Genomic DNA, 57,671 nt, shown 5'->3' on the forward strand with positions numbered 1-57,671 from the left:
ACCGACCCGATCCTGCGCTTCCTGGTGGTATCCCTGGCGTTCTACGGCATGTCGACCTTCGAAGGTCCGATGATGGCGATCAAGACCGTCAACTCGCTGTCGCACTACACCGACTGGACCATCGGCCACGTACACGCCGGTGCCTTGGGCTGGGTCGCGATGATCTCCATCGGCGCCCTGTACCACCTGATCCCGAAAGTCTTCGGTCGTCAGCAGATGCACAGCATCGGTCTGATCAACACCCACTTCTGGCTGGCTACCATCGGTACCGTGCTGTACATCGCCTCGATGTGGGTCAACGGCATCACCCAGGGCCTGATGTGGCGTGCAATCAACGATGACGGCACCCTCACCTACTCCTTCGTCGAAGCCCTGCAAGCCAGCCACCCTGGTTTCATCGTGCGTGCCCTGGGCGGTGCGTTCTTTGCCACCGGCATGCTGATCATGGCGTACAACGTATTCCGTACCGTTCGCGCCTCGAACCCGGCTGACGCTGACGCCGCCGCTCAGATCGCTGTAGTTGGAGTTCACTGATGAAGCATGAAGCAGTAGAGAAGAATATCGGCCTGCTGGCCTTCTTCATGGTTATCGCCGTCAGCATCGGCGGCCTGACCCAGATCGTCCCGCTGTTCTTCCAGGACGTCACCAACAAGCCGGTGGAAGGCATGAAGCCGCGCACCGCCCTGGAACTGGAAGGCCGCGACGTCTATATCGCCAACGGCTGTGTCGGCTGCCACTCGCAGATGATCCGCCCGTTCCGTGCTGAAACCGAACGCTACGGCCACTACTCGGTCGCCGGTGAAAGCGTCTGGGACCACCCGTTCCTGTGGGGTTCCAAGCGTACCGGCCCGGACCTGGCCCGCGTCGGCGGCCGTTACTCCGACGACTGGCAGCGTGCGCACCTGTATAACCCGCGCAACGTGGTGCCCGAGTCGAAAATGCCGGCTTACCCGTTCCTCGTAGAAAACAAGCTCGACGGCAAAGACACCGCGAAAAAAATGGAAGTCTTGCGCACGCTCGGCGTCCCTTACACCGACGAAGACATCGCCGGTGCCAAGGATGCCGTGAAGGGCAAAACCGAAATGGACGCGCTGGTGGCCTATCTGCAAGGCCTGGGCACCATCATCAAAAGCAAACGGTGATCTAGATGGATATCGGGATGATTCGTGGCCTGGGCACCGTAGTGGTCATGGTGGCCTTCATCGGCCTGGCGTTGTGGGTGTTCAGCCCCAAGCGCAAGTCCGAGTTCGATGACGCGACCTTGTTGCCGTTCGCGGATGATCCCGAAGCCATCAAGCACGTCGAGCAAGCTTCTAGGAGTAACAAAGAATGACTACGTTCTGGAGTCTGTACGTCACAGTCCTCAGTCTGGGTACCATCTTCGCCCTGACCTGGCTGCTGCTGTCGACCCGCAAGGGCCAGCGCGCCGAGCAGACCGACGAGACGGTTGGCCACTCCTTCGACGGGATCGAGGAGTACGACAACCCGCTGCCGAAATGGTGGTTCATGCTGTTCGTCGGCACCATCGTCTTCGCCCTGGGTTACCTGGTGCTGTACCCGGGCCTGGGTAACTGGAAAGGCGTACTGCCAGGCTACAGCTACCTGGATAACGAAAAGCAGACCCCTTTCGCCAACGGCCAGTCGGGCTGGACCGGCGTGCATGAGTGGGAAAAGGAAATGGCCAAGTCGGACGCCAAGTTCGGTCCGATCTTCGCCAAGTTCGCCTCCATGCCGATCGAAGAAGTCGCCAAGGACCCGCAAGCCCTGAAGATGGGTGGCCGCCTGTTCGCCTCCAACTGCTCGGTCTGCCACGGCTCCGACGCCAAGGGCGCTTATGGCTTCCCGAACCTGACCGACGCCGACTGGCGCTGGGGCGGCGAGCCGGAAACCATCAAGACCACCATCATGGGCGGTCGTCACGCGGTGATGCCGGCCTGGGCCGAAGTCATCGGCGAACAGGGCGTCAGCGATGTTGCCGCCTACGTGCTGACCAACCTCGATGGCCGCAAGCTGCCGGAAGGCGCCAAGGCCGATCCGGCCAATGGCCAGAAGATCTTCGCCGCCAACTGCGTGGCGTGCCACGGTCCGGCCGGCAAGGGCACCCCAGCCATGGGCGCGCCTGACCTGACCCACCCGGGCGCGTTCATCTACGGCTCGAGCTTCGCCCAGTTGCAGCAGACCATCCGTTACGGCCGCCAGGGCCAGATGCCTGCCCAGGAACAGCTGCAAGGCAACGACAAGGTCCACCTGCTGGCCGCTTACGTCTACAGCCTGTCCCATGGTGACAAGCCGGCGGAAGCCCAATAAGGCAGACACCTTCGGGTAACAAAAAAGGCCCCGCCAACGGAAGTTGGCGGGGCCTTTTCGTTTCGCTTTCCCCTGAGTTGCTTCGACACGATCCAATGCTGTCGCAGCGAAAAAGGGTCCATAATTCACAAGTCAATTGATTCAAGTCATTACACCATCAATTGATTTACCCCAACGCGACCAAAGGTCGCACCCTTGAGCTAGAGCGACAGGCGTATCATTACGCCACTGCAACACCTCTATTTGATCGCGGTCGGCACGTACTGACCGGGGCATTTCTCCACTGCCGTGGGATGCAATGATGAGCAACCAGATTCCGGTACACGACGTTACCCCCCCTGCCAAGAATTCGAACAACAGCGTAGACCTCTACGCCTCCCGGGAAAAAATCTACACACGCGCCTTCACCGGCCTCTTCCGCAACTTGCGGATGATGGGCGGGGCCCTGCTGTTCCTGCTGTATTTCGGTACGGTCTGGCTCGACTGGGGCGGCCACCAGGCCGTCTGGTGGAACCTGCCGGAGCGCAAGTTCTTCATTTTCGGCGCCACCTTCTGGCCCCAGGACTTCATCCTGCTGTCCGGCATGCTGATCATCGCGGCCTTCGGCCTGTTCTTCATCACCGTGTATGCCGGCCGTGTCTGGTGCGGCTATACCTGCCCGCAGAGCGTCTGGACCTGGATCTTCATGTGGTGCGAAAAGGTCACCGAAGGCGACCGCAACCAGCGCATCAAGCTCGACAAGGCGCCGATGAGCGCCAACAAGTTCCTGCGCAAATTCAGCAAACACAGCCTCTGGCTGCTGATCGGCTTCGTCACCGGCATGACCTTCGTCGGCTACTTCTCGCCGATCCGCGAACTGGTCGTGGACTTCTTCATCGGCGAGGCCGATGGCTGGTCGTACTTCTGGGTCGGCTTCTTCACCCTCGCCACCTACGGCAACGCCGGCTGGCTGCGCGAACAGGTGTGCATCTACATGTGCCCCTACGCCCGCTTCCAGAGCGTGATGTTCGACAAGGACACCCTGATCGTGTCCTACGACCCACGCCGCGGCGAAGGTCGCGGCCCGCGCAAGAAAGGCGTCGACTACAAGGCCATGGGCCTGGGCGACTGCATCGATTGCACCATGTGCGTCCAGGTCTGCCCGACCGGCATCGACATTCGTGACGGCCTGCAGATCGAATGCATCGGCTGTGCCGCCTGCATCGACGCCTGCGACAACATCATGGACAAGATGGACTACCCCCGCGGCCTGATCAGCTACACCACCGAACACAACCTGTCCGGGCAGAAAACCCATAAACTGCGTCCGCGCCTGATCGGTTATGCCCTGGTGCTGCTGACGATGATCAGCCTGCTGGTCACCGCGTTCTTCATGCGTTCGCTGGTGGGCTTCGACGTCAGCAAGGACCGCGTGCTCTACCGCGAGAACGCCGAAGGCCGGATCGAGAACGTCTACAGCCTGAAGATCATGAACAAGGACCAGCGCGACCACACCTACGTCCTGGACGCCGCCGGCCTGCCGGACCTCAAGCTGCAGGGCAAACGCGAGATCAAGGTGGCTGCCGGCGATATCGTCAGCATGCCGGTCGAGCTGTCGAGTTCGCCGGAACAACTGCCGTCGAGCACCAACGAGGTGAAATTCATCCTCAAGGACGCCGACGACCAAAGCGTTCACGTTGAAGCCAAGAGCCGGTTCATCGGCCCACAAATTCGTTAAGAGAAGTCATCATGCCTGCAGCGACCGCCACAAGCCCCTGGTACAAGCACCTCTGGCCCTGGATCATCATCGGCATCCTGACCACCTCGGTGTGCCTGAGCCTGACCATGGTCGGCATCGCCGTGCGCAACCCGGACAACCTGGTCAACGACAACTACTACGAGGCCGGCAAAGGCATCAACCGCTCCCTGGACCGCGAACTCCTGGCCCAGACCCTGCAACTGCGCGCCAGCCTGCACCTGGACAGTGTCACCGGCGAAGTCGAGCTGCGCCTGGACGGCAATAGCGCGCCCGCTACCCTGGAACTGAACCTGATCTCGCCGACCCAGCCGGAAAAGGACCGCAAGATCACCCTCGCCCGCAGCGCAACCGAACCGGGCCGCTACATCGGCCAACTGAGCGACAAGGTCGATGGCCGCCGTTTCGTCGAGCTGCTGGGCATCGAAGGCGACAAGACCTGGCGCCTGTTCGAGGAAGAACAGGTCAGCCACGACAAGGACCTGCTGCTGGGTGACGAACCGCTGCAAGGCGCGGAACACCTGGACCAGTAAGCGCCCTTCGAGTATCGCCGGCCAGCTGCCTCGCAGGTCGGCGATGAGGTCCGCCCCTAGAACAAAGACCCGCGATGACCACGCCACTGCCCTGCTACCACTGCGCCCTGCCGGTTCCCGCCGGCGGCCGCTTCACCGCCGTCGTGCTCGGCGCCCCCCGCGAGTTCTGCTGCCCGGGCTGCCAGGCGGTGGCCGAGGCCATAGTCGCCGGCGGCCTGGAGAGCTACTACAGCCATCGCAGCGAAGCCTCGGCCAACCCGCAAGCCCTGCCGGTGCAACTGGTGGACGAACTGGCGCTGTACGACCGGACGGATGTGCAGCAACCCTTCGTCCGGCATGAAGGCGAACTGGCCGAAACCACCCTGCTGATGGAAGGCATCAGCTGCGCAGCCTGTGGCTGGCTGATCGAGAAACACCTGCGCAGCCTGCCGGCGGTGGCCGAAGCGCGGTTGAACCTGTCCAACCATCGCTTGCACGTGCGCTGGGCCGACAGCCAGCTCCCCCTGAGCCAGGTGCTCAGCGAGCTGCGCCTGATCGGCTACGCCGCCCATCCCTATCAGGCCGACCGAGCCTCCGAGCAACTGGCCGGTGAAAACCGCCGGGCCTTGCGTCAGTTGGGCGTGGCCGGCCTGCTGTGGTTCCAGGCGATGATGGCGACCATGGCCACTTGGCCGGAATTCAATATCGACCTGAGCCCCGAACTGCACACCATCCTGCGCTGGGTCGCGCTGTTTCTCACCACGCCGATCGTGTTCTACAGCTGCGCGCCGTTTTTCAAAGGCGCCCTGCGCGACCTGCGCACCCGCCACCTGACCATGGACGTCTCGGTGTCCCTGGCGATCGGCGCCGCCTACGTCGCCGGGATCTGGACCTCGATCACCGGGGTCGGCGAGCTGTATTTCGATGCCGTGGGCATGTTCGCCCTGTTCCTGCTGGCCGGGCGCTACCTGGAACGCCGCGCCCGCGAACGTACCGCCGCCGCCACCGCGCAACTGGTCAACCTGCTGCCGGCCTCGTGCCTGCGCCTGGGCACCGACGGCCAGAGCGAACGCATCCTGCTCAACGAACTGCGCCTGGGCGACCGAGTGCTGGTGCACCCCGGCGCCATCCTGCCGGCCGACGGCAAGATCCTCGACGGCCAGTCGAGCATCGACGAATCCCTGCTCACCGGCGAATACCTGCCGCAGCCGCGCGGCATCGGCGACGCGGTCACCGCCGGCACCCTGAATGTCGAAGGCGCGCTGACCGTCGAAGTCCTGGCCCTGGGCCAGGACACGCGCCTGTCAGCCATCGTCCGCCTGCTGGACCGGGCCCAGGCGGAAAAGCCGCGCCTGGCGGAGATCGCCGACCGCGCCGCCCAGTGGTTCCTGCTGTTGTCCCTGATCGCCGCGGCCGCCATCGGCCTGCTCTGGTGGCAGCTGGACGCCTCCCGGGCCTTCTGGATCGTCCTGGCGATGCTGGTCGCCACCTGCCCCTGCGCGCTGTCCCTGGCCACCCCGACCGCGCTGACCGCCGCCACCGGCACCCTGCACAAGCTGGGCCTGCTGCTGACCCGCGGCCATGTACTCGAAGGCCTTAACCAGATCGATACGGTGATTTTCGACAAGACCGGCACCCTCACCGAAGGGCGCCTGGCCTTGCGCGCGATCCGCCCCCTGGGAGCGCTCGACAGCGAACAGTGCCTGGGCCTCGCGGCCGCCCTGGAAAACCGCTCCGAACACCCGATTGCCCGCGCCTTCGGCCGCGCGCCGCTGGCCGCCGAGGAAGTGCTGAGCATGCCTGGGCTGGGCCTGGAAGGCCGGGTGGGCGGGCGCCGCCTGCGCATCGGCCAGCCCGCCTTCGTCTGCGAGCTCAGCGCCTGCCCGGCCCCATCGATGCCAGACGAAGCCGGCCAATGGCTGCTGCTGGGCGATAGCCAGGGACCGCTGGCCTGGTTCGTCCTCGACGACCGCCTGCGCAGCGACGCCCCGGCGCTGTTGGCCGCCTGCAAAGCGCGCGGCTGGAACACCCTGCTGCTGTCCGGCGACAGCTCGCCGATGGTCGCCAGTGTCGCCGCCGAACTGGGCATCGACGAAGCCCGCGGCGGCCTGCGCCCGGACGACAAGCTGCAAGTGCTGCAACAGCTGCATCGCCAGGGTCGCAAGGTGCTGATGCTCGGCGACGGGGTCAACGATGTCCCGGTGCTGGCCGCCGCGGACATCAGCGTGGCCATGGGCTCGGCCACCGACCTGGCCAAGACCAGCGCCGACGCGGTGCTGCTGTCCAACCGCCTGGATGCGCTGGTGCAGGCCTTTGGCCTGGCCCGCCGCACGCGCCGGATAATCATCGAGAACCTGTTGTGGGCCGGGCTGTACAATGGCCTCATGCTGCCGTTCGCGGCCCTTGGCTGGATCACGCCGGTCTGGGCCGCCATCGGCATGTCCATCAGTTCGCTGACCGTGGTGCTCAATGCCCTGCGCCTGACTCGCCTGCCGGGCCAGCCCCGGGCCGAGCCCACGCCCCAACCCCGCCCGCTGCCGGCCTGAGCCGCGCGAGCCCGGAGCCTACCCATGCCAGCTCTCTACGTGATGATCCCGGCGGCGCTGCTGATCGTGGCCATCGCCATCTACATCTTCTTCTGGGCGGTCGACAGCGGTCAGTACGACGACCTCGACGGCCCGGCCCACAGCATTCTGTTCGACGATCAGGACCCCAAGCACACCGCCGCCGTCGACCAGGCCCAGGCGCCAGGCGAGCGTCCAGAACCCAAAGACCAGGCGCCGCCCCATGCTTGAGCTGGCGCCCCTGCTGGTTTCCGCGGTGATTCTCGGCCTGCTCGGCGGCGGTCATTGCCTGGGCATGTGCGGCGGCCTGATGGGCGCCCTGACCCTGGCCATTCCCCAGGAACAGCGCAGCCGGCGCTTTCGCCTGCTGCTGGCCTATAACCTGGGGCGCATCCTCAGTTACGCCACCGCCGGCCTGTTGATCGGCCTGGCCGGCTGGGCCGTGGCCAGCAGCCCGGCGGCCATGGCCATGCGCATCCTGGCCGGCCTGCTGCTGATCGCCATGGGCCTGTACCTGGCCGGTTGGTGGAGCGGCCTGACCCGTATCGAAAGCCTCGGACGCGGCCTGTGGCGGCACCTACAACCAGTGGCCAACCGCCTGCTGCCGGTGTCGAGCCTGCCGCGCGCGTTGCTGCTGGGCGCGCTCTGGGGCTGGCTGCCCTGCGGCCTGGTCTACAGCACCCTGCTGTGGTCGGCCAGCCAGGGCAATGCGTTCGACAGCGCCCTGCTGATGCTGGCCTTCGGTCTGGGCACCTGGCCAGTGCTGCTGGCCACCGGGCTGGCGGCAGAGCGGGTCACCGCCCTGTTGCGCCGACGCAGCGTGCGCATGACCGGTGGCCTGCTGGTGATACTGTTCGGCATCTGGACCCTGCCCGGCCCGCATCAGCACTGGCTGATGGGGCACTGAAATCCCGCCGCCGATGCAGGGCGCGGCCTTGCCAATAGCGACCTGACCCCCGCCCCACAGGCGCTGCACGCCAGCCATCCTTGATGCAAATCAAGATGGCTCCGGCGCCAACCCCCTAGACTCGCGAGCACAGCCAGCCTACCGGGGGAATTCCCGCATGCTCGACGCCATTCGTTGGGACACCGATCTGATCCGCCGTTACGACCTGGCGGGACCACGCTACACCTCCTACCCGACCGCTGTGCAATTCCACAGCCAGGTGGGCACCTTCGACCTGTTGCATGCCCTGCGCGAAAGCCGCAAGGCGCTACGCCCGTTGTCGCTGTACGTGCACGTGCCGTTCTGCGCGAACATCTGCTACTACTGCGCCTGCAACAAGGTCATCACCAAGGACCGTGGGCGCGCCCTGCCCTACCTGCAGCGCCTGGAGCAGGAGATCCAGCAGATCGCCTGCCACCTGGACCCCAACCAGAAGGTCGAGCAACTGCACTTCGGCGGCGGCACCCCGACCTTTCTCAGCCATGACGAGCTGCGCCAGCTGATGGGCCATCTGCGCCAGCACTTCAACCTGCTGGACGACGATTCCGGCGACTACGGCATCGAGATCGACCCGCGGGAAGCCGACTGGTCGACCATGGGCCTGTTGCGCGAGCTCGGTTTCAACCGGGTCAGCATCGGCCTGCAAGACCTCGACCCGGCGGTACAGCGCGCGGTCAACCGCCTGCAGAGCCTGGAAGAAACCCGGGCGGTGATCGAGGCGGCGCGCACCCTGCAATTCCGCTCGATCAACATCGACCTGATCTACGGCCTGCCCAAGCAGACGCCGGACAACTTCGCCCGCACCGTCGAGGAAGTCATCAACCTGCAGCCGGACCGGCTCTCGGTGTTCAACTACGCCCACCTGCCGGAGCGCTTCATGCCGCAGCGGCGGATCAACAGCCACGAACTGCCGGCGCCGGCGGAAAAGCTGCAGATGCTGCAGCGCACCATCGAACAACTGACCGCCGCGGGCTACCGCTACATCGGTATGGACCATTTCGCCCTGCCCGACGACGAGCTGGCGATCGCCCAGGAAGAATCGACCCTGCAACGCAATTTCCAGGGCTACACCACCCATGGCCACTGCGACCTGATCGGCCTGGGCGTCTCGGCCATCAGCCAGATCGGCGACCTGTACTGCCAGAACAGCAGCGACCTGACGCAATACCAGAACCTGTTGGGCGGCGCGCAACTGGCCACCAGCCGCGGCCTGGTGTGCAACCAGGACGACCGTTTGAGACGCGCGGTGATCCAGCAACTGATCTGCAATTTCAGCCTTGAGTTCGAGGCCATCGAGCAGCAGTTCAACATCGATTTTCGCGGTTATTTCGGCGAGCTGTGGCCACAACTGCAGGCCATGGACACGGACGGCCTGATCAAACTGAGCAACCAAGGCATCGAAGTGCTGCCAGCCGGACGCCTGCTGGTGCGCTCGGTGTGCATGGTGTTCGACGCCTACCTGGAGCAACAGAATCGACAGCGTTTCTCCCGGGTCATCTAGGACGGGCAGTGCAACCTGGCTTATGGGCGCGACGACTTGCCGCAGGCACGAGAAAAAAACGACGATAGAAGCTGACCCGGTGCGAGCCTGATACTTGACGCCGACACAATCGGCAACCGCAAGTGACGGCCAGCACTGAAAATACCTTGAACGGACTGCATGAGCGCGCTTTTCCGCAGTGGCCTGGAGGCCACGAACGGACAGCTTTACGACTAAGCGCCAATAGGCCACGGACTGGCCGGAACCTCCTTCCGTGAGTTACCCTTACGGCTTATGTGTGCTTTCCCACAAGGATTTTATTGAATGTCCGAGCCAGTCAAACTGCGCGCTCATAACCAGGCCCATTGCAAGGATTGCAGCCTGGCGCCCCTCTGCCTGCCACTTTCTCTGAATCTGGAAGATATGGATGCGCTGGACGAAATCGTCAAACGCGGCCGCCCCCTGAAAAAAGGCGAATTCCTGTTTCGCCAGGGCGACGCCTTCGACTCCGTCTATGCAGTACGCTCCGGTGCCTTGAAGACCTTCAGCCTCAGCGACAGCGGCGAAGAGCAGATCACCGGTTTCCACCTGCCCAGCGAACTGGTTGGCCTGTCCGGCATGGACACCGAGATCCATCCGGTCTCCGCCCAGGCCCTGGAAACCACGTCGGTCTGCGAAATTCCCTTCGAGCGCCTCGATGAACTGGCCCTGCAGTTGCCCCAACTGCGCCGTCAGTTGATGCGGGTGATGAGCCGCGAGATCCGCGATGACCAGCAGATGATGCTGTTGCTGTCGAAAAAGACCGCCGACGAGCGCATCGCCACTTTCCTGGTCAAGCTGTCGGCGCGTTTCCGCGCCCGCGGCTTCTCGGCCAACCAGTTCCGCCTGAGCATGTCGCGCAACGAGATCGGCAACTACCTGGGCCTGGCGGTGGAAACCGTGTCCCGGGTGTTCACCCGCTTCCAGCAGAACGAGCTGATCGCCGCCGAAGGCAAAGAGGTGCACATTCTCGACCCGATCCAGCTATGCGCCCTCGCCGGCGGCTCCCTGGAAGGCTGAGGCCGTACCGCCCGACCGAGCCAAGCGGCTCGGTCGGGGCTATACTGGCGCGCTCTACTTTTTGCACGCCAGGACACCGCCACGATGGCCTTCGACTCCTTCGACATCAAATCCCTGATCCGCCCCGTCATCGACTTTCCCAAGCCCGGCGTGATCTTCCGTGACATCACCCCACTGTTCCAGTCGCCCAGGGCCCTGCGTCTGGTCGCCGACAGCTTTGTCCAGCGTTATGTCGAACAAGACTTCACCCATATCGGCGCCATGGACGCCCGCGGTTTCCTGATCGGCTCGATCATCGCCTACCAGCTGAACAAGCCGCTGATTCTGTTCCGCAAGCAAGGCAAGCTGCCTGCCGACGTGCTTGCCGAGGGTTATCAGACCGAATACGGCGAGGCCTTTCTCGAAGTCCATGCCGACAGCCTGTGCGAAGGCGATTCGGTGCTGATGTTCGATGACCTGATCGCCACCGGCGGCACCCTGATCGCCGCGGCCAATCTGGTCCGGCGCATGGGGGCGAAGATCCACGAGGCCGCCGCCATTATCGACCTGCCGGAACTGGGCGGCTCGCAAAAGCTGGAAGACATGGGCATTCCGACCTTCTGCCTGACTCAGTTTTCCCTGAGCGAACGCTGAATCGGCCGTCACCCCAAGGCGGGGAACGCAACATCACCGAGCGCAGGCACTTTTCGTACAGAACCTAGGCCATCACCCGCGCCAGGCGCTGCGCCCATTGGCTGGCCATGGACGGGTCCAGCACATTGGTGAAGCCCAGCAGCAGGCCGTTACCAGGACGCGCTTGCAGACACCAGTTCGACAATGCCTGCAACCCCAGCCCCGCCTCCCGCGCCCGCTGCACCAGGGCCTGATCGTCCTGCGCCAGACGCGCCAGCAAATGCATGCCCCCGGGCAGATCGGCGAAATCCAGGGCCCCGCCAAGTTCTGCGCTCAATGCCTGCCGGGCCAGCTGACGCCGCTCGCCGTACAGACCACGCATGCGGTTGAGATGCCGGGCGAAGTGCCCTTGCTCGATGAAATCACAGACCACGCCCTGGATCTGCTCCGGACAGCCGCCGAGAAAACTGGCGGCGACCTGCTCGAAATGCTCGACCTGAGTTTGCGGTACCACCAGATAGCCCAGGCGCACCCCGGGAAACAGCACCTTGCTGAAGGTTCCGCAGTAGAGCACCCGGTCCTGGCGATCGAGGCTTTTCAAGGCCGGTAGCGGACGCCCGCTATAGCGGTACTCGCTGTCGTAGTCGTCCTCGATGATCCAGCTGCCCTGGCGGCCGGCCCACTCCAGCAGCTCCAGCCGTCGCGGCAACGACAGGGCCACGCCCAAGGGGCTTTGATGCGCTGGCGTCACCAGGGCGAAGCGAGCCTGGGCCGCCCGTTCGACGGCGTGCCGCACATCCAGACCCTGCTCATCCACCGGCATGGGCAGCAACTGCGCGCCAGCGGCCTGCAGCAAGCGCCGGCTGCGCACATAGCCCGGATCCTCATGCCAGACCCCGTCCCCCGGCTGCAGCAGGGCCCGACAAATCAGCTCCAGGCAGCCGTTGTAACCGGCACAGACAAACACCTGCGCGGCCTCGCAGGCCAGGCCACGGGAGATATTCAGGTACGCCGCCAACGCCTGGCGCAACGGCGCCAGCCCCGCAGGAGCGGGATAGCCCATCGCCGCCGGGCTCATCCTGCGCACCTGGCGGTTGTGCAGACGCGACCACAACGCCCGGGGAAAGGCATCCAGCGCCGGCAAGCCGAGCTGATAGGGCAACGGTGCTCCCGCCAAGGGGATGCTGCTCAGCGCCCGGGGCGGAGCGAAGGGCCGGGACACTGCCGCCGTACGCGCCTCGCTCAGTTGCATGGACACCTGGGTGCCCGCCGCACCACGAGCCTGCAGATAGCCCTCGCCGATCAACAACTGATAGGCCAGTTCCACGGTGCCACGGGACAGTTGCAGCTCGCCGGCCAGGTTGCGGATCGAGGGCACCCGCTCTCCAGGGCGCAGGATGCCTTTGCCAATGGCCGCCTTGAAGCGCTCGTAGAGCTGGCGATAGGCAGGCTGGGGCAAACCGCGGTCAAGTGGCAGCTGGAGATCGGCAAGCATCGGGATACACCTCTTGTCCCAGTCATTTTGTGGTTTTTTGCCACTTCTGACCAAGCCATTGCAAGCCTAAAGTTGCGCCAACGGCCTGTTCCCGGGCCGACCTCAGGAGTTGCAGATGAGCCACAACATCTTTATCGCCGGCGCCAGCGGAGTCATCGGCCGTCGCCTGCTGCCGCTGCTCAAGGCCCAAGGGCACCGGGTGCTGGCCATTACCCGCAGCGCGGACAAGGTCGCCACCCTGCAAGCGGCCGGCGCCCGGGCGCAGGTGCTGGATGTGTTGCAGACCGAGGAACTGTGTCACTTGCTGGAGGCATTCCAGCCGCAGATCGTCATCCATCAGCTCACCGACCTGCCCGCCGGCCTCGACCCGGCGCGCATGCAAGAGGGCATCCGGCGCAACGCCGAGATCCGCCGCCTGGGCACCGCCAGCCTGATCCGCGCGGCACAGGCCGGCGGGGCGCAACGCCTGATTGCCCAGAGTATCGCCTGGGCCTACGCTCCCGGCCCCCTGCCCCAGGACGAACAGCAAGCCCTGGAGACCACCGCACCCGGCGCCAGGGGCATCAGCGTCAATGGCATCGCCGACCTGGAACGCCAGGTGCTGGGCACGCCCGGTATCGAAGGCTTGGTGTTGCGTTATGGTCGCCTGTTCGGCGGCGATGCCGGCATGGAGCATGCAGAGTCGCCCCTGGGGATCCATGTGGACGCCGCAGCCCACGCAGCCCTGCTGGCCATCCACCGGGGCGTGCCGGGCTGCTACAACCTGGCCCAGGCCGAGCTCCAGGTCAGCACCCTGAAAGCCCGTCAAGTGCTGGGCTGGCAGCCTGATTTCCGCCTGGAGCACTGAAATGCATAGCGTCCAGCCACCCCTGAACAGACCCCGGGCGCTGCTGCCCCTGGGCTTGCTCGGCAGCGCCTTGCTCGCGGCCATGACCCTGGCCGCCCTGACTCTCGAGCGGCCACACCAGACCATACTCGAGGGCCAGCACGCCAGCGCCCACGACACTCACTCGAGCACGGCGCTGGAGCGTCCGCGAACCCTGGTCAACCCCTTGTCCTGCCAGCCCCTGAGCGATATGCCGGGCAAATTGGTGACCACCCTGCTGGTGGATTTCCCACCCGGAGCCTACACCCCGGCCCACCGCCATCCGGGCAGCGTCACCGCCTTCGTGGTCAAGGGCCAGGTGCGTTCGCAAATGCAGGGCAGTCCGGCGCATACCTACAGTGCAGGCGAAACCTGGTACGAGGCCAAGGGCGAGCTGCACAGCTTCGCCGAGAACCCCAGCGGCACCGAGCCCGCACAACTGCTGACTGTCGTTGTCAGCGACGAGAACTGTGGCCCCCTGGTGATTCCGGAGTCGGACTAAAGCCCCATCTGCTTGCTGATGATCTCGTTCATCACCTCGCGGGTACCACCGCCGATGGAGAGAATGCGGCTGTCGCGATACAGCCGTTCCACCAGGCTTTCGCGCATGTAACCCAGCCCGCCGAGAATCTGCACCGCGTCATGGGTAAGGCGGTCGGCGGTGTCGGTAGCGACGTTCTTGGCCATGGAGATCTCCTTGATCACGCTCTGCCCGGCCGCCATCTTCGCCGCCTGGCGATAGGTGAACTCACGGGACACCTCCAGCGCCGTCGCCATCTCCGCCAGGCGATGCTTGATCACCTGGAACTTGCCGATGGGCTTGCCGAAGGCCTCGCGTTCACGGGCCCATTTCAGGCTCTCTTCCAGCGCCAGCTGCGCAGTCATGTTGGCCATCAGGGCCAGGGCCAGGCGCTCGCTCTGGAAGTTACCCATGATGCAGGCGAAGCCCATGTTCTCGACCCCGATCAAGTGGCTCACCGGTACCCGGCAATCGTCGAAAAACAGCTCGGCGGTATCGGACGCCCACCAGCCCATCTTCTTCAGTTGCCGGCCGACGGTGAATCCCGGGGTACCCTTCTCGATCAGCAGCAGGCTGATACCGCCAAAGCCAGGCTCACCGGTGCGCACGGCCACCGTATAGAAGTCGGCGCGCACGCCACTGGTGATAAAGGTCTTGCTGCCGCTGACACGGTAGAAGTCGCCATCGCGCCGGGCCCGGGTCTGCAGGTTGGCCACATCCGAGCCGCCGCCGGGCTCGGTGACCGCCAGGGCGCTAATCATCTCGCCCGCCAGCACCTGCGGTACCACCCGTTCGCGGACCTCAGGCCGCGCCCATTTGACGATCGGCGGCAAACCGATGTCCAGCGAGCCCAGGCCCGCCACCAGGCCGCCAGAGCCACAGCGCATCAGCTCCTCGCTGGCGGCGATCTTGGCGAACAGATCGCCCTCATGGCTGCCCCCGAGGGCCTCGGGATAACCGATGCCCAGGATGCCCGCCGCGCCGGCCTTGAGGTACAGCTCGCGGGGGAAGCCTTGCGCCTCCTCCCACTGATCGATGTCCGGGAGGATTTCCCGCTCGACGAAGCGTCGAACGCTGTCGCGGACCAACTGATGGCTAGGGTCGAAGTATTCCTGGCAGGCAGACATCGGCAAGCTCCTCTGAAGGTTGAGGAAACTTACCTAGCGCTTGCTTGGTTTTCAAGAAGAGTCGCGCTCGGGTGACAGAACGCCAATCCCAGGCAAGCTCACCCCGGCAGGAGCGAGCTTGCACGCGACAAGGCCGATACCGGCCGCAGGACTTACAAAGTGATCGGCTTGCGCCCGGCAAACGAGTGCGCCAGGGTGCCGCCGTCCACCAGCTCCAGCTCGCCGCCCAGGGGCACGCCATGGGCGATACGCGAGGCGATCAGGCCTTTGTCGGTCAGCAGCTGGGCGATGTAATGGGCGGTCGCCTCGCCTTCCACCGTGGGGTTGGTGGCCAGGATCACCTCGGTGAAAGTGCCCTGCTCTTCGATCCGCGCCAGCAACTGGGGAATGCCGATGGCCTCCGGGCCCAGGCCGTCGAGAGGCGACAGATGGCCCTTGAGCACGAAATAGCGACCGCGATACCCGGTCTGCTCCACCGCATAGACGTCCATCGGCCCCTCGACCACGCACAGCAGCGTGTCGTCGCGGCGCGGGTCGGCGCATTGCGGGCACAGATCGTCTTCGGTCAGGGTGCGGCACAGGCGGCAATGGCCCACGCCTTCCATGGCCTGGCTGAGCGCCTGAGCCAGCCGCGTACCGCCGCTGCGGTCGCGCTCCAACAGCTGCAAGGCCATGCGCTGGGCGGTTTTCTGACCCACGCCCGGCAATGTGCGCAGGGCATCGATCAGTTGGCGAATCAGGGGGCTGAAGCTCATGGGTAAAGGTCCGACAAAACGACGAGACGCGGTTTATACCCGCGCCTCCGATTAGCGTCAAATGCTCGGTCCGGGGCGACCCGCAGGCCGATGAAGGCCTGCTGCAAACCAGGGTAGCGCGCTCGACGCTCGATGTTTGCGCCGCCGCCGCAAGGCGCCCCTGCCCCACCAACAAAAATGCCAGGCGCGGTGCCTGGCATTCTGGGGTCCGAACCATGCGCTTGCGCGAATCAGAACGGCAGTTTCATACCTGGCGGCAGCTGCATGCCAGCGGTCACGCCGGACATCTTTTCCTGGCTGTTGGCTTCAATCTTGCGCACGGCATCGTTGACGGCGGCGGCGAACAGATCTTCCAGCACTTCGCGGTCATCGTCGCTGACGCCTTCCAGCAGGCTCGGGTCGATGCTCACACGCTTGATGTCGTGACGACCGGTCATGACCACGCTGACCATATCGCCACCCGCCTTGCCGGTGACTTCGGCGTTGGCCAGCTCTTCCTGCATCTTGGCCATCTTTTCCTGCATCTGCTGCGCCTGCTTCATCAGGCCGGCCATGCCACCTTTCATCATGGGAATCACCTCAAAGTACTTGGATAAAAACAGCGCCCGGCCTCAGGGCCCGGCGCTCTTCAGTTATTAGCCCTGAGTGACCAGGGCCTCGACAGGTTCAATAGTATCGTGACGGACCACCGCGCCGAACTCCCGCACCATCTGCTGGATGAACGGATCGCCGTGGATCGACTCCTCAGCTTCACGCTGGCGATTGGCGCGACGGCGCGACGCGGCCTGGGCCGGGGTCTCCTGCTCGGGCTTGATCAGCTCGATGCTCACCGTCAGCGTACGCTGGTGGAACTGGTTCAGGGCCTCGTTCAGGCGCCGCTGTTGCGTGGCGTTGAACAGGGCGCTGTGGGCCGGGTCCAGGTGCAGCAGCCAGTTGTCGCCGTCGACGGCGATCAAGGTGCAGTTCGCGGCGATGCTCGCCGTCATCCCGGAAATCGGCAGTTTCGGAAACAGTTCCAGCCAGTCCAGCGCCAGGCCGGTGGCAGGCTGGGCGGCCGGCAACGGTTCGGGTTCCGGCTCGGGTTCGGCGGCATGCTCGCTGGCCAGCTCGTCCAGGTAGCTGTAGGCCGAGTCCATGTCCGGCTCGATGTAGTCTTCGTCCAGCGGCGGCTCGTCGTCCAGGTCCATGCCCGGGATCGCGGCCTCGACCTCGCTAGCGCTGGGCTCCGGCACCCGGGCACTGACCCATTCAGGGGCATCCGGCACCACGCTGTCCGGGGTGGGCAGCGGCATCGGGGTCAGCGCGGGTTGCTCCGCCACGGTGTCCAACACCGGCTCGACGGCAGGTTGCTGCTCGACGATCGGTTCGACCGGCTCAACCGGATCGTTCCACGGCAGGTCGATCACCTCCTCGGCGGCCACAGACGCTGCCGCAGGCGGCGTCTCGACTACCTGTTGTGGCGCAGGCGCTACAGGGGCCGGAACGGGTGCGGGTGCGGGTGCGGGTGCGGATGCAAGCTCAGCGACAGGGGCAACCGCGGGAACGGCCTCCACCACCGGGGCCGCAACCGGCGCGGCAGCGGCAACTGGAGCAGTAACGGCCGCGGCAGCCACGGCTTGGGCGGAATCAACTGTGGCCTGGCTGATCCCCACTGGCTTTAGCGGCTGTCTCGGCGCGTCTGCCGAGTCCGCCGGCCGGAAGGCCAGCATCCGCAGCAGGACCATCTCGAAGCCACCTCGCGGGTCCGGCGCCAGCGGCAGGTCGCGCCGGCCGATCAGGCCCATCTGGTAATAGAACTGCACGTCTTCGGCCGGCAGGGCCTGCGCCAGGGCCAGCACCCGGTCGCGGTCGCCATGGCCGTTGTCGACACCGTCCGGCAAGGCCTGGGCAATGGCCACGCGGTGCAGGACATTGAGCATCTCCGATAGCACGCCGTTCCAGTCCGGCCCCTGTTCCGCCAGGTGCCGCACGGCCTCCAGCAAGGCCTTGGCATCGCCATCGATCAGCGCATGCAGGACATCGTAGACCTGGCCGTGATCGAGGGTGCCGAGCATGGCTCGCACGTCAGCGGCCATGACCTTGCCTTCGCCGAAGGCGATGGCTTGATCGGTGAGGCTCATGGCATCGCGCATCGAACCGTCGGCGGCGCGCCCCAGCAGCCACAGCGCATCGTCTTCGAACGGCACGTTCTCCACACCCAGCACATGGCTCAGGTGCTCGACCACCCGTTCCGGGGTCATGTTCTTCAGGGAGAACTGCAGACAGCGCGACAGGATCGTGGCAGGAAGCTTCTGCGGATCGGTGGTCGCCAGGATGAATTTGACGTAGGGCGGCGGCTCTTCCAGGGTCTTCAGCAAGGCGTTGAAGGAGTGGCTGGACAGCATGTGCACTTCGTCGATCAGGTAGACCTTGAAGCGCCCGCGGCTCGGCGCGTACTGCACGTTGTCCAGCAGCTCGCGGGTGTCCTCGACCTTGGTCCGGCTCGCGGCGTCGATCTCGATCAGGTCGACAAAGCGCCCCTCGTCGATCTCGCGGCATACCGAGCAGGTGCCACAGGGCGTGGAAGTGATACCTGTTTCACAGTTCAGGCATTTGGCAATGATCCGCGCGATGGTGGTCTTGCCCACCCCGCGGGTGCCGGTAAACAGATAGGCATGGTGCAGCCGCTGGCTGTCCAAGGCATTGATCAGAGCCTTGAGCACATGGGTCTGGCCGACCATTTCGCGGAACGAGCGCGGACGCCATTTACGTGCAAGAACCTGATAACTCATCGAAAACCGTCGCAACTGGAAAGCGGAAGCCCGTAATGCTAGCGGAGCAAGGGCGAAATTGCATCCGGTGCGCTCGTCTAATCTGGCTAAGCTGCTTTTTGTCAGGCTGATGATGGCCTTTTCCTTCGCGGAGACTCTATGCGTTCAGCCTTGGGAGCATTGCTGCTGGTGGCCATGGATGGTCTTGTCGCCGAACCGGCCCTGCGCTTTTCGATCGCCGACAGCTGGGCCATGCCGGTGGTACAGATCGAACGCGGCCGCCCCACCCAAGGCATCCTCCACGACATCCTGGCCAGCCTCGCCACCCAGGTCGGCAGCCCGGCCGAGTTCCACGTACTGGCCCGGGCCCGCGTACAAGCCGCTCTGGAACACAAGGAAGTGGACATTCGCTGCTATGCCGCCAAGTCCTGGCTGCCCAACCTGTCTGGCGATTACTTCTGGAGTATCCCGCTGTTCGTTCAGCGCGACCTGCTGGTCAGCCGGGAACAAAACCTGGTCAGCCCCCAGGACCTGCCGCCGCAGCCTGTCGGCACCGTCCTGAGCTACACCTACCCTTCCCTGCAACCCCTGTTCGACCGCCAGCAACTGACCCGCGACGATGCGCGCAACCAGCAACAGGTGCTGCAAAAACTCTGGGCCGGCCGCTACCGCTATGCGGTGAGCAACCAATGGACCCTGGACTGGTTCAATCAGACCTTGCCAGCCGACCAGCAACTGCACGACGTGGCCGTCCTGCAGGAGCAGGCGGTCGGCTGCGTCATGCGCAACGATCCGGCGTTGCCGGTACAGCGCGTGCTGCGCACCTTGCAACAGATGAAAATGTCGGGGGAAATCGATGACATCATCGGCCTCTACACCGGCCGCAGGCCGACCGAGAGCGCCTCGCTGAGCTACGAGACGCCTTAAGCGTCAGCCAGCTTCGTCTTGCGGGCACCATTCCAGCGGCGGCACGAAGCCTGCCACCCACCCCGGCACCTCGCTGGCCGGCATGGGCGCGGCGATGAAGTAGCCCTGGGCCACGTCGCAGCCCAGCGACATCAGCAACTCGCCGTGCTCCATGGTCTCCAGGCCCTCGGCCACCACTTGCCGGTCAAACGCCCGGGCCAGGCCGATCAAGGCCTGGGTCAGCGCCAGATCGCCCTTGTCGTGCAGGATCTCGCGCACGAACATGCGATCGATCTTGATGGTCTGGGTACGCAAGCGCTTGAGGTAGCTCAACGACGAATGCCCGGTGCCGAAGTCCCCCAGCGAAAACTGCACCCCCAGCGCCTGGCACGCCTCGAGACAGGTGCTGACGTGCCGGATGTTCTCCACCGCCACCGCCTCGACGATTTCCAGGTCCAGCAACTGCGGGGAGACCTGGGGATGACGCTCGAGCACGGCCTTGAGCCGATCGACGAAATCCGCGCGCTGGAAATGCCGGGCGCCGATATTGACGCTGATCGGCCAACGCTGCCCGGTCTGCTGCCATTGCCGCAACTGCGTCATGACCTGCTCCATCACCCATTCGCCGATATCGACGATCAGGTCGGTTTCCTCCACCAACGGCAGGAACTCCCGCGGCGCGACCATGCCGCGCTGGGGATGCTGCCAGCGCAGCAACGCCTCGAAGCCGACCACCACGCCGCTGCGCATATTGACCTTGGGCTGGAAGTGCAGGCACAGCTCGCCCGCTGCCAGCGCCTGCCGGACCCGCTCGACGGTCTGGTGGGTGGCCTTGACCTCGCGATCCCGCGACAGGTCGTACAAATGAAAGCGATTGCGCCCGCTCTGCTTGGCCACGTACATCGCCTGGTCGGCATGCCGCAGCAAGGTATCGGCATCGTCGTTGTCGGCGGGGAACAGCGTCACGCCGATGCTGGCGCAGACGTTGATCTCCTTGTCCTGGATCAGATAAGGCGTGGAGATCACCCCCAGCACCCGATGCAGCGCCGCGCGCAACTCGCGGATGTCGCGCACATGCCGCAGGATCAGCACGAACTCGTCGCCGGCCAGGCGCGCCACCACGTCTTCGCCACGAATGATGGAACGCAGGCGGGTCGCCACCTCCACCAGCAATAGATCGCCGCTGGCATGGCCGTAGCCATCGTTGACCGCCTTGAAGCCGTCGAGGTCGAGCATGCACACCGCCAAGGCGATGCTCTCCCGCCGGGAAAAGTCCAGCGCCTGGTTGAGCAGATCGGAAAGGAAGGAACGGTTGGGCAAACCGGTCAGCACATCGTGGCCCACCCGCCACTGCAACGAGTGCAACAGCTGGCGCTTCTCACTGATATCGAAACGGATCGCCACATAACGCTGGACCCGGCCGCTGGCCTCATCGAGCAACGGCACAACGGTGCTGTCGACCCAGTACAGGGTCCCGTCCTTGGCGCGGTTGCAGATCTCGCCCTTCCAGACCTGGCCCAGGGCGATGGTGCGCCACATGGTGCTGAAAAATTCTGGTGGATGCAGGCCGGAACCGAGGATCCGGTGATTGGCGCCCAGCAGCTCGTCGCGGCTGTAGCCGGAAATCGAACAGAACTGATCGTTGACGTATGTGATCCGGCCGCTGAGGTCGGTCTCGGAAAAAATGGCGGCTGCGTCCACGGCCCTGCGGTATTTCTCATCCATGAGTCTGGCTCACTGTGGCTAGCGGTTGAACCGCTCGACCAAGGCACGCAGCCCGGAAGAGATGTTTGGACGTTCATCCTCACGATTGTCGCGGTACCAGGCAGACTTGGGCTGCTGGTCCGAGAATATCTGCTCGACAGAGGTGACCGGCACATTCAGACGCACGTTAAAACTCCATAGACAGCATTCGACGATGCCAGCCCAGCCAGCCGGCAGAGGCCGGCCCGCGGTCAATGGCGCATCGTCTCGCCCCGCCTGACACAATTGCAGCCGTACAGCGACCCATACTGCCGTTGCCCTTCGAATCGACGAAGATCAACTAAAATCAGTCAAGGATCAGCCGAATTTGGCGGATGGAAACACTGGCAGTCATCAGCGAGACGTTCGCGCCTGCGCCATGCCCTCGATTCTGGTGAACAAGGAAAAATGCAATGAGTTCCGGTTTCATCAATCTATCTTCTGAAACTAGATCACCAAATGCCTGTCCGAAGCGTCGATTCTACGAATTGCATCACATTTTGCAAGGCAAGGTGATGAATCATGGCGTTGCCTAATGCAAAGATTTATCGTTAAGTTCTTGATTCTAAATGGGAATTGAGCGATGCAAATTTCAAGTTTGGGTCCAGCCATCAGGCGTTACCGCAAGGTAGCGGGGCTTACTCAGGCTGAACTAGGCGAAAAAACCGGTTTTGACCCTAAAACCATCAGCCGCTTCGAAACCGGCACCTACACCCCCAGCGTGGAAGCCCTGTTCCTGCTGGCCGATGTACTGGGAGTGAAGCTGAAAGCCTTTTTCGCAGATCTGGGCGATGAAGACGAACAGCGGGCGTACCTGTTCGGTGTCATTCACAAAGCCACCCCGAAGGACCTGGGAAAGCTGATAGCAGCGGTAGACCTGGCCTTGTCCAAGCCTTAGAGCCGAGCAACACGAAGAGGAGGCAGACTTATCGAAGCCGATAGCCTGCCTCCTTTTTATTTCCAGCAGACGACTCCTGACAGGAACTGACAGCGCCCACTCTTAAGCTGGCGCACACAGCCCAACCGATCCTGGAGTCATGATGACCATCACCAGCACCTACCTTCTGCTGTACGTCGACAGCCCCGCCACCAGCGCCAACTTCTATAGCCGCCTGCTGGACAAGCCACCGGTCGAGCTGTCGCCGACCTTTGCCCTGTTCATTCTCGACTCAGGGCTCAAGCTCGGCCTGTGGTCCCGCCAAGACGTCGAGCCCGCCGCCCAGATCACCGGCGGTGGCGGCGAACTGGCCCTGGCCGTGGCCGACAACCAGAGCGTCGATCGGCTGCACGATCAGTGGGCCGCCTCCGGCATCAGCATCGCCCAGCCCCCGACCACCCTGGACTTCGGCTACACCTTCGTCGCCCTGGACCCGGACGGACATCGCATCAGGGTGTTGTGCCTGGACCTGGGGTGAGCAGGCGTCGCGCCGAGAGTCCCTGACAACCCGGAACGGCGCCGCGCCCAGCGCCCCTCCAACTGCATCGCCATCACACTGCCAAGGACGATCGCCGCCCCCACGAGCACCGCGCCATGCACCCGCTCATGCAGGACCAGCGCCGCCAGCAGCATGGCGATCGGCGGTATCAGGTACATGGCGATAGACGCACGGCTGACCTCGACCCGCGCCAGTACATAGGCCCAGGCCAGGTAGGCCAGCGCACTGGGGAACAGCCCCAGCAGCAACACCGCCAGATTCACCCGCCATGGCGCTTGCACCACCGCCACCGTCAACCCCGGCCAGTACAGGCTCAACAGCAAGGTGCCGGACCAGACCATGTAACACACGGTAGTCAGCAGGTCGTAGCGCCCCGAATAACGCCGCTGCAAAACGAAATACAGCCCCCACGAAAAGGCTGCCAACAGCACCAGCAATCCTTGTGGCTTGAACGACGCCACACCCTGATCGCCCCAGACCACCACAACCGCCCCGAGCAAGCCCAGCGCGACACACCCCCAGCGCCAACCAGTGACCGGCTCCTTCAACCAGAAAAACGCAATCAGAGTGCTGAAGATCGGCGCCGACTGCGCCAACACACTGGACGCCCCCGCGCTCAACCCGTGCTGGCCATGGTTGAGACAGACGTGATGCAGGGCGATGGCAAAAAAAACCAACACCAGCAACCAGGGCAAATCGCGCCAGCGTGGCAGGGAGATTCTTTTCACCAGGGCGATCGCGCCCATGAACAGCGAGGCAATCAGAAAGCGCAGCAATGCCAACTGGCCAGGTGCGTAGCCCTCCAGCCCGATATGGATGCCCACCGGGGAATAGGCCCAACACAGAATGACCGCAGCGGTCGCCAGAACCAGCTTCAACACAGGGGAGGTTTTCAAGAGGCAGACACTCAGCGGCACAGGAAAGGCCTTCAGTCTCCCGCCCACCACAACTCACCACAATTAACGGATACTGAGGCCAGACCTCACTGGAAATGAGCAATGGAACTGGCCCAACTGAAGATGGTGAAAGCGGTCGCCCGCACCGGCAGCATTGCCCGAGCAGCGGAACAACTGCACTGCGTGCCGTCCAACATCACCAACCGCCTCAAGCAGCTGGAAAGCGAACTGGGCACGACGCTATTTATCCGCGCCGGTCGCGGGCTGAAAATCAGCCCCGACGGGGAAATCATCCTCGGTTACAGCGAGCGCATCCTGGCGCTGGTGGACGAGGCCAAACGCGCCGTCGACCGCAACGCCGAACCCAGCGGTACCCTGCGCATCGGCGCCATCGAGTCCTGTGCCGGCGGGCGCCTGCCGCCGCTACTGGCGGAATTCCATCAGCGCTTTCCACAAGTCACCCTGGAGCTGGTCACCGGCACCTGGTCGCAGCTGTTCGAAGAACTGCAACACCATCGCATCGATGGCGCGCTGGTGGCGGTCGACACGCCCCACCCGAAACTGGACCGCAGCGTGCTCTACAACGAACCCCTGGTGCTGGTGACCAGCGCCAACGCCGCGCCCGTGCTGAGCCCACAAGACCTGCAAGACCAGCCCCTGTTCATGTGGCCAGCCGGCTGCCCCTACCGTCGCGCCCTGGAACATTGGTTGAACGCCCATGACGTGACCGCGACCATCACCGGATACGCCAGCTGGGGCACCATCATCGACTGCGTCAGCGCCGGCGCCGGCATGACCCTCGCCCCGGAAGGCGTGCTCGACCGCTACACCCTGTCCGCGGGCCTGGCGCGCTACCGCTTCGCCGACCTGCAACCGATCGACATTCGTTTTGTCTGGAACAGGGAAATAGAACGGCACACCGCACGGGACGCGTTTGCGCAGTTGCTGCAGGAACGATTGGGGAAATGAAACGAATGACTGGCTGAAGGCCAGATCAGAATCAAAGCAGAGGGAGAATTCAGAACATCCATCGAGGACCGATGGAAGGCGTTATGGAGGCGACCCCACCAGCCACACCCCGGCACACAATGTCACCGCTGCGGCTGCTCCCTTCCGGGCCTGACCGGGTTCACGGCTGATCGTTGCGAGGGGACCAATGGGGCCACCATAACGACGCTCACCTGACGGCGAGCCGCGCCATTGTACCTATCTGCGGCGAAGTTACAACCGCTGCGTAAAGATTAAAAAATCTGAGCAGCTTCAAGTACTTGGATCATTGCCCTGCCCTCGCCCACTCACCGGATTCCTGTAGCCGCTGCCGCAGGCTGTGATCGGTCGCGCAGCGGCCGCAACTCCGGGCAACCCCATATCGCGGTTGCATGCCATCCAATAGTTGGCGACTGCTGCGCAGTCGATCGCAGCCTACGGCAGCGGCTACAAGGGTGTGCGCAAGCCTTGGGATTACGCAGGGCTAGGGTTACCGGGACTGATTTTTCGCTTTGTTTTGTAAGGTGTTTCCTAGAAACTCTGGAACGCCTTTCGGCGGGTTGTACCCCTGAGTTTGCTCGGGCAGTCTGCGTGGGTCGCTGCATGGCAGCGACCCGGATGTGGAAGTCTGGAAAGGTCATTGGTACAGCGCTGAACAGCGACTGCTGACGCTTTGCGCCCGCAGATCCGCGTTATGGCGACCATGCGTGGGGCACCTTCGGGTGCGCCGGGTTTTGGGTACCAAGGACTCCCCGGTCTTCCACACCCACGCATGGCTGCCACCCTCTCGTGTGGAAGCGAGACTGGCGGCTTTCACTTCAAGAGAGTCGTAGGTACCCACATGAAAAAGCTCGTCCCCGATCCACCCTTCACCACCCCACGCCGCCTGCGCGATCCCGAGCTGGACGCTGCCAATGCCACCCTCCTCCTGTCGCTCAAGGACGCCCGCCACGCCAGCCCCCTGCTCGAACAACTGAAAGAAACCCACAGCCAGCCCTTCGGCCTGCGCGATGCCTATCAACGGCCGTTGTTTTCCGTGCAGGCCGGGGTGAATGCCGAGGAAGCGCTGATGCATGTCTCATTGTTGCTCACCTGCGCCGAACAGGTGTCGGATGAAATCACCGAACAAGGCAGCGGCATCGAACGCGGGCTGATCTGGTCCATGGTGCATTCCGTGGAGATGGCCCGCGCCGTGGTCGATGCGCTGATCGACGGCATGCGCACCCCACGCTGACGCTCCTACAGGGGAACATACCGGTTTGTGTAGTCGCTGCCGCAGGCTGCGATAAGGTCCACAGGACCTTCAACGGCGCAACGCCCGCTGCGCGGTCGATCGCAGCCTTCGGCAGTGGCTACGGGATCAGACCGCGATGCCGTGCTGGGTGAGAAAGGCGACGAAGGCTTCTTCGTCCAGCACTTTCAGGCCCAGCTCATTGGCCTTGGCCAGCTTGGAGCCAGCACCGGGACCGGCGACCACGCAGTGGGTCTTGGCCGAGACGGAGCCGGCCACCTTGGCGCCCAGGCTTTCCAGCTTGTCCTTGGCCACGTCGCGGCTCATCAGCTCCAGGGAGCCGGTGAGCACCCAGGTCTGGCCAGCCAGCGGCAAACCTTCCACCACCTTTTTCTCGCTCTGCCAGTGCATGCCGAAGGCTTGCAACTGCGCCTCGATGGCCAGCGCCCGCTCGGCGTTTTCCGCGACGTCGAAGAAGTCGCGCACCGCCTTGGCCTGTTTCTCCGGCAGGGTCTGGCGCATGTCCAGCCAGTCGGCCTTGACCACGCCGTCCAGGGTCGCGAACTTGTCCGCCAGCTTCTGTGCCGCGCCCGGCCCCACCGACGGAATGTTCAGCTTGTCGAGCATGCCGCCCAGGGTGGTGCTGGCGGCGAACTCGGCCCCCAGCTCGCCCTGGTCCTGCAACTGCAGGGCACACTGCTGCGGATCGAGCAAGGCGCCGATCACCTCCTGGTTATGACTGTCCTCGAAAAAGCTGTGAATCTCGTGCGCCACTTCCAGGCCGATATCCGGCAGATAGGTCAGCACTTCCGGCAGAGCCTGCTGCACGCGCTCCAGAGAGGCCAGGGAACGCGCCAGGACCTTGGCCGTCTCCTCGCCCACATCGGGAATGCCCAGGGCGTAGATGAAACGCGCCAACCCCGGTTGCTTGCTGTCTTCGATGGCCTTGAGCAGCTTGTTGCTGGAGACCTCGGCGAACCCTTCCAGATCGATGATCTGTTCGTACTTGAGCTTGTAGAGGTCGGCCGGCGAGCCGATGAGTTTTTCGTCCACCAGCTGCTCGATGGTCTTGTCGCCCAACCCTTCGATATCCATCGCCCGGCGGGACACGAAGTGGATGATCGCCTGCTTGAGCTGCGCGCCACAGGCCAGGCGCCCGACACAGCGGTACACCGCGCCCTCGCTGACGGTTTCCTTGCCCTTGCTGCGCTTGATCAGTTGCGTGCGCTCGACATGGGAACCGCACACCGGGCAGGTCTGCGGAATATGTACCGGACGGGCGTTTTCCGGACGGCGCTCGGCCACCACCTGCACCACTTGCGGAATCACATCGCCGGCGCGGCGGATGATCACGGTGTCGCCGATCATCAGGCCCAGACGTGCGACTTCGTCCATGTTGTGCAGGGTCGCGTTGGAAACGGTAACCCCCGCCACCTTGACCGGTTTCAAGCGCGCCACCGGGGTCACCGCGCCGGTACGGCCGACCTGGAATTCCACGTCCAGCAGTTCGGTCAGCTCTTCCATGGCCGGGAATTTATGGGCGATCGCCCAGCGCGGCTCGCGCGCCCGGAAGCCCAGCTCGCGTTGCGAGGCCACGCTGTTGACCTTGAACACCACGCCATCGATCTCATAGGGCAGACCGTTACGGCGCTCGCCGATCTCGCGGTAGTAGTCCAGACATTCGTCGATGCCCTTGGCCAGTTTCAGCTCGCGGCTGATGGGCATGCCCCACTGCTTGAGCTGCTGCAGGTTGTCGATATGGGTGTCGGCGATATCGGCGGTGACCTGGCCGAGCCCGTAGCAGCAGAATTCCAGCGGACGGCTGGCGGTGATCTTCGAGTCCAGCTGGCGCAGGCTGCCGGCCGCGGCGTTGCGCGGGTTGGCGAAGGTCTTGCCGCCAATTTCCAGCTGCGCGGCATTGAGCCGCTCGAAGCCGGCCTTGGACATGTAAACCTCGCCGCGCACCTCCAGGGTCGCCGGCCAGCCACTGCCCTGCAGCTTCAACGGAATGTTGCGCACGGTGCGCACGTTGACGCTGATGTCTTCGCCGGTGGTGCCATCGCCGCGGGTCGCGCCGCGCACCAGTACGCCATCCAGATACAGCAGGCTGACCGCCAGGCCATCGAGCTTCGGCTCGCAGCTGTATTCCACCGCCGCGCCACCGCCGAACAGATCGCCCGCCGGCAGATCGAGACCCTCGGTCACTCGACGATCGAACTCGCGCATGTCGATTTCTTCGAAGGCGTTGCCCAGGCTGAGCATGGGGATTTCGTGACGCACCTGAGTGAAGGCCGAGAGCGCGGCGCTGCCGACACGCTGGGTCGGCGAGTCGCTGCTGACCAGTTCCGGGTGTTCGGCTTCCAGCGCCTTGAGCTCGTGGAACAGGCGGTCGTATTCGGCGTCGGGAATGCTCGGTTCGTCGAGTACGTGGTAGCGGTAGTTGTGCTGATCCAGTTCAGCGCGCAGCTCAAGAATGCGGGTTTCGGCGGCGGTCATGATGTTCTCTCATAAAGCAAAAGAGCAGCCGAGGCTGCTCAATATGTATTTCAGGCGGGCCTTGCAGCCCTCTGGCGCCGATCCAGAAGCGAAAGGCTCAGCGCTTCTGGGTCAGGGCACGGCGTTCGAATTCGACGATGCGCTGACGGTAGTGTTCGATGGTCTGGGCGGTCAGCACGCTGCGCTGGTCGTCCTTCAGCTCGCCGTTCAGTTCCTGGGACAGCTTGCGCGCCGCGGCCACCATCACGTCGAAAGCCTGCTTCGGATGACGCGGACCTGGCAGGCCGAGGAAGAAGCTCACGGCCGGAGTGCTGAAGTGGTCGATGTCGTCCAGGTCGAATACACCCGGCTTGACTGCGTTGGCCATGGAGAACAGCACTTCGCCATTACCCGCCATGCTTTCGTGACGGTGGAAAATATCCATCTCGCCAAAACGCAGACCGCTTTCCAGTATGTTCTGCAACAGCGCCGGGCCCTTGAAGCCAGCGGCATCGCGGCAGATCACGCTGATCACCAGCACTTCTTCGGCTTGCGGCTGGTCCTTGTCGGCGTAGCCGGAAGCCTTGTTTTCATCCGGGAAGTCGTCGTCACGGCTGCTGAGGCTCGGGCCGCCATCCAGATCCAGGTTGAGGTTCAGGTCGCCCTGTTGCGGCTCGCTGGCACGCTTGCCCCGCTTGGAACCAGATTCGCGCGGCTCGCGCACCGGCGCGCTCATCGACGGCAGGTCATGCTCATCGAGCTGCGGTTCCTTGTGGGTATCCAGCACCCGGGACGGGCCCAGCAGTTCGGCGTTGCCATCATCGTCCGGCAGATTGGACAGGTTACGATCCAGACGGAATTTCAACTTCCCTTTGCCGCCGCGCATACGGCGCCAGCCATCAAAAAGAATACCGGCAATGACAATGATGCCGATGACGATCAGCCACTCGCGCAGACCGATTTCCATGTAATCCCGTGCCTCTATGAAAAATGCTGAAAAATAAGAGGTTTAGCAAACTGCAAACCGCTTTAAAACGTGGCGCCAACTCTATGTTCTGACTGGCCTTTTGCCCACGTATAGGAAAAATTGACATTAAACTAGCACGACCAAAGACAACTTTACACCGTCTGTCGCAACGGCTTCATTCAATATGTCGATCAGCCAGCATTCGGCACAGGTAAAAACCTTTTACGTGCCACTTGCCTGCCGGCTTTGGTCGCCCGGCTATCAGGCGTCCACCATCGCCATCGCCTCCTCGACATCCACTGCCACCAGGCGCGAACAGCCCGGTTCATGCATGGTGACCCCCATCAGTTGATCGGCCATTTCCATGGCGATCTTGTTGTGGGTGATATAGATGAACTGCACCGTCTGCGACATCTCTTTAACCAGCCGCGCGTAGCGTCCAACGTTAGCGTCATCCAGCGGTGCGTCAACTTCGTCGAGCATGCAGAACGGCGCCGGATTCAACTTGAAAATGGCAAATACCAGCGCCAGGGCGGTCAATGCTTTCTCACCACCGGACAACAAATGAATGGTGCTGTTCTTCTTCCCTGGCGGACGCGCCATGATCGTTACCCCTGTATCGAGTAGATCTTCGCCCGTCAGTTCCAAATAAGCGCTGCCGCCACCGAAAACTTTTGGAAAGAGTGCCTGTAAACCGCCGTTAATCTGATCAAAGGTATCCTTGAAACGATTACGGGTTTCCTTGTCGATTTTGCGAATGACGTTTTCCAGGGTGTCCAGAGCTTCCACCAGGTCGGCATCCTGGGCATCCAGATAACGCTTACGCTCGGACTGCTGCTGGTACTCGTCGATGGCCGCGAGGTTGATCGCCCCCAAACGCTGAATACGCGCGGCAATCCGCTCCAGTTCTTCTTCGGCCGCTTGCTCACTGGCCTGCTCGGTCAAGGTGGCGAGCACGCCCTGCAGGTCGTAGCCGTCTTCCAGCAACTGGTCCTGCAAGGTCTTGCGGCGCACGGTCAGGGCCTGCCATTCCATGCGCTGCTGTTCGAGCTGGCCACGGATCAACTGCGATTGTTGCTCGGCCTGGGTGCGGCGCTTCTCGGCGTCGCGCAATTCGCGGTCGGCGTCCTCCATGGCGATCTGCGCGCTCTTGAGCTCGACATCGACGGTCATGCGCTTTTCGAGCAGTTCCTCAAGCTTCAACCGCAGTTCCTCCAGAGGCGCGGCACCCTCCTCCAGATTGAGGCTGAGCTGCTCGCGTTTCTCCGTCAGGCGCTCCGATTGCAGCTCGAGGCGTTCCAGGGCCTGGCGGGTGGAATCGTGCTGGGCCTTGAGCGAGCCCAGGCGCACTGCCAACTGATGGGCGTGATCCTTGTGCTGGCGCGCTTCCTGGCGCACCCGGTCCAGGCGCTCGCGCAAACCGTCGCGCTGGGCGAGCAGCAGTTCGCGCTGCTCGGTGTCCAGGGCCATGCTATCGAGGGCTTCCTGCAACTGCAGACGGGCCTCGCCCACCTGCTCATGTTCCAGGGCGCGCTGCTCGCCCAACTCCGCCACTTCTTCATCCAGGCGAGTACGGCGCAGGGCCAGCTGTTCGGCCTTGGCCTTGCCGGCGGACAGCTTGGCTTTCAACTCGCCTTGCTGGCGGGCCTCGTCCTGTAGCAGACGGCGCAGATGTTCACGACCGTTCTCCTGCTGCCGCTGTTGGGCGCGCAGGTTCTGCAAGCGGGTTTCCAAATCTTCCACACTGGCTTCGCGCTCGTCGCGTTCCAGGCTCAGCTGCTCGATTTCCTGATTGCGCGCGAGCATGCCGCTTTCCGCTTCGCTGGCGCGGCGTACCCGCAGAAAGTGCCGGCCAACCCAGAAACCGTCGCGGCTGATCAGGCTCTCGCCCGCCGCCAGCTGGCCACGCAGGGCCAGGGCCTGCTCAAGGCTTTCCACCGGCTTGACCTGGCCCAGCCAGGGCGCCAGGTCGACCGGGGCATCGACCTTGTCCAGCAGGCTGCCGGGGATCCGTGCGCCTTCGCCCGCCAGCGTGAGCAGGCGCAGGTCGCCCTGCTCGAACCCGGCCAGGTCGAAGCCGGCAAAATCATCCACCAGCACCGCCTGCAGGTCGGCGCCGAGCACGGTTTCCACCGCCAGCTCCCACCCCGCCTCGACCTTCAGGCCTTCGGCCAGCCGCGGACGATCGGCCAACTGGTGATCCTGCAACCATTGCGCCGCGCCGCTCCCGGGATCGAGGGCCGCCTGCTGCAAAGCCTCCAGCGAGGCCAGTCGGCCATGCAGACGCTGCAATTCGCCCTGGGCCTGCTGCTGGGCCTGGGTTGCCTGGTGCAGCTCCTGGCGCAATTGCTCCAGGCGCTCCACCTGTCCCTCCTCGCTGGCCTGCAGGTCCTCCAGGGTCGCCTCGCTGGCCGCGAGCTGTTCGTTGAGTTCGAGGATCGCCGCGTCTTCCGGATCGGCGGCGAGTTGGGCCCGCTCCTCCTCCAGACGCCGCTGGCGTTCGGCCAAACGTTCCATGCTGCCTTCGAGCTGCTGGATGCGCGACTGCTGCACCTCAGCCTGGCGTCGCGGCTCGGCGGACTTGAGGTTGAACGCGTCCCACTGCTCCTGCCAGCCGTGCATGGTGGTTTCGGCTTCTTCCAGGGCTGCGGCGGCCTCTTCGGCGGCGGCGCTGGTGACTTCCTGCTCGGGCTCGAGCATGCCCAACTCTTCGCCGAGGGTGGCGAGCAAGGTGCGGTCATGCCCCAGGTGGGATTCGGTTTCCAGGCGCGCGCGCTCGGCCTCGCGCAAGTCGTCCTGCAACTGACGCAAGCGCTGCTGGCCGTGCTGGATGCTCTGCTCGACCCGGGCGATATCGCCGCCGACCGAATAGAAGCGCCCCTGCACCAGATTGAAGCGTTCGGACAGTTCATGGTGCCCGTCGCGCAGGCGCTCGATGGCAGCGTCGGCATTGCGCTGCTCGGCTACCAGGGCTTCGAAACCGACTTCCTGGTTACCGATGATCGATTCGCGCTGCCCGACCTGATCGTTCAGTTCCTGCCAGCGCAGGGCCGACAACTGGGCCTTGAGCTGACGCTCCTCAGCCTTGTATTCCTGGTACTTTTCGGCGGCCTGGGCCTGCCGGTGCAGGCGTTCGAGCTGGCGCTCCAGCTCTTCGCGCAGGTCGGTCAGGCGCGCCAGGTTTTCGTGGGTCCGGCGGATGCGGTTTTCGGTTTCCCGACGACGCTCCTTGTACTTGGAAATCCCCGCCGCCTCTTCGATGAAGTTGCGCAGGTCTTCCGGCTTGGCCTCGATCAGCTTGGAAATCATGCCCTGCTCGATGATCGAGTAGCTGCGCGGTCCCAGGCCGGTGCCGAGGAAAATATCGGTGATGTCGCGACGGCGGCACTTGGCGCCGTTGAGGAAATAGCTGTTCTGGCTGTCGCGGGTGACTTTGCGGCGGATGGAGATTTCCGCGTAGGCCGCGTATTCACCGACCAGGGTGCCGTCGGAGTTGTCGAAGACCAGCTCGATGCTGGCCTGGCTGACCGGCTTGCGGCTGGTGGAACCGTTGAAGATGACGTCGGTCATCGATTCGCCGCGCAGGTTCTTGGCCGAACTCTCACCCATCACCCAGCGCACGGCGTCGATGATGTTCGACTTGCCGCAACCATTGGGCCCGACCACCGCCGCCATGTTACTGGGGAAGTTCACCGTGGTCGGGTCGACGAAGGATTTGAACCCCGCCAGCCGGATGCACTTGAGCCGCACGCTCAGGCAACCGTCAAGGCAGCGACCACCAGATCGCAACTGCGCCGGGCATAGGCCGTCAGCACCTGGCGGATCGTCGGCAGGTCACGGGCCAGCACAGCGGCCAGCAGTTGCTCGAACAGGTCGAGGAATTCGCTCATTTCCGCCTTGCGCTGCTCCAGGGCCAGGAAATAGGCGCGGCTCATCGCCGGTTGCAGGTTCTCGACGGTCTCCTGCAGGTAGGGGTTGTTGGCGAACGGATAGGCGGCGCGCATCACGTTGAAGCTGTCTTCGACGAAGCTGCGGATGTCCTGGCGCTCGTAGGCGGCGATCAGCCGCTGCTGGATCTGCAGGAACGGCGCCATGTCGGCCTGCAGCGCCCAGCCTTCGGCCACCGAATTGCCCAGCAGGATGTACAGCTCGCTCATCAGGGTGCACAGGCTCTGCACCTTGTGCGGCGTGAGTTCGGTCACGTGGGCGCCACGGCGCGGCAGGATCGCGATCAGGTGACGCCGTTCGAGGATCAACAGGGCTTCGCGGACCGAGCCGCGGCTGACGTTGAGGGCCAGCGTGACCTTCTGTTCCTGAATCCGCTCCCCAGGCTTGAGCTCCCCGCGAATGATGCGTTCGGCGAGGTGGTGAGCGATTTGCTCGGCGAGGCTGTCCGGCGCCTTGAACGTCATGGTTTTCCTTCAAACTCTAAGATCGGTACAAGCGGCGCAGTGTAGCGCAATTGCTACCTCATGGCGGAGTGCCCAGGGGCCTGAATTTGGCACGAAACAAGCAAAAAGCACTGCGTCCCGGGAGGGTCAATACTGTTTAAAAGCCCCTGTTGATCGACAAGAATCGATTTCCTGACCTTTAAGTCAGAAAATCATTGACCGAAAAGTCAGACCTGACTAAATTCAGCCCACGTCGGTTAACAACAATAATGAGTCCGCGAGGCCTTCCGTGATCCAGTTCTTACTCAACCAGGAGCTCTGCAGCGAGCACACCCTGGACCCGAACCTGACTGTGCTCAACTACCTGCGCGAGCACCTGGGCAAGCCCGGCACCAAAGAAGGCTGCGCCAGTGGCGACTGCGGCGCCTGCACCGTGGTGATCGGCGAATTGCAGACGGACGACACAGGCGCCGAGCACATCCGTTATCGCAGCCTCAACTCGTGCCTGACCTTCGTCTCGGCGCTGCACGGCAAGCAGTTGATCAGCGTCGAAGACCTCAAGCACCAGGGCCAGTTGCACAGCGTGCAGCAAGCCATGGTCGACTGCCACGGCTCGCAGTGCGGCTTCTGCACGCCGGGCTTCGTCATGTCGCTGTTCGCCCTGCAGAAGAACTCCACCCAACCCGATGCACACCAGGCCCATGAAGCCCTGGCCGGCAACCTGTGTCGCTGCACCGGCTACCGGCCGATCCTCGCCGCCGCCGAACAAGCCTGCTGCAACAAACAGCCGGATCAGTTCGACGCCCGCGAAGCCGAGACCATCGCCCGCCTGAAAGCCATCGCTCCACGGGACACCGGCGAGCTGAACAGCGGCGACAAACGCTGCCTGGTGCCCCTGACCGTCGCCGACCTGGCCGATCTGTACGACGCCTACCCCCAAGCCCGGCTGCTGGCCGGCGGCACCGACCTGGCGCTGGAGGTCACCCAGTTCCACCGTCCGTTGCCGGTGATGATCTACGTCGGCAACGTGGCCGAAATGAAACGTATCGAACGCTTCGGCGACCGCCTGGAAATCGGCGCGGCCACCGCCCTCTCCGATTGCTACGACGCCCTCGCGGACGAGTACCCGGACTTCGGCGAACTGCTCCAGCGCTTCGCCTCGCTGCAGATCCGCAACCAGGGCACCCTGGGCGGCAACATCGGCAACGCCTCGCCCATTGGCGATTCGCCGCCCCTGCTGATCGCCCTGGGCGCGCAGATCGTCCTGTGCAAGGGCAGCACCCGCCGCACCCTGGCCCTGGAAGACTATTTCATCGACTACCGCGTTACCGCGCGCCAGGAAAGCGAGTTCATCGAAACGATCATCGTGCCCCGGGCCAGCGCCGAACAGCGGTTCCGCGCCTACAAGGTGTCCAAGCGCCTGGACGACGATATCTCCGCGGTCTGCGCAGCGTTCAACCTGCGCATCGAGAACGGCGTGATCGCCGACGCCCGCGTGGCCTTCGGTGGCATGGCCGCCACTCCGAAACGCGCCAGGCACTGCGAAGCGGCGCTGCTCGGCGCGCCCTGGGAACAGGTCACTGTGGAGCGCGCCTGCGCCGCCCTGGGCCAGGACTTCACCCCGCTCTCGGACTTCCGCGCCAGCAAGGAATACCGCCTGCTCAGCGCACAGAACCTGCTGCGCAAATACTTTGTCGAACTGCAAACACCGCACATCGAGACCCGGGTGACCGCTTATGTCTAATCATCACAACATCGAGAAGACCCAAGCCGAACTGAGCGCCCTGTTCCAACAGGACCTGACCACCGGCGTCGGCCGCAGCGTCAAGCACGACAGCGCCGCCAAGCATGTGTCCGGCGAAGCGGTGTACATCGATGACCGGCTGGAATTCCCCAACCAGCTGCACGTGTATGCGCGCCTGTCGGACCGTGCCCACGCGAAGATCCTCAGCATCGACACCGCGCCCTGCTACGCCTTCGACGGCGTGCGCATCGTCATCACCCACCAGGACATTCCGGGGCTGAAGGACATCGGCCCGCTGCTGCCCGGCGACCCGCTGCTGGCCATCGACGACGTGCAATTCGTCGGCCAGCCGGTACTGGCGGTGGCGGCCCGCGACCTGGAAACCGCGCGCCAGGCGGCCATGGCCGCGGTCATCGAATACCAGGACCTGGAACCGGTGCTGGACGTGGTCGAAGCCCTGCGCAAGCGCCATTTCGTCCTCGACAGCCACACCCACCAGCGCGGCGACTCGGCCAAGGCCCTGGCCAGCGCCGAGCACCGCCTCCAGGGCACGCTGCACATCGGCGGCCAGGAACACTTCTACCTGGAGACGCAGATTTCCTCGGTGATGCCCACCGAGGACGGCGGCATGCTCGTCTACTGCTCGACCCAGAACCCCACCGAAGTGCAGAAGCTGGTGGCCGAGGTGCTGGACGTGCCGATGAACAAGGTGGTGGTCGACATGCGCCGCATGGGCGGCGGTTTCGGCGGCAAGGAAACCCAGGCCGCCAGCCCCGCGTGCCTGTGCGCGGTGATCGCGCACCTCACCGGCCAGCCGACCAAGATGCGCCTGCCGCGGGTCGAAGACATGCTGATGACCGGCAAGCGCCACCCCTTCTATATCGAGTACGACGTCGGCTTCGACAGCCGCGGCCGCCTGCATGGCATCCAGCTGGAACTGGCCGGCAACTGCGGTTGCTCGCCGGACCTGTCGGCCTCGATCGTCGACCGGGCGATGTTCCACGCCGACAACTCGTACTACCTGGGCGACGCCACCATCAACGGCCATCGCTGCAAGACCAACACCGCCTCGAACACCGCCTATCGCGGCTTCGGCGGCCCGCAGGGCATGGTCGCCATCGAAGAAGTGATGGACGCCATCGCCCGCTATCTGGCCCTCGATCCGCTGGCGGTGCGCAAGGTCAATTACTACGGCAAGACCGAGCGCAACGTCACCCACTACTACCAGACCGTCGAGCACAACATGCTCGAAGAGATCACCGCCGAACTGGAGCAAAGCAGCCAGTACGCCGAACGCCGGGAAGCGGTCCGCCTGTACAACGCCAACAGCCCGATCCTGAAAAAGGGCCTGGCGCTGACCCCGGTGAAATTCGGCATTTCCTTCACCGCCAGCTTCCTCAACCAGGCCGGCGCGCTGGTGCATGTCTACACCGACGGCAGCATCCACCTGAATCACGGCGGCACGGAAATGGGCCAGGGCCTGAACACCAAGGTGGCGCAGGTGGTGGCCGAGGTGTTCCAGGTGGACATCGACCGCGTGCAGATCACCGCGACCAACACCGACAAGGTGCCCAACACCTCGCCCACCGCCGCCTCCAGCGGTGCCGATCTGAACGGCAAGGCGGCGCAGAACGCCGCCGAGACCATCAAGAAACGCCTGGTGGAATTCGCCGCCCGGCAGTACAAGGTCAGCGAGGAAGACGTGGAATTCCACAATGGCCATGTGCGGGTGCGCGATCAGATCTTGACCTTCGAGGCGCTGATCCAGCAGGCCTATTTCGCCCAGGTCTCGCTGTCCAGCACCGGCTTCTACAAGACCCCGAAGATCTACTACGACCGGGCCCAGGCCCGTGGCCGGCCGTTCTACTACTACGCCTACGGCGCGGCCTGCGCCGAGGTGATAGTCGACACCCTGACCGGCGAGTACAAGATGCTGCGCACCGACATCCTGCATGACGTCGGCGCCTCGCTGAACCCGGCCATCGATATGGGTCAGGTGGAAGGCGGCTTTATCCAGGGCATGGGCTGGCTGACCATGGAAGAGCTGGTGTGGAACGCCAAGGGCAAGCTGATGACTAACGGCCCAGCCAGCTACAAGATCCCGGCGGTGGCCGACATGCCGCTGGACCTGCGGGTCAAGCTGGTGGAAAACCGCAAGAACCCGGAAGACACGGTGTTCCATTCCAAGGCCGTGGGCGAACCGCCGTTCATGCTCGGCATCGCCGTCTGGTGCGCGCTCAAGGACGCCGTGGCCAGCCTGGGCGATTACCGGCACCAGCCGCGGATCGATGCGCCGGCCACTCCGGAGCGGGTGTTGTGGGGCTGCGAGCAAATGCGCCAGTTGAAGGTGGCGAAGGCCGTCGAGAGCGAATCCGAGCTGGCTCCGCTCTAGACCGAGGTGCGCCTATCGCGGGCAAGCCTCGCTCCTACAGGCTTTGCACAGATCCGTAGGAGCTTGCCCGAGATGACGGCCGGACAGACAACAGCGATGTCGAGGTGAAACATGTACAACTGGATCAGCGCCCTCGCCGACCTGCAGACCCGCGGTGAACCCTGCGTGCTGGTGACCATCATCGAAGAGCTAGGCTCGACGCCGCGCAATGCCGGCTCGAAGATGGTGGTCAGCGCCACCCAGAGTTTCGACACCATCGGCGGCGGGCACCTGGAATACAAGGCCATGCAGATCGCCCGCGAGATGCTCGCCAGCGGCCGCCAGGACACCCATCTGGAGCGCTTCAGCCTGGGCGCCAGCCTCGGCCAGTGCTGCGGCGGCGCCACAGTGTTGCTGTTCGAACCCATGGGCCAGGTCCAGGCGCAGATCGCGGTATTCGGTGCCGGCCATGTCGGCCGGGCCCTGGTGCCGCTGCTGGCCAGCCTGCCGTGCCAGGTGCGCTGGATCGACTCCCGGGAGCAGGAATTCCCCGAACAGATCCCCCCGGGCGTGCGTAAAATCGTCAGCGAGGAACCCGTCGATGAAATCGACGACCTGCCCGCCGGCAGTTACTGCATCGTCATGACCCACAATCACCAGCTTGACCTGGAACTCACCGCCGCGATTCTCAAGCGCAACGACTTCGCCTACTTCGGCCTGATCGGCTCGAGGACCAAGCGGGTGAAGTTCGAACACCGCCTGCGCGAACGGGGTTTCGACCACAGCGTGCTGCAACGCATGCGCTGCCCGATGGGGCTGGGCGAAGTCAAAGGCAAGCTGCCCGTGGAAATCGCCATCTCCATCGCCGGCGAAATCATCGCCACCTATAACGCCAATTTCGGCCAGCACAGCGCCCGCGCCGAACCCATTGCCAAACTGCTGCCGGCCTCGCGCCGCAGCCAGGCCACTCATTAAAAAGCCACGAACCGAGACTGCCCCATGCTTCCGACTCGCAAAGCCTACCGTGCCGCCATCCTGCACAGCATCGCCGACCCCGCCGAGGTCGGCATCGAAGCCTCCTACGAATATTTCGAGGATGGCCTGCTGGTGGTCGACAACGGCCGGATCAGCGCCCTCGGCCCTGCCAGCGAACTGCTCGCCGGCCTTCCCGCCGATACCGAGATCACCCACTACCCGGATGCGCTGATCACCCCCGGCTTCATCGATACCCATATCCACCTGCCGCAGACCGGCATGGTCGGTGCCTACGGCGAGCAATTGCTGGACTGGCTGAACACCTACACCTTCCCCTGCGAACGCCAGTTCGCCGACCCGGCCCATGCCGCGCAAGTGGCGGACATCTTCATCAAGGAACTGCTGCGCAACGGCACCACCACCGCCCTGGTCTTCGGCAGCGTGCATCCGCAATCGGTGGACGCCTTCTTCGCCGCCGCCGAGAAGCTCGATCTGCGGATGATCGCCGGCAAGGTGATGATGGACCGCAATGCCCCGGACTACCTGACCGACACCGCCGAATCCAGCTACCTGGAAAGCAAGGCGCTGATCGAGCGCTGGCACGGCAAGGGCCGCCTGCACTATGCGGTGACGCCGCGTTTCGCCCCAACCAGCACCCCGGAACAACTGACCCTCGCCGGGCAACTGCTCGGTGAGTATCCCGACCTCTACATGCAGACCCACATCAGCGAAAACCTGCAAGAAGTGGCTTGGGTCAAGGAGCTGTTCCCGGAGCGCAAGGGCTACCTGGACGTCTACGACCACTACCGGTTGCTGGGCGAACGCTCGGTGTTCGCCCACGGCGTGCACCTGTGCGACGACGAATGCGCGCGCCTGGCCCAGACCGGTTCGGCCGTGGCCTTCTGTCCGACCTCGAACTTCTTCCTCGGTAGCGGCCTGTTCAACCTGCCGATGGCCGAGAAGCACAAGCTGAATGTCGGCCTGGGCACCGATGTCGGCGGCGGCACCAGCTTTTCGCTGCTGCAGACCCTCAACGAAGCCTACAAGGTCATGCAGTTGCAGGGCGCGCGCCTGAGCCCGTTCAAGTCGCTGTACCTGGCCACCCTCGGCGGCGCCCGCGCGCTGCGCCTGGAAGACCGGATCGGCACCCTGCAGCCGGGCACCGACGCCGACTTCCTGGTGCTCGACTACAACGCCACGCCGCTGCTGAGCTATCGTCTGCAACAGGCCAAGAACATCGCCGAGACCCTGTTCGTGCTGATGACCCTGGGCGACGACCGCACCGTGGCGCAGACCTATGCCGCAGGCAAGCGGGTGCACCAGCGCTAAGTGCTCCAGGCATAAAAAATCCCCCGTGATCGTTGGATTCCGGGGGATTTTTTGTGTCTCTCAGGCCCTCATCGCGGGCAATGTCTCGCTCCTACCTTGGATTACGTGTCCCTGTAGGAGCGAGGCTTGCCCGCGAAGGGCCCGCGGCAATGTCTCAAAGCTTGGCGGGTGAACGGCCCGGCTTCTTGGTCTGCAGCAGGTGCGAGAACACCGCGTGCAAATCGTCCGAAGCGCTTTCTTCGTCGAGGTTGAGCTTGCTGTCGATGTGATCCATGTGATGCATCATCAGGTTCACCGCCAGCTCCGCGTCGCGGGCCTCGATGGCGTCGATCAACTGGGTGTGCTCGTCGTAGGAACAGTGCGAGCGGTTGCCGCTTTCGTACTGGGCGATGATCAGCGAGGTCTGCGATACCAGGCTGCGCTGGAAGCTGATCAGCGGGGCATTCTTCGCCGCTTCGGCCAGCTTCAGGTGGAACTCGCCCGACAGGCGGATACCGGCGCCGCGATCGCCACGGGAAAAACTGTCGCGCTCGTCATTGACCATCTGCCGCAGCTCGGCCAGTTGCTCGGCGGTGGCGTGCTGCACCGCCAGTTCGGTGATGGCCCGCTCCACCAGCCGCCGGGCCATGAACACCTGGCGCGCCTCCTCGACGCTCGGGCTGGCCACCACCGCGCCGCGGTTGGGCCGCAGCAGCACCACGCCTTCATGGGCCAGGCGCGACAGCGCGCGACGGATGATGGTGCGGCTGACCCCGAAAATCTCCCCCAGCGCCTCTTCGCTCAACTTGGTGCCGGGCGCCAGGCGCTGTTCGAGGATGGCCTCGAAGATATGCGCGTAGACGATATCGTCCTGGGTCCCGCTGCGACCGGCCTTGCCGGCTCGCGGTTGTTTCTTGAGGGGTTGCAACTGTTCGTTCATGGGCACTCGAGTCGGGAGAACGGCGGCGAATTGACCGTGACTGTAATACGGCACAGTGGGTCGCTGACAAGTATCGCGTAAAAATACTGGCATATTGTACACAACCCACGGGGTTCATTCGCAATAACTGTATGGGCGACAGGCTTTCGCGGCGACTGTACGGCCATTTGCCGCCCTGGCTGTATGGCAATGACGAATCGCCTTTACGTTTAGGCTTGGCCCCTGCTTTCGTCACCCGATCTCCCTGCCCCAGGCTCCCGGGCGACAGATATCTTCACCCGAACAAGGAACAGCGCTTCATGTCCGATGCCTCCCTCGCGCCGCTACGCCCCCTGGCCGACACTTCGCCCTCGGCCATAGTCGCCGGCTTCATCGCCATGATGACCGGCTACACCAGCTCCCTGGTGCTGATGTTCCAGGCCGGGCAAGCCGCCGGGCTGACCAGCGGCCAGATCTCCTCCTGGATCTGGGCCATTTCCATCGGCATGGCCGTGTGCAGCATCGGCCTGTCCCTGCGCTACCGCACGCCGATCACCATCGCCTGGTCGACCCCTGGTGCGGCGCTGCTGATCACCAGCCTGTCCGGCGTGACCTACGGCGAAGCCATAGGCGCCTACATCACCTGTGCGGTACTGGTGACCATCTGCGGCCTGACCGGCAGCTTCGAACGCCTGGTCAAGCGCATTCCAGCCTCCCTCGCTGCGGCGCTGCTGGCGGGCATCCTGTTCAAGATCGGCAGCGAGATCTTCGTCGCGGCGCAGCATCGCACCGGGCTGGTGCTGGGCATGTTCTTCACTTACCTGCTGATGAAACGCCTGTCGCCACGCTACGCGGTGCTCGCCGCGCTGCTGATCGGCACCGCGCTGGCCGGGGTGATGGGGCTGCTGGACTTCAGCGAGTTCCAGCTGGAAGTCGCCACGCCGGTCTGGACCACCCCGCACTTCTCCCTGGCGGCGACCATCAGCATCGGCATCCCGTTGTTCGTGGTGGCCATGACCTCGCAGAACATGCCCGGGGTCGCGGTACTGCGCGCCGACGGCTACCAGGTCCCGGCCTCGCCGCTGATCACCACCACCGGTATCGCCTCGCTGCTGCTGGCGCCGTTCGGCTCCCACGGCATCAACCTGGCGGCCATCAGCGCGGCGATCTGCACCGGCCCCCATGCCCACGAGGATCGCAACAAACGCTACACCGCGGCGGTCTGGTGCGGGATTTTCTACGGCATCGCCGGGGTCTTCGGCGCCACGCTGGCGGCCTTGTTCGCGGCACTGCCCAAGGAGCTGGTGCTGTCGATCGCCGCCCTGGCGCTGTTCGGCTCTATCATCAACGGCCTGAGCATCGCCATGAGCGAAGTGAAGGAGCGCGAGGCGGCACTGATCACCTTTATGGTGACCGCCTCGGGCCTGACCCTGTTTTCCGTCGGCTCGGCGTTCTGGGGCATCGTTGCCGGGGTACTGACCCTGGTGATCCTGAACTGGGACAAGAACTGACCGCGGCTACAAATCCCGCCCACGCGAATTCCCGGGAAACAGGCCCGAGGCATAGAAGGTGGTGAAGGGGAATAAATCGAGAACGGCTGTACAGCGACAGCCATGAGCCGGCGGCCCGGACGGGCCACCGGCTCAGTGCATCAGGCTACCGGATTGATCGCGTTTTCCGGGTACCAGACGTCCAGCAGCGGGCTGACTTCAACAGTGGTCAGTTCGGTGCGGGCCTTGAGCCAGGCTTCGACCTTGGCACGTTGCTCTTCGCTGACCGAACCGCGCTTGCTCAGGCAAACCAGACCGAAGTCATCGCCACCCACATAGCCCAGACCGTTGGCTTCCATCGCTTCTTTCAGGAACGCGTCGAGGAAAGCGTCAATAGCCTCTTCGGCCAGATCTTCTTTGAAATCCAGGTTCAGCTCAAAACCCAGCTCCTGAAATTCATCTACGCACAGTTTTTTGCGCAGACGGCGGGAACGGTTAGTGGCCATGGAACAATCCTCATAAGTAATAACGGGCGGCACTTTAACAGTTTAAGCAACCGATTGCCTGACTCTATGAGGGGCTTGGCATGCCATTGGGAAAAAAATAGCGGATTAGCCCGCCGCGGCACGGCACAAGCCGCTATGCCTTGGGGCATAATGCCGACACTTTCGTGACCACTGAGGGAATTTATCGTCATGCCCTCATCTTTTTTCCCCTCGGCTGTAGGGTTTTACTTCACATGATCAAATCTTTGCGTCCACTGTTGCTTGCCGGCCTTCTTCTGCCCCTGGCCATTTCCGTCTCCGCCGCGCCCATCAACACCACCCTCTCGCCCAAAGTCCAGCAGGCCCTCAAGGCCAGCAAACTGCAAGACAACGCTCTGTCGCTGGTGATGATTCCCCTCAACGGCCCGGGCACGACCACGGTCTACAACGCCGATGTGTCGGTCAACCCGGCGTCCACCATGAAACTGGTCACCACCTACGCGGCCCTGGAAATGCTCGGCCCGACCCACCAGTGGAAAACCGAGTTCTACACCGACGGCACCCTGAGCGGCGGCATCCTCAACGGCAACCTGTACCTCAAGGGCGGCGGCGACCCCAAGCTGAACATGGAAAAGCTCTGGCTGCTGATGCGCGACCTGCGGGCCAATGGCGTGCAGCAAGTGACCGGCGACCTGGTGCTGGACCGCAACTTCTTCGTGCAACCGCAACTGCCGCAGTTCAACGACGACGGCAATGACGAGAACAAGCCGTTCCTGGTCAAACCCGACGCCCTGCTGGTCAACCTCAAGGCCCTGCGCTTCGTGGCGCGCAACGACTCGGGCAAGGTGCTGATTTCCGTCGAGCCGCCGATTGCCAGCATTCGCATCGACAACCAGGTCAAGGCCGTCGGCGGCAAGCAATGCACCGGCGACGTTCGTTACAACCCAGTCCCCCAGGCGGACGGTGGCGTCACCGTGACCGTCAACGGCCAGTTGGGTGACGGCTGCAGCTCCCAGACCTACCTGTCGCTGCTGGACCACGCGACCTACACCGCCGGCGCGGTGCGTGCCATCTGGCAGGAACTGGGCGGCAGCATCCAGGGCAAGGACCGTCTGGCCAGCGTCCCGTCCAGCGCCAAGGTGCTGGCGCGGGCCTTCTCGCCGGACCTGGCGGAGATCATCCGCGACATCAACAAATACAGTAACAACACCATGGCCCAGCAACTGTTCCTCAGCCTCGGCGCGCAGTACCGCACCGATGCCGACGGCGACGACGCCAAGGCCGCGCAACGGGTGGTGCGCCAGTGGCTGGCCAAGAAAGGCATCACCGCGCCGCACCTGGTGATGGAGAACGGTTCGGGCCTGTCCCGCGCCGAACGGGTCAGCGCCCGGGAAATGGCCTCGATGCTGCAAGCGGCCTGGAGAAGCCCGTACTCGGCGGAGTTCATCAGTTCGATGCCGATCGCCGGCATGGACGGCACCATGCGCAAGCGCCTCAAGCGCACCGCCATGTCCGGCGAGGCCCATGTGAAGACCGGGACCCTGAACACCGTGCGTGCCATCGCCGGCTACAGCCGCGACAGCAACGGCAACACCTGGGCCGTGGTGGCGATCCTCAACGATCCGAAACCCTGGGGCGCGTCCTCGGTGCTCGATCAGGTGCTGCTGGACCTGTACCGCCAGCCGAAACTGGCGGACACCGCCTCGACCCTGTAAGTCCTCCCCCGGAAGTGACGCGCGGGCCACCTCGCGTCACCCCACTCCTGCCTCTTCCCGCCTCAAACTATCTCGGCCTGGACCCTGTCGCGCCCCGCCTGCTTGGCCGCGTAGACCCCGGAATCCGCCCGCAGCAACAACCCGTCGGCCCCTTCGTACTCACGCCAGCTGGCGATGCCGAAACTGGCGGTGACAACCCCCACGCCCTCGATCGGCGCACCGCGCAGCCCACGCCACAGTTCCTCGGCCAGGACATAGGCCTGATGGCCATCGGTATCGGGGCACAGCACCATGAACTCTTCGCCGCCCAGCCGGCAGAACACATCGGTACGGCGCAGGCGCTGGCCGATGCGCTCGCAGACCGCGCGCAGCACCCTGTCGCCGCTGGCGTGACCATGCTGGTCGTTGATCCGCTTGAAGTGGTCGATATCCAGCATGATCACCGACAGCTGGCCCGACCCGCGCTCGACCCGGGCCATTTCGGTTTGCAGGCGCTCCTGGAAATAGCGCCGGTTGTGGATGCCAGTCAGCGAGTCGGTGATCGACAAGGCGCGCAACTCTTCCTCGACCCGCTTGAGGTCGGAGATATCGGTCAGATAACCGTGCCACAGCACCCCGCCGTTGGCCTGCTTTTCCGGCGTCGCTTCGCCGCGCACCCAGCGCAGGCCGCGCAGCGGCAGCTGCACCCGATATTCCTCGCGCCAGGGGCTGAGCTTCTTCGCCGAGGTCCAGATCGAGGTACGCACCTTGGCCACATCGCCGGGGTGAATCCGCTCGAACACCGGCTCAGCGTCCAGTTGCAATTGCTGCGGCTCGATCTCGTAGATGTCGCGGATGCCGTCGCTGACGTAGGGAAAACTGGCATGGCCGGCGCTATCCACCAGGAACTGGTAAATACCACCGGGCACATGGGCGCTGAGCTTTTTCAGCAGGCGATCGCGAGCCGCCAGCGCCTCGTGGACGCGCTTGCGTTCGGTGATGTCGATGCAGATCGCCAAGTGCCCGACCCATAGGCCGTGATCGTCCAGCACCGGGGTGGCCAGCATGTTCACCGCCAGATGGCTGCCATCGCAGCGGACCAGGGTCCACTCCCGGGTTTCGCCGCCATGTTCTTCGGAACCGTCCACCAGCATCGCCTGATACATCGGGATCTGCCGGCCGTAACGCTGGCTGAGGGCTTGCGCCCGCACATTCAGTTCCTCGGACAAATGCAGGCTGTCCAGCGTCAGCTGGCCCACCACCTCGGCGCTCTTGTAGCCGAGCATATGCTCGGCCCCGGCATTGAAGGTGCTGATCACGCCCCGCAGGTCCGTGGCGATGATCGCCACCTGGGTCGCCGCATTCAGCACGCTGCGCAACTGCCCGTGGGTACCGCGCAGCTCCTGCTCCCTGACCCGCAGTTCCGCGGTGCGCTGCTCCACCAACTGCAGCGCCCGCTGCCGCTGGCTGACCAGGACATACAGCAAGGCACTGAGCAACAGGCTGAGCAGCCCACCCAGGACTACTTGGCTGGCGGCCGAAGAATGGTTGGCCTGGAGGAACAGCGCGCTGGGGCGGATGTTCACCTGGTACTCATGGTCGGCCAGGCTCAGCACCCGGCTCACCGCCAGCGAGCTGTCCCCCGGACCGTTGCTCGACTCATAGAGCCGGCCATGGGCCTCGGCGGTCGACAGGTCGATGATCTGCACGAACAGGTTGTCGTGGCTCTGCTCGGGCAAACCATCGACCACCAGTTGGCGCATGCTGATCACCGCGATCACATAGCCGCTGGGCTCGGCGGCCGGCAAGGCGGCATCGGCACGCCCCCTGACAGGGGTCGCCAGGATGATGCCCCGCGCGTAGGAAGGTTCGACGCCGACCAGTTGCACCGGCTGCGAAACCGCCACCCCATCGCGCAGGCGCGCCCGTTCCAGGGTATCGCGGCGCATGGCCAGGGACAGCAGGTCGAACCCCAGGGGCGAGCCCAGCGGGCTCTGGGTCTGGCTGTAGAGCACCGGCACGTATTCGTCGCGCGCGGCGGCGGGCTGCAACTTGCCCTCGGCATTCAGGTCGGCGATGAAATAGTCCGGCGCGCCCTGCTCACGGGCCTGGCGCTCGAACGACGGACGCTCGGCGGCGCTGACCCACGGCGCCCAGGCATAGGCCTGGGTGCGGTGCAAAAGGGGTTTGGTGTAACCGTCGAAATCCTGGCGCGAGACCGCGCCGGAATTGATGAAGAAACGCTTGAGGCCGTCGAGGCGCTGCTCCTGATCCTCGAAGCGCTCTTCGATGCGGCTGTAACGCTCGCTGGCCAGCAGCTGGAAACGCTGCCGCAGCTGCTGCTGGTACAGATTGAGCGTCGACCAGGCCAGCAACCCGGTCAGCACAAAGCCTCCCAGCAGCACCAGCAAGGCGACCAACCAGGGCGACACATCTTCGCTGATAAAGCCCAGAATTTTCGGGCGCACCGAGTGCAACGACATAAGCAGAACTCATAACGCCAGCGAACGTGAGCGTCACATGGGCTTGCATTGAGTTATAGCTATTCGCCACTAATTTGGCTAGAGCAAAGAGCCTTGAAAATCAAGGCTCTGTGGATCCAATCGCATTCAGCGGGCGGTGATTTTCCAGGCCCGGTGAATCTTGCCGTTACGGGCAAAATCCGGGTCGATGGTCTTGGTGGTGATCTCCTCGACCGCGTAGCGCGCCGCCAGGTTTTCCTCCAGTTGGAACTTGCGGAAGTTGTTGGAGAAATACAGCACGCCACCGCTCGCCAACCGCGCCATCGCCAGGTCGAGCAACTGCACATGGTCGCGCTGTACGTCGAACACCCCTTCCATGCGCTTGGAGTTGGAGAAGGTCGGCGGATCGATGAAGATCAGGTCGAACTCATCGCGGCACGTCTCCAGCCAGGCCATGACATCGCCCTGCTCCAGGCGGTTCTTCTCGGAAAAGCCGTTGAGCGACAGGTTGCGCCGCGCCCAGTCGAGGTAGGTTTTCGACAGGTCGACGCTGGTGGTGCTGCGCGCCCCGCCCTTGGCCGCGTGCACGCTGGCGGTGGCGGTGTAGCAGAACAGGTTGAGAAAACGCTTGCCGGCGGCTTCTTTCTGGATGCGCAGGCGCATCGGCCGGTGATCGAGGAACAGCCCGGTATCCAGGTAGTCGGTGAGGTTGACCAGCAGCTTCACACCGCCTTCGCTGACCTCGGTGAACTTGCCCTGGGCACTCTGCCGTTCGTATTGCTTGGTGCCGCTCTGGCGCTCGCGACGCTTGATCACCACCCGGCTCTTGTCGACATTCAAGGCCTGCGGAATGGCCGCCAGGGCATCGAACAGGCGGGCCTGGGCCTTTTCCGGATCGACCGATTTCGGCGCGGCGTACTCCTGCACGTGCACCCAGTCCTGGTACAGGTCGATGGCCAGGGCGTATTCCGGCATGTCGGCATCGTAGACGCGGTAGCACTCGACGCCTTCGCGCTTGGCCCACTTGCCCAGTTGCTTGAGGTTCTTCTGCAGGCGGTTGGCGAACATCTGCCCACCTTCGCTCAGGCGCGCCTGCTCCACCACCGGCGCTGGCGCCGGCTTGATCGGGTTGCCGTTCTTGTTGTACTGGCGCTCCTGCACCTGCGGCGCCTGCTCGGCCTCGGCCTGTTCGCGCTCGATCTGCCGTTGCTCCGGGGTACGCCGCTCGCCGGTGACGAACTGGTCCGGCTGCACCTTGATCAGCAGCAGCTTGCACGGCAAGGCGCCGTTCCAGAACGAATACTGCTTGTGGCTGCGAATGCCCATGCGCTTGCCCAGGTCCGGGGCGCCGGTGAACACCGCCGCTTCCCAGCCCAGGCAGGCCTGGCGCAGGCGTTCGCCCAGATTCTGGTAGAGGTACAGCAGGCTGGCTTCATCGCCCAGGCGCTCGCCGTAAGGCGGGTTGCTGATGACCAGGCCTTTCTGGTTCTGGTCCGGACGCGGCTCGAAGGTTGCCACTTCGCCCTGGTAGATCTTGATCCACTCACTCAAGCCGGCCCGCTCGACGTTGTTGCGGCCCGGCTGGATCAGCCGCGGATCGGCCTCGTAACCGCGAATCCACAGCGGTGGCTTGGCCAGGCCGGCCTGGGCCCGGGCCTGGGCTTCTTCGTGCAGCTTGCGCCACAGCGCCGGGACGTGGCCGAGCCAGGCGGTGAAGCCCCACTGCTCGCGCTTGAGGTTGGGGGCGATGTCGGCGGCGATCATCGCGGCCTCCACCAGGAAGGTCCCCACACCACACATCGGGTCGGCCAGGGCGCCGCCGTTGGCGGCGATGCGTGGCCAGCCGGAACGGATCAGGATCGCCGCCGCGAGGTTTTCCTTCAGCGGCGCCGCGCCCTGCTGCAGGCGATAGCCACGCTGGTGCAGGCTGTGGCCGGACAGGTCGAGGGAGAGGATGGCTTCGCCGCGATCCAGGCGCAGGTGAATGCGCAGGTCCGGGTTGAGCTTGTCGATGGACGGGCGCTCGCCGGTCGGTGTGCGCAGCTTGTCGACGATGGCGTCCTTGACCTTCAAGGCGCCGAAGTGGGTGTTGTCGATGCCCGAACCGTGGCCGCTGAACTCCACCGCCAGGGTGCCGTCCGCCAGCATGTGGTCCTGCCAGTCGACGTCGTGTACGCCGTCATACAGGTCTTCGGCGTTTTTCATCGGGAAGCGCTTGAGCACCAGCAATACCCGATTGGCCAGGCGCGACCAGAGGCACAGGCGGTAGGCGGTCTCCATGTCGGCCATGCCGCGCACGGCCGAGGTATGTTCGCGCGCGTCTTCAAGGCCAAGCCCGGCGGCTTCCTCGATGAGCAGGCCTTCGAGGCCTTTGGGACAGGTGAGGAAGAGTTCGTAGCGATCCGACATGGGAGTTCAGGCCTTTGGCAATAAGTGAACGGACAACGCATCGTCCGCCCGGTTTTCAATCAAGCGCTTTTCTTGCAGAGCGCCCGCGTGGCACGAATCTGTGCCGTCCCGCCCCTGCTGTTCAGCCCACCGCCAGCGGTAACTGCTGGGGAAAAAGCTTAGATGCCGAGGCAGATAAAAAGTCAGCGTAACAAAAGGTCATAACTCGACCTTTCATCGAATAATACCTGAGTGCAACAGAATGGGATTCTCACTAAAGCATTAAGCCCATCATTCAGTAAGAGGCTGATCACAGCGAGGTTTGCCCGATCGCCCCATTACAGGGCAGGCCTTTCTTATGGCCTTACCACCATTATCGTTACGTCCTTATGACAAAACGATCATTCACACACTGTGGCGCATTGGTTAGAAATCAACTCAGGTCGACGCCGCAATGACGTCGACACCAGGCTCGCGACGCCGGCAGCGAGCCCCAACGGCAGAAGCATTCTGCCCGGCCTCGAACGAGGTCGACGGGACATAAGACAGTCAACAAGTGAGGGAAACACCCTATGAGAAGACTTAAGCGTGATCCGTTGGAAAGAGCATTTTTGCGCGGATACCAGTATGGCGTTAATGGCAAGTCCCGTGAGCTTTGCCCATTTACTCTACCGTCAGTACGTCAAGCCTGGATCAATGGCTGGCGCGAAGGACGCGGCGACAACTGGGACGGTATGACCGGCACTGCGGGAATCCACAGACTCAACGAACTTCACGCCGTCGGCTAAAACAGGGCACACATTCCGACACCAAAATCTGAATACGCAACGATTTAACCACGCGCGTCCCATCCGGACGGCGGGCTGCGGCCCAGGGGCTCCTTTAAGGAGCCCTTTTTAATGGCCGCGCAAAAACCTCAGCGCAAGGCCGCGATCGCGTCCACCGACTCGCGAATCAGCGCCGGCCCCTTATAGATGAAGCCCGAATACAGCTGCACCAGGCTGGCGCCGGCAGCGATCTTTTCCGCCGCGTGGCTGCCTTCGGTGATACCGCCCACCGCAATGATCGGCAAACGCCCACCCAGCTCGCCCGCCAGCACCTTCACGGTGTGGGTGCTCTTGTCCCGCACCGGCGCGCCGGACAGGCCGCCCGCCTCGTCACCATGCTCCATGCCTTCGACACCGACGCGGCTCAGGGTGGTGTTGGTGGCGATGACCGCGTCCATTCCGGTTTCGATCAGGGCGCGGGCCACTTCGGCGGTTTCTTCGTCGGTCATGTCCGGGGCGATCTTGATCGCCAGCGGCACCCGCTTGCCATGCTGCACCGCCAGGGCCTGCTGACGCTGGCTGAGGGCGCCGAGCAACTGCTTGAGCGACTCGCCGAACTGCAGGCTGCGCAGGCCCGGGGTGTTGGGCGAACTGACATTGACCGTCACGTAGCTGGCGTGGGCATAGACCTTGTCCAGGCAGATCAGGTAGTCGTCCACCGCGCGCTCGACCGGGGTGTCGAAGTTCTTGCCGATGTTGATCCCCAGCACGCCCTTGTACTTGGCGGCCGCCACTCGGGCCAGCAGATGATCGACGCCCAGGTTGTTGAAGCCCATGCGGTTGATGATCGCTTCGGCTTCCGGCAGGCGGAACAGCCGTGGCTTGGGATTGCCCGGCTGCGGACGCGGGGTGATGGTGCCGATCTCGACGAAACCGAACCCCAGCTGGGCAAAGCCATCGATCGCCGCGCCGTTCTTGTCCAGGCCCGCCGCGAGGCCGACCGGGTTCGGGAAGTCCAGGCCCATGACCTTCACCGGCATCTGCGCCGGCGCCTTGCATAGCAAGCCATTGAGGCCCAAACGCCCGCCCGCGCCGATCAGGTCCAGGGACAGATCATGGGAGGTTTCCGGGGAGAGTTTGAACAACAGCTGGCGGGCCAGGGTATACATGGGCGGGCTTGACTCGGTGGCGGCGAAATGAGGCGGCGATTATAGCCGCACGCCGGGCTCGCAGGCGAGGCACGTGGCGAAATCAACCGCGAATGGCATATGCCTTGCACCGCAAGCTCCATCAGCACCCGGGCCAATGACGGCGCGGGCTGCAAGACAAAGGCGTCGCTCCCCCACTGGCTCTGCCCGGCGTGCGGGTGCGACGTTTTTTATGGCCGCTTTTATAGGGCAGCTTTTTATGGACGGTGCCCCCCATGAATGAACTCCCCGTCAGCCCGCTGGCCTGGGTCAACGGCAGCGATGCTCCGGAAAAGACCGCGATCGATCTCGGCTTCATGGCCCTGAGCGACTGCGCCTCGGTGGTGGTCGCCGCCACCCAGGGGTTCGCCCAGCCTTACGGCCTGACCCTGAACCTCAAGCGCCAGGCGTCCTGGGCCAACCTGCGGGACAAGCTGGTGAGTGGCGAACTGGACGCCGCCCACAGCCTGTACGGCCTGATCTACGCCGTGCACCTGGGCATCGGCGGGGTCAACGCCACCGACATGGCGGTGCTGATGGGCCTGAACCAGAACGGCCAGAGCATCAACCTCTCGCGGGAACTGCAGGCCCTGGACGTGACCAGTCCTGAAGCGCTGGAGCGGCATGTGCACCAAAGCCGGGCAAGGCTGACCTTCGCCCAGACCTTCCCCACCGGCACCCACGCCCTGTGGCTGTATTACTGGCTGGCCGCCCAGGGCATCCACCCGCTGCAGGACGTCGACAGCGTGGTGGTGCCGCCGCCGCAAATGGTCGCGCACCTGCAGGCCGGGCGCATCGACGGCTTTTGCGTGGGCGAACCCTGGAGCGCCAGCGCGGTGCGGCAGAACCTGGGCTTCACCCTGGTCACCAGCCAGGCGATCTGGCCGGACCACCCGGAAAAAGTCCTCGGCTGCACCCGTGCCTTTGTCGAGCAATACCCGAACACCGCCCGTGCCCTGGTGATGGCGATCCTCGAGGCCAGCCGCTTCATCGAGCAAAGCCGCGAGAACCGCCAGAGCACCGCACAACTGCTGAGCGCCAGCGACTACCTGGATGCGCCGCTGGACTGCATCGCGCCGCGCCTGCTCGGCGAGTATGCCAACGGCCTCGGCCAGCGCTGGCAGGATCCCCACGCGCTACGCTTTTATCAGGGAGGCGCGGTCAACCTGCCGTACCTGTCCGACGGCATGTGGTTCATGACCCAGTTCCGCCGCTGGGGCCTGCTGCGCGAAGACCCGGACTACCTGGGCATCGCGCGCCAGGTGCAACAACTCGGGCTCTACCGCGAAGCCGCCAGCGCGGTCGGCGTCGCGTCCCCGGGCCCGGACATGCGCAGCAGCCAGTTGATCGACGGCAAGCGCTGGGACGGCTCGGACCCGGCCGCCTACGCGCGCAGCTTCCAACTGCACGCCATGAGCGACAGCTCCCCTCTTCTCGCCAGCCGCTGACAGGAGCCTGAGACCATGCTGCGTATCCTGCTGATCAACGACACCGCCAGGAAGGTCGGTCGGCTCAAGGCGGCCCTGACGGAAGCCGGCTTCGAGGTGATCGACGAGTCGGGCCTGACCGTCGACCTGCCGGCGCGCGTCGAAACGGTGCGCCCGGACGTGATCCTGATCGATACCGAGTCACCGAGCCGCGATGTGCTGGAGCAAGTGGTGCTGGTCAGCCGCGACCAGCCGCGGCCGATCGTGATGTTCACCGACGAGCACGACCCGGATGTGATGCGCCATGCCATCAAGTCCGGGGTCAGTGCCTACATAGTCGAAGGCATCCAGGCCCAGCGCCTGCAACCCATCCTCGATGTGGCCATGGCCCGCTTCGAGAGCGACCAGGCGCTGCGCGCGCAATTGCAGGCCCGGGACCAGCAACTGGCCGAACGCAAGCGCATCGAGCTGGCCAAGGGCCTGTTGATGAAGATGAAAGACTGCAACGAAGAACAGGCCTACACCCTGATGCGCCGCCAGGCCATGAGCCGGCAGCAGAAGCTGATCCAGGTGGCGGAGCAGATCATCGCCATGAGCGAGTTGCTCGGCTGACCTTTCGTTGCGCCAATACGGCCCCATCGCGGGCAAGCCTCGCTCCTACGGTCCGCCGTGATCTGCAGGAGCGAGGCTTGCCCGCGATCAGGGACACCGGCACTCCAACTCTTGGCACAGATCTGGCTATGTAATCGCCACAGGTAACCAACGGCGGTTGCCCCACCTACGACAAAGACGTCGCACACCCCTTTCGCCCCAGGCGATGCGGGTTGCGGCGTTTTTTCGTTTTGGCCCCACAGCCCGGGGCCGGTGGAGCGGCCCTAACGGCGCCCCACAAAGCCCATGACTCCTTTCGAGATTCTTTACAGCTGAGGTGCGCGATGAATTCAAGCTTCTGGAAATCCGGCCACACCCCGACCCTGTTCGCGGCCTTCCTCTACTTCGACCTGAGCTTCATGGTCTGGTACCTGCTCGGCCCGCTGGCGGTGCAGATCGCCGCCGACCTGCAACTGACCACCCAGCAACGCGGGCTGATGGTGGCCACGCCGATCCTCGCCGGCGCCGTGCTGCGTTTCGCCATGGGCCTGCTGGCCGACCGCCTGTCACCCAAGACCGCCGGGCTGATCGGTCAGGTGATTGTCATCGGCGCGCTGTTCTGCGCCTGGAAGCTGGGCATCCACAGCTATGAACAGGCCCTGCTGCTGGGGCTGTTCCTGGGCATGGCCGGTGCCTCGTTCGCCGTGGCTCTGCCGCTGGCCTCGCAGTGGTATCCACCACAGCACCAGGGCAAGGCCATGGGCATCGCTGGCGCCGGCAACTCCGGCACCGTGTTCGCGGCCCTGTTCGCCCCGTTGCTGGCCGGCGTCTTTGGCTGGAGCAACGTGTTCGGCTTCGCCCTGGTTCCGCTGATCCTGACCCTGGGGCTGTTCGCCTGGCTGGCCAAGAACGCCCCGGAACGGCCCAAGGCCAAATCCATGGCCGACTACCTCAAGGCCCTGGGCGACCGCGACAGCTGGTGGTTCATGTTCTTCTACAGCGTGACCTTCGGCGGCTTCATCGGCCTGGCCAGCGCCCTGCCCGGCTACTTCAACGACCAGTACGGCCTGAGCCCGGTCACCGCCGGCTATTACACCGCCGCCTGTGTGTTCGGTGGCAGCCTGATGCGCCCGCTGGGCGGTGCGCTGGCCGATCGTTTCGGCGGCATCCGCACCCTGCTGGTGATGTACAGCATCGCCGCGGTGTGCATCGCCTCGGTTGGCTTCAACCTGCCAAGTTCCTATGCGGCCCTGGCCCTGTTCGTGTGCACCATGCTCGGCCTCGGTGCGGGCAACGGCGCGGTGTTCCAACTGGTGCCACAACGCTTCCGCCGTGAAATCGGGGTGATGACCGGCCTGATCGGCATGGCCGGCGGCATCGGCGGTTTCGCCCTGGCTGCGGGCATGGGCGCGATCAAGCAAAGCACCGGCAGCTATCAGTTGGCGCTGTGGCTGTTCGCCAGTCTGGGCCTGCTGGCCTGGTTCGGCCTGCATGGGGTAAAACGCCGCTGGAGAACCACCTGGGGCTCCGCCGCCGTCACCGCGGCCCGGGTCTGAGCCGCCCATGAGCCTGCAACTGAGCCACGCCCACGCCAGCGCCATCGGCCCCCGCGCGGAAAACCAGGACGCCTTGCGCCTGGTCACCCCGGCGCCGGCCCTGGCCGCCAGCAAGGGCCTGCTATTCGCCATCGCCGACGGTGTCAGCCAGTGCGCCGACGGCGGCCTGGCCGCGCGCTCGACCTTGCAGGCGCTGGCGCTGGACTACTACGCCACCCCGGAAACCTGGGCCGTGGCCCAGGCCCTGGAACGCCTGCTGCTGGCGCAGAATCGCTGGCTGCAGGCCAACGGCGGCGGCCAGCCGCTGCTGACCACCGTCAGCGCCCTGGTGCTGCGCGGCCGGCGCTTCACCCTGGCCCACGTCGGCGACTGCCGGGTCTATCGCTGGCACGCCGATCAGTTGCAGCGCATCAGCGACGACCACGTCTGGGACCAGCCCGGCATGCAGCATGTGCTCAAGCGTGCCCTGGGCCTGGACCAGCACCTGGTGGTGGACTTCCTCGACGGCGAGCTGCGAGAGAACGAAAGCTTCCTGATGCTCAGCGACGGGGTCTGGGCCACCTTGGGCGACACCGCCATCGCCGCGATCCTGCGCGACCAGCCCGACCTCGACAGCGCGGTGCAGACCCTGGTCAGCGCCGCGCACCTGGCCGGCAGCCAGGACAATGCCAGCGCCCTGCTGGTGCGGGTCGACACCCTCGGCGAAAGCTCCATCGGCGACGCCCTGCTTCACTTGCAGCAATGGCCGCTGCCACCGCCCCTCAAACCGGGCCAGCAGTTCGAGGGCTGGCAGGTCACCGAGGTGCTCGGGCACAGCCAGCAGTCCCTGCTGTACCGCGTGCTCGATGGGCAACGACAACCCTGGCTGCTGAAAACCTTGCCCGGCCATCTGCGCGATGACCATCAGGCCGGGCAATCGCTCTTGTCGGAAGAATGGTTTCTGCGCCGGGTGGCCGGCCGGCACTTTCCCGAAGTACATGCCGCGACCGCCCGCCAGCACCTGTATTACGTGATGCGCGAATACCCGGGGCAGACCCTGGCCGAGCATCTGCAACGGCATGGCCCCCTGCCGCTGCCGCAGTGGCAGGACCTGGCCGAGCGCCTGCTGCGGGCCGTGGGCCTGCTGCACCGCCGGCAGATCCTGCACCGTGATATCAAGCCAGAAAACCTGCTGCTCGGGGACGATGGCGAGCTGCGCCTGCTGGACTTCGGCCTGGCCTATTGCCCCGGCCTGTCGGAGGATCAGGCGCACCTGCTGCCCGGCACCCCGAGCTATATCGCGCCGGAGGCCTTCGGCGGCGCGGCGCCGACGCCACGACAGGACCTGTACGCGGTGGGCGTGACCCTGTACTGGCTGCTGACCGGGCATTTTCCCTACGGCGAAATCGAAGCCTTCCAGCGCCCGCGCTTCACTACCCCGGTCAGCGCCAGCCGCTACCGGCCGGACCTGCCGGACTGGCTCGAACAGAGCCTGGACCGCGCGGTGCAGGCCGACCCGGCCCAGCGTTATGAAACCGCCGAAGAGTGGTTGCTGGTGCTCGAACAAGGCGAACGCCGCAGCCTCAGCGTCCGCCCCAGGCCCCTGCTGGAACGCGAACCGCTGAAGGTCTGGCGCACCCTGGCGTTGATCTCGCTACTGCTCAACCTGCTGTTGCTCTACCTGTTCCTGCATCACTGATAGCGCCGATAACCCTGTAGCCGCTGTCGAGCCCCGGCGAGGCTGCGAACGACCGCGTAGCGGGCGCAAAGCCAGGCAATCGTGCAGGTCGGACACACCGGGCAGGCAGGGTTTACGGGGCTGCGTCGGAATGCCGCCCACCTCGATCGCAGCCTCGCCGAGGCTCGACAGCGGCTACAGATTGCTCCAGAAACGGGCAAGGCGCTTTGAATCGGTGCAGACTTCCCCCCTCCCACTCCCGAAAATCGCCCCGCCCCCGCCAAAACCCACGGTTGGCGCAACTTGGCACAAGCACTGCATTAACGCTCCCAACAGCACATACGACCCAGCCTTCAACGACGAAGGCCGGGTTTTCCCGAGAGAACGGGACCGGACAAAGGCGTCCTGCCAGGCAACTGGCGGGACGCCTTTTTTGTTTGCGCAACGTTTATCGAGCCTGGCCCCACGAGCGACAGCCCGGCGACGCGGAGATCGACATGAAGCAACTCAAACTGGTGATGATCGGCAACGGCATGGCCGGGGTACGCACCCTGGAGGAACTGCTCAAGCTGAGTAACGAGCTGTACGACATCACGGTCTTCGGCGCGGAACCCCATACCAACTACAACCGCATCCTGCTGTCCCCGGTACTGGCCGGCGAACAGACCTTCGAAGAGATCGTGCTCAACGACCTGGGCTGGTACCAGGACAACGGCATCAAGCTGCTGCTCAACCGCAAGGTGGTAGAGATCGACCGGGTCAAACGCCGGGTGATCGCCGAAGACGGCAGCGAGGCCGAGTACGACCGCCTGTTGATCGCCACCGGCTCGACCCCGTTCATCCTGCCGATCCCCGGCAACGACCTGCAGGGCGTGATCGGCTACCGCGATA

48 protein-coding genes and 1 other RNA gene (1 of these 49 running past the window's edge) are annotated in these 57,671 nt (G+C 64.2%); 31 read left to right on the forward strand and 18 right to left on the reverse strand.

The window, feature by feature from the left end:
* From ACQKQA_RS11705 to ACQKQA_RS11760, 12 genes are all read left to right on the forward strand, one after another.
* On the forward strand, positions 1–534 hold a 534-nt coding region (locus ACQKQA_RS11705), incomplete at its 5' end, for a cbb3-type cytochrome c oxidase subunit I (protein WP_427557069.1).
* The gene (gene ccoO / locus ACQKQA_RS11710) at positions 534–1,142 is read left to right on the forward strand and encodes a cytochrome-c oxidase, cbb3-type subunit II (RefSeq protein WP_009042961.1); all 609 of its coding nucleotides are present in this window, start codon (positions 534–536) and stop codon (positions 1,140–1,142) included. The genes ACQKQA_RS11705 and ccoO, both read left to right, overlap by 1 nt.
* 5 nt (positions 1,143–1,147) lie before the next feature.
* On the forward strand, positions 1,148–1,333 hold the full coding sequence (locus ACQKQA_RS11715; RefSeq protein WP_003183474.1) for a CcoQ/FixQ family Cbb3-type cytochrome c oxidase assembly chaperone: 186 nt from the start codon (positions 1,148–1,150) through the stop codon (positions 1,331–1,333).
* A complete protein-coding gene (gene ccoP, locus ACQKQA_RS11720) occupies positions 1,330–2,307 on the forward strand; it encodes a cytochrome-c oxidase, cbb3-type subunit III (RefSeq protein ID WP_427557074.1) in 978 nt (325 codons plus the stop codon). Before ACQKQA_RS11715 ends, ccoP begins: the two co-directional genes overlap by 4 nt.
* Positions 2,308–2,608: 301 nt before the next feature.
* Complete coding sequence (gene ccoG, locus ACQKQA_RS11725; RefSeq protein WP_427557075.1) at positions 2,609–4,024, forward strand: cytochrome c oxidase accessory protein CcoG; 1,416 nt, start codon at positions 2,609–2,611, stop codon at positions 4,022–4,024.
* Positions 4,025–4,035: 11 nt separating this feature from the next.
* Complete coding sequence (locus tag ACQKQA_RS11730; RefSeq protein WP_427557078.1) at positions 4,036–4,575, forward strand: FixH family protein; 540 nt, start codon at positions 4,036–4,038, stop codon at positions 4,573–4,575.
* Positions 4,576–4,649: 74 nt separating this feature from the next.
* On the forward strand, positions 4,650–7,100 hold the full coding sequence (locus ACQKQA_RS11735; RefSeq protein WP_427557081.1) for a heavy metal translocating P-type ATPase: 2,451 nt from the start codon (positions 4,650–4,652) through the stop codon (positions 7,098–7,100).
* A 24-nt stretch (positions 7,101–7,124) separates the two neighbouring features.
* A complete protein-coding gene (gene ccoS / locus ACQKQA_RS11740; protein ID WP_427557084.1) occupies positions 7,125–7,349 on the forward strand; it encodes a cbb3-type cytochrome oxidase assembly protein CcoS in 225 nt (74 codons plus the stop codon).
* Positions 7,342–8,025 carry a sulfite exporter TauE/SafE family protein gene (locus tag ACQKQA_RS11745; RefSeq protein WP_427557086.1) on the forward strand — a complete coding sequence of 228 codons (684 nt, stop codon included), beginning with the start codon at positions 7,342–7,344 and terminating at the stop codon, positions 8,023–8,025. The genes ccoS and ACQKQA_RS11745 overlap by 8 nt, the downstream gene beginning before the upstream one ends.
* Before the next feature lie 157 nt (positions 8,026–8,182).
* Positions 8,183–9,565, forward strand: coding sequence for an oxygen-independent coproporphyrinogen III oxidase (gene hemN, locus ACQKQA_RS11750; RefSeq protein ID WP_427557088.1), 1,383 nt, complete (start codon positions 8,183–8,185; stop codon positions 9,563–9,565).
* A gap of 303 nt (positions 9,566–9,868) precedes the next feature.
* Positions 9,869–10,603 carry a fumarate/nitrate reduction transcriptional regulator Fnr gene (gene fnr / locus ACQKQA_RS11755; RefSeq protein ID WP_427557091.1) on the forward strand — a complete coding sequence of 245 codons (735 nt, stop codon included), beginning with the start codon at positions 9,869–9,871 and terminating at the stop codon, positions 10,601–10,603.
* Positions 10,604–10,687: 84 nt separating this feature from the next.
* Positions 10,688–11,236: an adenine phosphoribosyltransferase gene (locus ACQKQA_RS11760; RefSeq protein WP_427557093.1), complete on the forward strand. Its 549-nt coding sequence runs from the start codon at positions 10,688–10,690 to the stop codon at positions 11,234–11,236.
* A 64-nt stretch (positions 11,237–11,300) separates the two neighbouring features.
* On the opposite strand, the gene ACQKQA_RS11765 is transcribed toward ACQKQA_RS11760, so the two are convergent.
* Positions 11,301–12,710 carry a PLP-dependent aminotransferase family protein gene (locus ACQKQA_RS11765; RefSeq protein ID WP_427557096.1) on the reverse strand — a complete coding sequence of 470 codons (1,410 nt, stop codon included), beginning with the start codon at positions 12,708–12,710 and terminating at the stop codon, positions 11,301–11,303.
* A gap of 115 nt (positions 12,711–12,825) precedes the next feature.
* On the opposite strand from ACQKQA_RS11765, the gene ACQKQA_RS11770 reads away from it, so the two are divergent.
* Complete coding sequence (locus tag ACQKQA_RS11770) at positions 12,826–13,557, forward strand: NAD-dependent epimerase/dehydratase family protein (RefSeq protein WP_427557099.1); 732 nt, start codon at positions 12,826–12,828, stop codon at positions 13,555–13,557.
* A 1-nt stretch (position 13,558) separates the two neighbouring features.
* Complete coding sequence (locus tag ACQKQA_RS11775) at positions 13,559–14,077, forward strand: cupin domain-containing protein (RefSeq protein WP_427557101.1); 519 nt, start codon at positions 13,559–13,561, stop codon at positions 14,075–14,077.
* On the opposite strand, the gene ACQKQA_RS11780 is transcribed toward ACQKQA_RS11775, so the two are convergent.
* The 4 genes from ACQKQA_RS11780 to dnaX all read right to left on the reverse strand — a co-directional run bounded on the left by ACQKQA_RS11780 (position 14,074) and on the right by dnaX (position 18,748).
* Positions 14,074–15,222, reverse strand: a complete 1,149-nt coding sequence (locus ACQKQA_RS11780) for an acyl-CoA dehydrogenase family protein (RefSeq protein WP_427557104.1) — start codon at positions 15,220–15,222, stop codon at positions 14,074–14,076. The genes ACQKQA_RS11775 and ACQKQA_RS11780 overlap by 4 nt on opposite strands.
* Before the next feature lie 152 nt (positions 15,223–15,374).
* A complete protein-coding gene (recR, locus tag ACQKQA_RS11785; RefSeq protein WP_427557107.1) occupies positions 15,375–15,977 on the reverse strand; it encodes a recombination mediator RecR in 603 nt (200 codons plus the stop codon).
* Positions 15,978–16,207: 230 nt separating this feature from the next.
* A complete protein-coding gene (locus ACQKQA_RS11790; protein WP_427557110.1) occupies positions 16,208–16,546 on the reverse strand; it encodes a YbaB/EbfC family nucleoid-associated protein in 339 nt (112 codons plus the stop codon).
* Between the two features lie 66 nt (positions 16,547–16,612).
* A complete protein-coding gene (gene dnaX, locus ACQKQA_RS11795) occupies positions 16,613–18,748 on the reverse strand; it encodes a DNA polymerase III subunit gamma/tau (RefSeq protein ID WP_427557113.1) in 2,136 nt (711 codons plus the stop codon).
* 138 nt (positions 18,749–18,886) lie between these two features.
* Here dnaX and ACQKQA_RS11800 point away from each other — a divergent pair, with 138 nt between their 5' ends.
* Positions 18,887–19,654, forward strand: coding sequence for a substrate-binding periplasmic protein (locus ACQKQA_RS11800; protein WP_427557116.1), 768 nt, complete (start codon positions 18,887–18,889; stop codon positions 19,652–19,654).
* Positions 19,655–19,657: 3 nt separating this feature from the next.
* Here ACQKQA_RS11800 and ACQKQA_RS11805 read toward each other — a convergent pair whose 3' ends face one another.
* The gene (locus tag ACQKQA_RS11805; protein WP_427557118.1) at positions 19,658–21,358 is read right to left on the reverse strand and encodes a putative bifunctional diguanylate cyclase/phosphodiesterase; all 1,701 of its coding nucleotides are present in this window, start codon (positions 21,356–21,358) and stop codon (positions 19,658–19,660) included.
* 18 nt (positions 21,359–21,376) lie between these two features.
* Positions 21,377–21,523 (reverse strand): hypothetical protein, encoded by a 147-nt coding sequence (locus ACQKQA_RS11810; RefSeq protein WP_427557121.1) that lies wholly within the window; start codon positions 21,521–21,523, stop codon positions 21,377–21,379.
* Between the two features lie 436 nt (positions 21,524–21,959).
* On the opposite strand from ACQKQA_RS11810, the gene ACQKQA_RS11815 reads away from it, so the two are divergent.
* Complete coding sequence (locus tag ACQKQA_RS11815; RefSeq protein WP_007922376.1) at positions 21,960–22,274, forward strand: helix-turn-helix domain-containing protein; 315 nt, start codon at positions 21,960–21,962, stop codon at positions 22,272–22,274.
* Positions 22,275–22,416: 142 nt separating this feature from the next.
* Positions 22,417–22,791, forward strand: coding sequence for a VOC family protein (locus ACQKQA_RS11820; protein ID WP_427557125.1), 375 nt, complete (start codon positions 22,417–22,419; stop codon positions 22,789–22,791).
* Here the strand turns inward: ACQKQA_RS11820 and ACQKQA_RS11825 are convergent.
* Positions 22,725–23,708: a DMT family transporter gene (locus tag ACQKQA_RS11825; RefSeq protein WP_427557128.1), complete on the reverse strand. Its 984-nt coding sequence runs from the start codon at positions 23,706–23,708 to the stop codon at positions 22,725–22,727. The genes ACQKQA_RS11820 and ACQKQA_RS11825 overlap by 67 nt on opposite strands.
* A gap of 102 nt (positions 23,709–23,810) precedes the next feature.
* On the opposite strand from ACQKQA_RS11825, the gene ACQKQA_RS11830 reads away from it, so the two are divergent.
* Positions 23,811–24,677, forward strand: coding sequence for a LysR family transcriptional regulator (locus ACQKQA_RS11830; RefSeq protein ID WP_427557132.1), 867 nt, complete (start codon positions 23,811–23,813; stop codon positions 24,675–24,677).
* 93 nt (positions 24,678–24,770) lie between these two features.
* On the opposite strand, the gene ffs is transcribed toward ACQKQA_RS11830, so the two are convergent.
* Positions 24,771–24,867: signal recognition particle sRNA small type (ffs, locus tag ACQKQA_RS11835), an RNA gene on the reverse strand.
* A 669-nt stretch (positions 24,868–25,536) separates the two neighbouring features.
* On the opposite strand from ffs, the gene ACQKQA_RS11840 reads away from it, so the two are divergent.
* The gene (locus ACQKQA_RS11840) at positions 25,537–25,929 is read left to right on the forward strand and encodes a DUF6124 family protein (RefSeq protein WP_427557134.1); all 393 of its coding nucleotides are present in this window, start codon (positions 25,537–25,539) and stop codon (positions 25,927–25,929) included.
* Between the two features lie 126 nt (positions 25,930–26,055).
* On the opposite strand, the gene ligA is transcribed toward ACQKQA_RS11840, so the two are convergent.
* From ligA to ACQKQA_RS11860, 4 genes are all read right to left on the reverse strand, one after another.
* Positions 26,056–28,422: an NAD-dependent DNA ligase LigA gene (ligA, locus tag ACQKQA_RS11845; RefSeq protein WP_427557136.1), complete on the reverse strand. Its 2,367-nt coding sequence runs from the start codon at positions 28,420–28,422 to the stop codon at positions 26,056–26,058.
* A 97-nt stretch (positions 28,423–28,519) separates the two neighbouring features.
* Positions 28,520–29,368, reverse strand: a complete 849-nt coding sequence (gene zipA / locus ACQKQA_RS11850; RefSeq protein WP_427557139.1) for a cell division protein ZipA — start codon at positions 29,366–29,368, stop codon at positions 28,520–28,522.
* A 261-nt stretch (positions 29,369–29,629) separates the two neighbouring features.
* The gene (smc, locus tag ACQKQA_RS11855; protein ID WP_427557141.1) at positions 29,630–33,118 is read right to left on the reverse strand and encodes a chromosome segregation protein SMC; all 3,489 of its coding nucleotides are present in this window, start codon (positions 33,116–33,118) and stop codon (positions 29,630–29,632) included.
* A gap of 2 nt (positions 33,119–33,120) precedes the next feature.
* A complete protein-coding gene (locus tag ACQKQA_RS11860; protein WP_427557143.1) occupies positions 33,121–33,780 on the reverse strand; it encodes a GntR family transcriptional regulator in 660 nt (219 codons plus the stop codon).
* A 268-nt stretch (positions 33,781–34,048) separates the two neighbouring features.
* On the opposite strand from ACQKQA_RS11860, the gene xdhA reads away from it, so the two are divergent.
* The 4 genes from xdhA to guaD all read left to right on the forward strand — a co-directional run bounded on the left by xdhA (position 34,049) and on the right by guaD (position 40,178).
* Positions 34,049–35,503 (forward strand): xanthine dehydrogenase small subunit, encoded by a 1,455-nt coding sequence (gene xdhA / locus ACQKQA_RS11865; RefSeq protein WP_427557146.1) that lies wholly within the window; start codon positions 34,049–34,051, stop codon positions 35,501–35,503.
* Entirely contained in the window at positions 35,496–37,895 is a 2,400-nt protein-coding gene (xdhB, locus tag ACQKQA_RS11870; RefSeq protein WP_427557149.1) for a xanthine dehydrogenase molybdopterin binding subunit, read from the forward strand. The genes xdhA and xdhB overlap by 8 nt, the downstream gene beginning before the upstream one ends.
* Positions 37,896–38,006: 111 nt before the next feature.
* Positions 38,007–38,849, forward strand: coding sequence for a xanthine dehydrogenase accessory protein XdhC (gene xdhC, locus ACQKQA_RS11875; RefSeq protein ID WP_427557151.1), 843 nt, complete (start codon positions 38,007–38,009; stop codon positions 38,847–38,849).
* Positions 38,850–38,873: 24 nt separating this feature from the next.
* Positions 38,874–40,178 carry a guanine deaminase gene (gene guaD, locus ACQKQA_RS11880; RefSeq protein ID WP_427557154.1) on the forward strand — a complete coding sequence of 435 codons (1,305 nt, stop codon included), beginning with the start codon at positions 38,874–38,876 and terminating at the stop codon, positions 40,176–40,178.
* A 154-nt stretch (positions 40,179–40,332) separates the two neighbouring features.
* On the opposite strand, the gene ACQKQA_RS11885 is transcribed toward guaD, so the two are convergent.
* Complete coding sequence (locus ACQKQA_RS11885) at positions 40,333–41,097, reverse strand: GntR family transcriptional regulator (protein ID WP_044462130.1); 765 nt, start codon at positions 41,095–41,097, stop codon at positions 40,333–40,335.
* Between the two features lie 299 nt (positions 41,098–41,396).
* Between ACQKQA_RS11885 and ACQKQA_RS11890 the strand changes: the two genes are divergently transcribed.
* On the forward strand, positions 41,397–42,587 hold the full coding sequence (locus tag ACQKQA_RS11890; RefSeq protein ID WP_427557157.1) for a benzoate/H(+) symporter BenE family transporter: 1,191 nt from the start codon (positions 41,397–41,399) through the stop codon (positions 42,585–42,587).
* 140 nt (positions 42,588–42,727) lie between these two features.
* Here the strand turns inward: ACQKQA_RS11890 and ACQKQA_RS11895 are convergent, their stop codons facing one another.
* Positions 42,728–43,072 carry a YggL family protein gene (locus ACQKQA_RS11895; RefSeq protein WP_427557159.1) on the reverse strand — a complete coding sequence of 115 codons (345 nt, stop codon included), beginning with the start codon at positions 43,070–43,072 and terminating at the stop codon, positions 42,728–42,730.
* Between the two features lie 233 nt (positions 43,073–43,305).
* Here ACQKQA_RS11895 and dacB point away from each other — a divergent pair, with 233 nt between their 5' ends.
* Positions 43,306–44,766: a D-alanyl-D-alanine carboxypeptidase/D-alanyl-D-alanine endopeptidase gene (dacB, locus tag ACQKQA_RS11900; RefSeq protein ID WP_427557162.1), complete on the forward strand. Its 1,461-nt coding sequence runs from the start codon at positions 43,306–43,308 to the stop codon at positions 44,764–44,766.
* 62 nt (positions 44,767–44,828) lie between these two features.
* Here dacB and ACQKQA_RS11905 read toward each other — a convergent pair whose 3' ends face one another.
* Both ACQKQA_RS11905 and rlmKL read right to left on the reverse strand, forming a co-directional pair.
* Positions 44,829–47,228, reverse strand: coding sequence for a sensor domain-containing diguanylate cyclase (locus ACQKQA_RS11905; RefSeq protein ID WP_427557164.1), 2,400 nt, complete (start codon positions 47,226–47,228; stop codon positions 44,829–44,831).
* 126 nt (positions 47,229–47,354) lie between these two features.
* Complete coding sequence (rlmKL, locus tag ACQKQA_RS11910; RefSeq protein ID WP_427557167.1) at positions 47,355–49,616, reverse strand: bifunctional 23S rRNA (guanine(2069)-N(7))-methyltransferase RlmK/23S rRNA (guanine(2445)-N(2))-methyltransferase RlmL; 2,262 nt, start codon at positions 49,614–49,616, stop codon at positions 47,355–47,357.
* Between the two features lie 551 nt (positions 49,617–50,167).
* On the opposite strand from rlmKL, the gene rmf reads away from it, so the two are divergent.
* Entirely contained in the window at positions 50,168–50,383 is a 216-nt protein-coding gene (rmf, locus tag ACQKQA_RS11915) for a ribosome modulation factor (RefSeq protein WP_010448881.1), read from the forward strand.
* 128 nt (positions 50,384–50,511) lie between these two features.
* Here rmf and ACQKQA_RS11920 read toward each other — a convergent pair whose 3' ends face one another.
* Positions 50,512–51,531 carry a quinone-dependent dihydroorotate dehydrogenase gene (locus tag ACQKQA_RS11920; protein WP_427557171.1) on the reverse strand — a complete coding sequence of 340 codons (1,020 nt, stop codon included), beginning with the start codon at positions 51,529–51,531 and terminating at the stop codon, positions 50,512–50,514.
* A gap of 254 nt (positions 51,532–51,785) precedes the next feature.
* Between ACQKQA_RS11920 and ACQKQA_RS11925 the strand changes: the two genes are divergently transcribed.
* The 5 genes from ACQKQA_RS11925 to nirB all read left to right on the forward strand — a co-directional run.
* Positions 51,786–52,997, forward strand: coding sequence for a CmpA/NrtA family ABC transporter substrate-binding protein (locus ACQKQA_RS11925; RefSeq protein ID WP_427557174.1), 1,212 nt, complete (start codon positions 51,786–51,788; stop codon positions 52,995–52,997).
* Positions 52,998–53,012: 15 nt separating this feature from the next.
* A complete protein-coding gene (locus ACQKQA_RS11930; RefSeq protein ID WP_427557177.1) occupies positions 53,013–53,588 on the forward strand; it encodes an ANTAR domain-containing response regulator in 576 nt (191 codons plus the stop codon).
* A gap of 323 nt (positions 53,589–53,911) precedes the next feature.
* Entirely contained in the window at positions 53,912–55,123 is a 1,212-nt protein-coding gene (locus ACQKQA_RS11935) for a nitrate/nitrite transporter (protein ID WP_427557179.1), read from the forward strand.
* Between the two features lie 7 nt (positions 55,124–55,130).
* Positions 55,131–56,801, forward strand: coding sequence for a protein kinase domain-containing protein (locus tag ACQKQA_RS11940; protein ID WP_427557182.1), 1,671 nt, complete (start codon positions 55,131–55,133; stop codon positions 56,799–56,801).
* A 476-nt stretch (positions 56,802–57,277) separates the two neighbouring features.
* Positions 57,278–57,671 carry the 5' portion of a nitrite reductase large subunit NirB gene (gene nirB, locus ACQKQA_RS11945; protein WP_427557184.1) on the forward strand. Its footprint extends 2,060 nt past the window's final position, so only the first 394 of its 2,454 coding nucleotides appear in the window; it begins with the start codon at positions 57,278–57,280; its stop codon lies beyond the right edge, outside the window.

The organism is Pseudomonas sp. NPDC089530 (assembly GCF_050280705.1).
Classification (GTDB): Bacteria; Pseudomonadota; Gammaproteobacteria; order Pseudomonadales; family Pseudomonadaceae; genus Aquipseudomonas.

Bases quoted from the DNA above. Each gene is read 5' to 3' on its own strand.
- ccoP (WP_427557074.1), top strand. From the start codon at position 1,330: ATGACTACGTTCTGGAGTCTGTACGTCACAGTCCTCAGTCTGGGTACC.
- ACQKQA_RS11770 (WP_427557099.1), top strand. From the start codon at position 12,826: ATGAGCCACAACATCTTTATCGCCGGCGCCAGCGGAGTCATCGGCCGT.
- ACQKQA_RS11760 (WP_427557093.1), top strand. From the start codon at position 10,688: ATGGCCTTCGACTCCTTCGACATCAAATCCCTGATCCGCCCCGTCATC.
- ACQKQA_RS11860 (WP_427557143.1), bottom strand. From the start codon at position 33,780: ATGACGTTCAAGGCGCCGGACAGCCTCGCCGAGCAAATCGCTCACCAC.
- xdhB (WP_427557149.1), top strand. From the start codon at position 35,496: ATGTCTAATCATCACAACATCGAGAAGACCCAAGCCGAACTGAGCGCC.
- recR (WP_427557107.1), bottom strand. From the start codon at position 15,977: ATGAGCTTCAGCCCCCTGATTCGCCAACTGATCGATGCCCTGCGCACA.
- hemN (WP_427557088.1), top strand. From the start codon at position 8,183: ATGCTCGACGCCATTCGTTGGGACACCGATCTGATCCGCCGTTACGAC.
- ACQKQA_RS11820 (WP_427557125.1), top strand. From the start codon at position 22,417: ATGACCATCACCAGCACCTACCTTCTGCTGTACGTCGACAGCCCCGCC.
- ACQKQA_RS11840 (WP_427557134.1), top strand. From the start codon at position 25,537: ATGAAAAAGCTCGTCCCCGATCCACCCTTCACCACCCCACGCCGCCTG.
- ACQKQA_RS11775 (WP_427557101.1), top strand. From the start codon at position 13,559: ATGCATAGCGTCCAGCCACCCCTGAACAGACCCCGGGCGCTGCTGCCC.
- ACQKQA_RS11735 (WP_427557081.1), top strand. From the start codon at position 4,650: ATGACCACGCCACTGCCCTGCTACCACTGCGCCCTGCCGGTTCCCGCC.
- ACQKQA_RS11745 (WP_427557086.1), top strand. From the start codon at position 7,342: ATGCTTGAGCTGGCGCCCCTGCTGGTTTCCGCGGTGATTCTCGGCCTG.
- ACQKQA_RS11940 (WP_427557182.1), top strand. From the start codon at position 55,131: ATGAGCCTGCAACTGAGCCACGCCCACGCCAGCGCCATCGGCCCCCGC.
- ccoG (WP_427557075.1), top strand. From the start codon at position 2,609: ATGAGCAACCAGATTCCGGTACACGACGTTACCCCCCCTGCCAAGAAT.
- ACQKQA_RS11930 (WP_427557177.1), top strand. From the start codon at position 53,013: ATGCTGCGTATCCTGCTGATCAACGACACCGCCAGGAAGGTCGGTCGG.
- ACQKQA_RS11885 (WP_044462130.1), bottom strand. From the start codon at position 41,097: ATGAACGAACAGTTGCAACCCCTCAAGAAACAACCGCGAGCCGGCAAG.
- ACQKQA_RS11890 (WP_427557157.1), top strand. From the start codon at position 41,397: ATGTCCGATGCCTCCCTCGCGCCGCTACGCCCCCTGGCCGACACTTCG.
- dnaX (WP_427557113.1), bottom strand. From the start codon at position 18,748: ATGAGTTATCAGGTTCTTGCACGTAAATGGCGTCCGCGCTCGTTCCGC.
- ACQKQA_RS11815 (WP_007922376.1), top strand. From the start codon at position 21,960: ATGCAAATTTCAAGTTTGGGTCCAGCCATCAGGCGTTACCGCAAGGTA.
- ccoO (WP_009042961.1), top strand. From the start codon at position 534: ATGAAGCATGAAGCAGTAGAGAAGAATATCGGCCTGCTGGCCTTCTTC.
- ACQKQA_RS11805 (WP_427557118.1), bottom strand. From the start codon at position 21,358: ATGGATGAGAAATACCGCAGGGCCGTGGACGCAGCCGCCATTTTTTCC.
- guaD (WP_427557154.1), top strand. From the start codon at position 38,874: ATGCTTCCGACTCGCAAAGCCTACCGTGCCGCCATCCTGCACAGCATC.
- ccoS (WP_427557084.1), top strand. From the start codon at position 7,125: ATGCCAGCTCTCTACGTGATGATCCCGGCGGCGCTGCTGATCGTGGCC.
- ACQKQA_RS11780 (WP_427557104.1), bottom strand. From the start codon at position 15,222: ATGTCTGCCTGCCAGGAATACTTCGACCCTAGCCATCAGTTGGTCCGC.
- rmf (WP_010448881.1), top strand. From the start codon at position 50,168: ATGAGAAGACTTAAGCGTGATCCGTTGGAAAGAGCATTTTTGCGCGGA.
- zipA (WP_427557139.1), bottom strand. From the start codon at position 29,368: ATGGAAATCGGTCTGCGCGAGTGGCTGATCGTCATCGGCATCATTGTC.
- ACQKQA_RS11905 (WP_427557164.1), bottom strand. From the start codon at position 47,228: ATGTCGTTGCACTCGGTGCGCCCGAAAATTCTGGGCTTTATCAGCGAA.
- ACQKQA_RS11790 (WP_427557110.1), bottom strand. From the start codon at position 16,546: ATGATGAAAGGTGGCATGGCCGGCCTGATGAAGCAGGCGCAGCAGATG.
- dacB (WP_427557162.1), top strand. From the start codon at position 43,306: ATGATCAAATCTTTGCGTCCACTGTTGCTTGCCGGCCTTCTTCTGCCC.
- ACQKQA_RS11925 (WP_427557174.1), top strand. From the start codon at position 51,786: ATGAATGAACTCCCCGTCAGCCCGCTGGCCTGGGTCAACGGCAGCGAT.
- ACQKQA_RS11895 (WP_427557159.1), bottom strand. From the start codon at position 43,072: ATGGCCACTAACCGTTCCCGCCGTCTGCGCAAAAAACTGTGCGTAGAT.
- ACQKQA_RS11920 (WP_427557171.1), bottom strand. From the start codon at position 51,531: ATGTATACCCTGGCCCGCCAGCTGTTGTTCAAACTCTCCCCGGAAACC.
- ACQKQA_RS11830 (WP_427557132.1), top strand. From the start codon at position 23,811: ATGGAACTGGCCCAACTGAAGATGGTGAAAGCGGTCGCCCGCACCGGC.
- ACQKQA_RS11730 (WP_427557078.1), top strand. From the start codon at position 4,036: ATGCCTGCAGCGACCGCCACAAGCCCCTGGTACAAGCACCTCTGGCCC.
- ACQKQA_RS11715 (WP_003183474.1), top strand. From the start codon at position 1,148: ATGGATATCGGGATGATTCGTGGCCTGGGCACCGTAGTGGTCATGGTG.
- ligA (WP_427557136.1), bottom strand. From the start codon at position 28,422: ATGACCGCCGCCGAAACCCGCATTCTTGAGCTGCGCGCTGAACTGGAT.
- ACQKQA_RS11765 (WP_427557096.1), bottom strand. From the start codon at position 12,710: ATGCTTGCCGATCTCCAGCTGCCACTTGACCGCGGTTTGCCCCAGCCT.
- ACQKQA_RS11800 (WP_427557116.1), top strand. From the start codon at position 18,887: ATGCGTTCAGCCTTGGGAGCATTGCTGCTGGTGGCCATGGATGGTCTT.
- xdhC (WP_427557151.1), top strand. From the start codon at position 38,007: ATGTACAACTGGATCAGCGCCCTCGCCGACCTGCAGACCCGCGGTGAA.
- fnr (WP_427557091.1), top strand. From the start codon at position 9,869: ATGTCCGAGCCAGTCAAACTGCGCGCTCATAACCAGGCCCATTGCAAG.
- ACQKQA_RS11935 (WP_427557179.1), top strand. From the start codon at position 53,912: ATGAATTCAAGCTTCTGGAAATCCGGCCACACCCCGACCCTGTTCGCG.
- rlmKL (WP_427557167.1), bottom strand. From the start codon at position 49,616: ATGTCGGATCGCTACGAACTCTTCCTCACCTGTCCCAAAGGCCTCGAA.